This window comes from Enterobacter huaxiensis (genome assembly GCF_003594935.2).
GTDB classification, from domain to species: domain Bacteria; phylum Pseudomonadota; class Gammaproteobacteria; order Enterobacterales; family Enterobacteriaceae; genus Enterobacter; species Enterobacter huaxiensis.
Map to the genome: position 1 here is coordinate 4,701,453 of NZ_CP043342.1, position 57,671 is coordinate 4,759,123.

Annotated in this window: 46 protein-coding genes, 4 tRNA genes, 3 rRNA genes and 1 riboswitch (1 of these 54 only partly in view); of the genes, 18 read left to right on the forward strand and 35 right to left on the reverse strand. The window is 56.1% G+C overall.

Going from position 1 to position 57,671, the window contains the following annotated elements:
* The 7 genes from ilvA to ilvL all read right to left on the reverse strand — a co-directional run.
* Window positions 1-181: the 5' portion of a threonine ammonia-lyase, biosynthetic gene (ilvA, locus tag D5067_RS22395; RefSeq protein WP_119938248.1), read on the reverse strand. Its footprint begins 1,364 nt before the window's first position; the window shows 181 of its 1,545 coding nt (coding positions 1-181); the start codon lies at window positions 179-181; its stop codon lies beyond the left edge, outside the window.
* Window positions 182-183: 2 nt separating this feature from the next.
* A complete protein-coding gene (ilvD, locus tag D5067_RS22400; protein WP_119938172.1) occupies window positions 184-2,034 on the reverse strand; it encodes a dihydroxy-acid dehydratase in 1,851 nt (616 codons plus the stop codon).
* A 60-nt stretch (window positions 2,035-2,094) separates the two neighbouring features.
* Window positions 2,095-3,024, reverse strand: a complete 930-nt coding sequence (gene ilvE, locus D5067_RS22405) for a branched-chain-amino-acid transaminase (protein ID WP_023326297.1) — start codon at window positions 3,022-3,024, stop codon at window positions 2,095-2,097.
* A gap of 18 nt (window positions 3,025-3,042) precedes the next feature.
* A complete protein-coding gene (gene ilvM, locus D5067_RS22410; RefSeq protein WP_119938171.1) occupies window positions 3,043-3,306 on the reverse strand; it encodes an acetolactate synthase 2 small subunit in 264 nt (87 codons plus the stop codon).
* Window positions 3,303-4,949, reverse strand: a complete 1,647-nt coding sequence (gene ilvG, locus D5067_RS22415; RefSeq protein ID WP_119938170.1) for an acetolactate synthase 2 catalytic subunit — start codon at window positions 4,947-4,949, stop codon at window positions 3,303-3,305. The genes ilvM and ilvG overlap by 4 nt, the downstream gene beginning before the upstream one ends.
* 2 nt (window positions 4,950-4,951) lie before the next feature.
* Complete coding sequence (gene ilvX / locus D5067_RS24180; protein WP_210433812.1) at window positions 4,952-5,002, reverse strand: peptide IlvX; 51 nt, start codon at window positions 5,000-5,002, stop codon at window positions 4,952-4,954.
* Window positions 5,003-5,088: 86 nt separating this feature from the next.
* Window positions 5,089-5,187, reverse strand: a complete 99-nt coding sequence (gene ilvL, locus D5067_RS22420; protein ID WP_001311244.1) for an ilv operon leader peptide — start codon at window positions 5,185-5,187, stop codon at window positions 5,089-5,091.
* Window positions 5,188-5,529: 342 nt separating this feature from the next.
* Here ilvL and D5067_RS22425 point away from each other — a divergent pair, with 342 nt between their 5' ends.
* On the forward strand, window positions 5,530-7,050 hold the full coding sequence (locus D5067_RS22425; RefSeq protein WP_119938169.1) for a YifB family Mg chelatase-like AAA ATPase: 1,521 nt from the start codon (window positions 5,530-5,532) through the stop codon (window positions 7,048-7,050).
* Between the two features lie 30 nt (window positions 7,051-7,080).
* Here the strand turns inward: D5067_RS22425 and D5067_RS22430 are convergent, their stop codons facing one another.
* Window positions 7,081-7,419, reverse strand: a complete 339-nt coding sequence (locus D5067_RS22430; protein WP_119938168.1) for a MaoP family protein — start codon at window positions 7,417-7,419, stop codon at window positions 7,081-7,083.
* Between the two features lie 118 nt (window positions 7,420-7,537).
* Between D5067_RS22430 and hdfR the strand changes: the two genes are divergently transcribed.
* The gene (hdfR, locus tag D5067_RS22435) at window positions 7,538-8,359 is read left to right on the forward strand and encodes an HTH-type transcriptional regulator HdfR (RefSeq protein WP_119938167.1); all 822 of its coding nucleotides are present in this window, start codon (window positions 7,538-7,540) and stop codon (window positions 8,357-8,359) included.
* A gap of 100 nt (window positions 8,360-8,459) precedes the next feature.
* Here hdfR and D5067_RS22440 read toward each other — a convergent pair.
* The 9 genes from D5067_RS22440 to btuB form a co-directional block, all read right to left on the reverse strand.
* Window positions 8,460-8,535, reverse strand: a tRNA-Trp gene (locus D5067_RS22440).
* 53 nt (window positions 8,536-8,588) lie between these two features.
* Window positions 8,589-8,665 (reverse strand) — tRNA-Asp (locus tag D5067_RS22445).
* Between the two features lie 55 nt (window positions 8,666-8,720).
* Window positions 8,721-8,836 (reverse strand): 5S ribosomal RNA (gene rrf / locus D5067_RS22450).
* A gap of 73 nt (window positions 8,837-8,909) precedes the next feature.
* Window positions 8,910-11,815: ribosomal RNA gene (locus D5067_RS22455) — 23S ribosomal RNA — on the reverse strand.
* Between the two features lie 183 nt (window positions 11,816-11,998).
* Window positions 11,999-12,074, reverse strand: a tRNA-Ala gene (locus D5067_RS22460).
* 46 nt (window positions 12,075-12,120) lie between these two features.
* Window positions 12,121-12,197, reverse strand: a tRNA-Ile gene (locus D5067_RS22465).
* Window positions 12,198-12,267: 70 nt separating this feature from the next.
* Window positions 12,268-13,807 (reverse strand): 16S ribosomal RNA (locus tag D5067_RS22470).
* The 16S, 23S and 5S rRNA genes sit together here with 4 tRNA genes alongside, the layout of an rRNA operon.
* Before the next feature lie 351 nt (window positions 13,808-14,158).
* Window positions 14,159-15,040 (reverse strand): glutamate racemase, encoded by an 882-nt coding sequence (gene murI, locus D5067_RS22475; RefSeq protein ID WP_119938165.1) that lies wholly within the window; start codon window positions 15,038-15,040, stop codon window positions 14,159-14,161.
* Window positions 14,985-16,832: a TonB-dependent vitamin B12 receptor BtuB gene (btuB, locus tag D5067_RS22480; RefSeq protein ID WP_119938164.1), complete on the reverse strand. Its 1,848-nt coding sequence runs from the start codon at window positions 16,830-16,832 to the stop codon at window positions 14,985-14,987. The genes murI and btuB overlap by 56 nt, the downstream gene beginning before the upstream one ends.
* A gap of 66 nt (window positions 16,833-16,898) precedes the next feature.
* Window positions 16,899-17,074, reverse strand: a riboswitch (cobalamin riboswitch).
* Window positions 17,075-17,178: 104 nt separating this feature from the next.
* Here btuB and trmA point away from each other — a divergent pair.
* Entirely contained in the window at window positions 17,179-18,279 is a 1,101-nt protein-coding gene (gene trmA, locus D5067_RS22485) for a tRNA (uridine(54)-C5)-methyltransferase TrmA (protein ID WP_119938163.1), read from the forward strand.
* A 56-nt stretch (window positions 18,280-18,335) separates the two neighbouring features.
* Here trmA and D5067_RS22490 read toward each other — a convergent pair whose 3' ends face one another.
* Window positions 18,336-18,695, reverse strand: coding sequence for a YijD family membrane protein (locus D5067_RS22490; RefSeq protein ID WP_119938162.1), 360 nt, complete (start codon window positions 18,693-18,695; stop codon window positions 18,336-18,338).
* Window positions 18,696-18,704: 9 nt separating this feature from the next.
* Window positions 18,705-19,343: an HTH-type transcriptional repressor FabR gene (fabR, locus tag D5067_RS22495; protein ID WP_125915679.1), complete on the reverse strand. Its 639-nt coding sequence runs from the start codon at window positions 19,341-19,343 to the stop codon at window positions 18,705-18,707.
* A 196-nt stretch (window positions 19,344-19,539) separates the two neighbouring features.
* Here fabR and sthA point away from each other — a divergent pair, with 196 nt between their 5' ends.
* Entirely contained in the window at window positions 19,540-20,940 is a 1,401-nt protein-coding gene (sthA, locus tag D5067_RS22500; protein ID WP_119938160.1) for a Si-specific NAD(P)(+) transhydrogenase, read from the forward strand.
* Here the strand turns inward: sthA and oxyR are convergent.
* The 4 genes from oxyR to argC all read right to left on the reverse strand — a co-directional run bounded on the left by oxyR (window position 20,923) and on the right by argC (window position 25,454).
* Window positions 20,923-21,840 carry a DNA-binding transcriptional regulator OxyR gene (gene oxyR / locus D5067_RS22505; protein WP_119938159.1) on the reverse strand — a complete coding sequence of 306 codons (918 nt, stop codon included), beginning with the start codon at window positions 21,838-21,840 and terminating at the stop codon, window positions 20,923-20,925. The two genes, sthA and oxyR, sit on opposite strands and share 18 nt — an antisense overlap.
* Window positions 21,841-22,189: 349 nt before the next feature.
* Window positions 22,190-23,563, reverse strand: a complete 1,374-nt coding sequence (gene argH, locus D5067_RS22510) for an argininosuccinate lyase (protein ID WP_119938158.1) — start codon at window positions 23,561-23,563, stop codon at window positions 22,190-22,192.
* A gap of 103 nt (window positions 23,564-23,666) precedes the next feature.
* A complete protein-coding gene (argB, locus tag D5067_RS22515; protein WP_119938157.1) occupies window positions 23,667-24,443 on the reverse strand; it encodes an acetylglutamate kinase in 777 nt (258 codons plus the stop codon).
* Between the two features lie 6 nt (window positions 24,444-24,449).
* Window positions 24,450-25,454 carry an N-acetyl-gamma-glutamyl-phosphate reductase gene (gene argC, locus D5067_RS22520; protein ID WP_119938156.1) on the reverse strand — a complete coding sequence of 335 codons (1,005 nt, stop codon included), beginning with the start codon at window positions 25,452-25,454 and terminating at the stop codon, window positions 24,450-24,452.
* Between the two features lie 88 nt (window positions 25,455-25,542).
* Between argC and argE the strand changes: the two genes are divergently transcribed.
* The 3 genes from argE (at window position 25,543) to D5067_RS22535 (ending at window position 30,568) form a co-directional block, all read left to right on the forward strand.
* Window positions 25,543-26,694 carry an acetylornithine deacetylase gene (argE, locus tag D5067_RS22525; RefSeq protein WP_119938155.1) on the forward strand — a complete coding sequence of 384 codons (1,152 nt, stop codon included), beginning with the start codon at window positions 25,543-25,545 and terminating at the stop codon, window positions 26,692-26,694.
* 271 nt (window positions 26,695-26,965) lie between these two features.
* Entirely contained in the window at window positions 26,966-29,617 is a 2,652-nt protein-coding gene (gene ppc / locus D5067_RS22530; protein ID WP_119938154.1) for a phosphoenolpyruvate carboxylase, read from the forward strand.
* A 102-nt stretch (window positions 29,618-29,719) separates the two neighbouring features.
* Window positions 29,720-30,568, forward strand: a complete 849-nt coding sequence (locus D5067_RS22535) for a helix-turn-helix transcriptional regulator (protein ID WP_119938166.1) — start codon at window positions 29,720-29,722, stop codon at window positions 30,566-30,568.
* Here D5067_RS22535 and D5067_RS22540 read toward each other — a convergent pair.
* Genes D5067_RS22540 through D5067_RS22560 form a run of 5 tightly spaced genes read right to left on the reverse strand, consistent with a single transcriptional unit; the run spans window position 30,555 to window position 35,516 of the window.
* Entirely contained in the window at window positions 30,555-30,911 is a 357-nt protein-coding gene (locus D5067_RS22540; RefSeq protein ID WP_119938153.1) for a PTS fructose-like transporter subunit IIB, read from the reverse strand. The two genes, D5067_RS22535 and D5067_RS22540, sit on opposite strands and share 14 nt — an antisense overlap.
* A gap of 2 nt (window positions 30,912-30,913) precedes the next feature.
* A complete protein-coding gene (locus tag D5067_RS22545; RefSeq protein WP_119938152.1) occupies window positions 30,914-31,789 on the reverse strand; it encodes a [formate-C-acetyltransferase]-activating enzyme in 876 nt (291 codons plus the stop codon).
* Window positions 31,755-34,049 (reverse strand): formate C-acetyltransferase, encoded by a 2,295-nt coding sequence (locus D5067_RS22550; RefSeq protein ID WP_119938151.1) that lies wholly within the window; start codon window positions 34,047-34,049, stop codon window positions 31,755-31,757. Before D5067_RS22550 ends, D5067_RS22545 begins: the two co-directional genes overlap by 35 nt.
* Window positions 34,050-34,101: 52 nt before the next feature.
* Window positions 34,102-34,422, reverse strand: a complete 321-nt coding sequence (locus D5067_RS22555; RefSeq protein WP_023326311.1) for a PTS fructose-like transporter subunit IIB — start codon at window positions 34,420-34,422, stop codon at window positions 34,102-34,104.
* A 14-nt stretch (window positions 34,423-34,436) separates the two neighbouring features.
* The gene (locus tag D5067_RS22560) at window positions 34,437-35,516 is read right to left on the reverse strand and encodes a PTS fructose transporter subunit EIIC (RefSeq protein ID WP_119938150.1); all 1,080 of its coding nucleotides are present in this window, start codon (window positions 35,514-35,516) and stop codon (window positions 34,437-34,439) included.
* A gap of 304 nt (window positions 35,517-35,820) precedes the next feature.
* Between D5067_RS22560 and ptsP the strand changes: the two genes are divergently transcribed.
* The 3 genes from ptsP to gldA are packed head-to-tail and all read left to right on the forward strand — an operon-like array spanning window position 35,821 to window position 40,115.
* On the forward strand, window positions 35,821-38,322 hold the full coding sequence (gene ptsP, locus D5067_RS22565) for a phosphoenolpyruvate--protein phosphotransferase (RefSeq protein ID WP_119938149.1): 2,502 nt from the start codon (window positions 35,821-35,823) through the stop codon (window positions 38,320-38,322).
* Between the two features lie 14 nt (window positions 38,323-38,336).
* Window positions 38,337-38,999 (forward strand): fructose-6-phosphate aldolase, encoded by a 663-nt coding sequence (gene fsa, locus D5067_RS22570; protein WP_119938148.1) that lies wholly within the window; start codon window positions 38,337-38,339, stop codon window positions 38,997-38,999.
* A 12-nt stretch (window positions 39,000-39,011) separates the two neighbouring features.
* Window positions 39,012-40,115 (forward strand): bifunctional L-1,2-propanediol dehydrogenase/glycerol dehydrogenase, encoded by a 1,104-nt coding sequence (gldA, locus tag D5067_RS22575; protein WP_119938147.1) that lies wholly within the window; start codon window positions 39,012-39,014, stop codon window positions 40,113-40,115.
* Between the two features lie 83 nt (window positions 40,116-40,198).
* Here gldA and katG read toward each other — a convergent pair whose 3' ends face one another.
* The 4 genes from katG to metB form a co-directional block, all read right to left on the reverse strand.
* Entirely contained in the window at window positions 40,199-42,379 is a 2,181-nt protein-coding gene (gene katG, locus D5067_RS22580; protein ID WP_119938146.1) for a catalase/peroxidase HPI, read from the reverse strand.
* 208 nt (window positions 42,380-42,587) lie between these two features.
* Window positions 42,588-43,478: a methylenetetrahydrofolate reductase gene (gene metF, locus D5067_RS22585; protein WP_119938145.1), complete on the reverse strand. Its 891-nt coding sequence runs from the start codon at window positions 43,476-43,478 to the stop codon at window positions 42,588-42,590.
* A 227-nt stretch (window positions 43,479-43,705) separates the two neighbouring features.
* Entirely contained in the window at window positions 43,706-46,138 is a 2,433-nt protein-coding gene (locus D5067_RS22590; RefSeq protein WP_119938144.1) for a bifunctional aspartate kinase/homoserine dehydrogenase II, read from the reverse strand.
* Between the two features lie 2 nt (window positions 46,139-46,140).
* Window positions 46,141-47,301, reverse strand: a complete 1,161-nt coding sequence (gene metB / locus D5067_RS22595) for a cystathionine gamma-synthase (protein ID WP_119938143.1) — start codon at window positions 47,299-47,301, stop codon at window positions 46,141-46,143.
* A 276-nt stretch (window positions 47,302-47,577) separates the two neighbouring features.
* Between metB and metJ the strand changes: the two genes are divergently transcribed.
* A complete protein-coding gene (metJ, locus tag D5067_RS22600) occupies window positions 47,578-47,895 on the forward strand; it encodes a met regulon transcriptional regulator MetJ (protein ID WP_007369220.1) in 318 nt (105 codons plus the stop codon).
* Window positions 47,896-47,937: 42 nt separating this feature from the next.
* On the opposite strand, the gene D5067_RS22605 is transcribed toward metJ, so the two are convergent.
* Together D5067_RS22605 and rpmE are read right to left on the reverse strand one after the other, a co-directional pair.
* Window positions 47,938-48,618 carry an oligogalacturonate-specific porin KdgM family protein gene (locus D5067_RS22605; RefSeq protein WP_119938142.1) on the reverse strand — a complete coding sequence of 227 codons (681 nt, stop codon included), beginning with the start codon at window positions 48,616-48,618 and terminating at the stop codon, window positions 47,938-47,940.
* Window positions 48,619-48,932: 314 nt separating this feature from the next.
* Entirely contained in the window at window positions 48,933-49,145 is a 213-nt protein-coding gene (gene rpmE / locus D5067_RS22610) for a 50S ribosomal protein L31 (protein ID WP_003862040.1), read from the reverse strand.
* A 200-nt stretch (window positions 49,146-49,345) separates the two neighbouring features.
* On the opposite strand from rpmE, the gene priA reads away from it, so the two are divergent.
* The 7 genes from priA to rraA all read left to right on the forward strand — a co-directional run bounded on the left by priA (window position 49,346) and on the right by rraA (window position 57,331).
* Window positions 49,346-51,541, forward strand: coding sequence for a primosomal protein N' (gene priA, locus D5067_RS22615; protein ID WP_119938141.1), 2,196 nt, complete (start codon window positions 49,346-49,348; stop codon window positions 51,539-51,541).
* 118 nt (window positions 51,542-51,659) lie between these two features.
* The gene (gene cytR, locus D5067_RS22620) at window positions 51,660-52,685 is read left to right on the forward strand and encodes a DNA-binding transcriptional regulator CytR (RefSeq protein WP_119938140.1); all 1,026 of its coding nucleotides are present in this window, start codon (window positions 51,660-51,662) and stop codon (window positions 52,683-52,685) included.
* A gap of 93 nt (window positions 52,686-52,778) precedes the next feature.
* The gene (ftsN, locus tag D5067_RS22625; protein ID WP_119938139.1) at window positions 52,779-53,795 is read left to right on the forward strand and encodes a cell division protein FtsN; all 1,017 of its coding nucleotides are present in this window, start codon (window positions 52,779-52,781) and stop codon (window positions 53,793-53,795) included.
* A gap of 94 nt (window positions 53,796-53,889) precedes the next feature.
* Window positions 53,890-54,420: an ATP-dependent protease subunit HslV gene (hslV, locus tag D5067_RS22630; protein WP_014172194.1), complete on the forward strand. Its 531-nt coding sequence runs from the start codon at window positions 53,890-53,892 to the stop codon at window positions 54,418-54,420.
* A gap of 9 nt (window positions 54,421-54,429) precedes the next feature.
* Complete coding sequence (hslU, locus tag D5067_RS22635) at window positions 54,430-55,764, forward strand: ATP-dependent protease ATPase subunit HslU (protein ID WP_119938138.1); 1,335 nt, start codon at window positions 54,430-54,432, stop codon at window positions 55,762-55,764.
* A gap of 62 nt (window positions 55,765-55,826) precedes the next feature.
* Complete coding sequence (gene menA / locus D5067_RS22640) at window positions 55,827-56,753, forward strand: 1,4-dihydroxy-2-naphthoate polyprenyltransferase (protein WP_162497948.1); 927 nt, start codon at window positions 55,827-55,829, stop codon at window positions 56,751-56,753.
* Between the two features lie 92 nt (window positions 56,754-56,845).
* A complete protein-coding gene (rraA, locus tag D5067_RS22645) occupies window positions 56,846-57,331 on the forward strand; it encodes a ribonuclease E activity regulator RraA (protein WP_119938136.1) in 486 nt (161 codons plus the stop codon).
* An 86-nt stretch (window positions 57,332-57,417) separates the two neighbouring features.
* On the opposite strand, the gene zapB is transcribed toward rraA, so the two are convergent.
* Window positions 57,418-57,657, reverse strand: coding sequence for a septal ring assembly protein ZapB (gene zapB, locus D5067_RS22650; protein WP_119938135.1), 240 nt, complete (start codon window positions 57,655-57,657; stop codon window positions 57,418-57,420).
* Window positions 57,658-57,671 lie beyond the last annotated feature (14 nt).

Below are 57,671 nucleotides of genomic sequence, written 5' to 3' on the forward strand. Positions count from 1 at the left end.
AGCTGTGCACCGGCTGACGGTCTTCGCGCTTCACCAGAATCACGTTGTCGAGGCGCGACGAAAGTTTTTCCATTTTCTGCAGGGGGGTGACCTGCACGGCTTCATAGACCGGCGCGCGTAGCACCGCTCTGAGATATTCCGCCCCCTCGGGGGCGGCGGATAAGGGTTGTGACTCGGCCATCATTAGCCCCCAAGTTTAGATTTATCGCGCACCGCGCCTTTATCCGCACTGGTGGCAAGGGTCGCGTACGCGCGCAGGGCGAAGGAGACTTCACGCTGGCGATCTTTCGGCGTCCAGGCTTTGTCGCCGCGTGCATCCTGCGCTTCGCGACGGGCCGCAATTTCCTGGTCGCTCAGCTTCAGCTGGATGCCGCGATTCGGAATATCGATTTCGATCAGGTCGCCATCTTCGATGATCGCGATGTTGCCGCCGCTTGCCGCTTCCGGCGACACGTGGCCGATAGAGAGGCCGGAGGTTCCGCCGGAGAAACGCCCGTCGGTGATCAGCGCACAGGCTTTACCGAGGCCCATGGATTTCAGGAAGGTAGTTGGGTAGAGCATCTCCTGCATGCCTGGACCGCCTTTCGGCCCTTCGTAGCGAATAACGACCACATCACCCGCCACCACTTTGCCGCCGAGGATGGCTTCAACGGCATCGTCCTGGCTTTCGTACACTTTTGCCGGGCCGGTGAATTTCAGGATGCTGTCGTCCACGCCCGCGGTTTTCACGATGCAGCCGTTTTCCGCGAAGTTACCGTACAGCACGGCCAGGCCGCCGTCTTTGCTGTAGGCGTGCTCCAGCGAGCGGATACAGCCTTCAGCGCGATCGTCGTCTAGGGTGTCCCAGCGGCAGTCCTGCGAGAACGCCTGTGTGGTGCGAATGCCCGCAGGGCCGGCGCGGAACATGCTTTTCACTGACTCATCGTTGGTGAGCATTACATCGTACTGATCCAGCGTTTGCGGCAACGTCAGGCCGAGAATATTTTTTACGTCACGGTTCAACAGTCCGGCACGATCCAGCTCGCCCAGGATCCCCAGCACGCCACCGGCACGGTGAACGTCTTCCATATGATATTTAGGGGTGCTTGGTGCAACCTTACACAGCTGCGGCACTTTGCGGGACAGCTGGTCGATATCCGTCATGGTGAAATCAATTTCCGCTTCCTGTGCCGCGGCCAGCAGGTGCAGAACGGTATTGGTGGAACCGCCCATGGCGATATCCAGCGTCATGGCGTTCTCAAACGCGGCTTTACTGGCGATGTTGCGCGGCAGCGCGCTGGCGTCGTCCTGCTCGTAGTAGCGCTTGGTCAGCTCAACGATGCGCTTACCGGCGTTGAGGAACAGCTGCTTACGGTCGGCGTGGGTCGCCAGCAGCGAACCGTTGCCCGGCTGAGACAGGCCCAGCGCTTCGGTCAGGCAGTTCATGGAGTTCGCCGTGAACATCCCGGAACAGGAGCCGCAGGTCGGGCACGCGGAGCGTTCCACCTGGTCGCTCTGCTCGTCAGAGACTTTAGGGTCCGCGCCCTGAATCATCGCATCAACCAGGTCAAGCTTGATGATTTTGTCGGAGAGCTTGGTTTTCCCCGCTTCCATAGGGCCGCCGGAGACGAAGATCACCGGGATGTTCAGGCGCAGGGAGGCCATCAGCATCCCCGGGGTGATTTTGTCGCAGTTGGAGATGCAGACCATCGCATCGGCGCAGTGGGCGTTAACCATGTACTCCACTGAATCCGCAATCAGCTCGCGCGACGGCAGTGAATAGAGCATGCCCCCGTGCCCCATCGCGATACCGTCATCCACCGCAATGGTGTTGAACTCTTTCGCCACGCCGCCGGAGGCTTCGATTTGCTCGGCAACCAGCTTACCGAGATCGCGCAGGTGCACGTGGCCCGGTACGAACTGGGTGAAGGAGTTCACTACGGCGATAATCGGCTTGCCGAAATCGGCGTCGGTCATCCCGGTGGCGCGCCACAGCGCGCGGGCACCCGCCATATTACGGCCGTGGGTGGTGGTGGCTGAACGATACTTAGGCATGCTTTATTTACTCCCGTCTGACTATTTAATGGGACGGTGCGTGCCGTCCCAAATTTATGCTTAGTGATTAACCTGATCTAACCAGCCGTATTTATCTTCTGTTTCGCCGGTGAAGAGGCCAAAGAAGGCTTGCTGAATGCGTTTGGTGACCGGGCCACAGCGGCCTTCGCCCACCTGGATACCGTCTACGCTGCGCACCGGCGTGATTTCAGCCGCGGTACCGGACATGAACACTTCATCGGCCAGGTACAGAGATTCACGGGACAGCACCTGCTCGCGCACTTCGATACCGAGGTCTTTCGCCAGCTTGATGATGGCGTCGCGGGTAATGCCCGGCAGCGCGGAAGAGGTGAACGGAGGGGTGAACAGAATGCCGTCTTTTACTTCAAACAGGTTTTCGCCCGCGCCTTCGGAGATATAGCCATTCACGTCCAGCGCGATACCTTCCTGATAGCCGTGGCGGCGCGCTTCGCTGCCAACCAGCAGCGAGGAAAGATAGTTACCGCCCGCTTTCGCGGCGGTCGGAATGGTGTTTGGCGCAACGCGGTTCCAGGAAGAAACCATTGCATCGATCCCCTGCTCCAGCGCTTCAGCGCCCAGGTAGGCGCCCCACGGGAACGCAGCAATGATCACATCGGTGTTATATCCGGCTGGCGGGTTCACGCCCATGCCCACGTCGCCCACGAAGACCAGCGGACGAATGTAGGCGCTGGTCAGGTTGTTCTTACGGATCACGTCGCGGCAGGCTTCCATCAGCTCGTCAACGCTCTGGGAAACCGGGAAACGATAAATTTTGGCTGAGTCATGCAGACGCTGCATGTGTTCGCGATGGCGGAACACCACTGGCCCTTTGTGAGAATCGTAGCAGCGGATGCCTTCAAACACGGAGGTACCGTAGTGCAGCGCGTGGGACATCACGTGGACCTTCGCGTCCTCCCAGCGAACCATCTCACCGTTGAACCAAATGTAATCAGCTTTTTTTGTCGTCATTTTTTCGTCCTGTCACGCTCAAGCGCGGATTGGTTGTGATGTGGTTGTGCTCTGGCAGATGGCAACATGGGCAACGTCTACCAGCTTTGATAATTGACTAAACAGTAAGTCGACCGACCGCGGGCTGGCAACGGTTAATTCGATACTGATGTTCTGGGCGTCAGTGGCCGTCTCCATATTCATAGAGCAAATCTGAAAACCACGATGGCGCACCACGCGCAAAACGCGTTCTAAGGTTTCCGGGTTAAAGCGAGCCTGTACGGCGACCTGATGCTGCATCATGATAATTTCTCCATCATTTGTGAGTTACTGGCACCGGGCGGTACCAACGGCCAGACGTTCTCAAGTTCGTCGATTGAGACATGCAGCAGGTATGGTCCATCGCTGTTCAGCATGGTATCGAGCGCCGCTTCAACCTGGTCTTTGCGGGTGATGTGCTGGCCAGGGATGCCAAAGGCGCTGGCCAGGGTGAGGAAATCGGGGTTATCGGTCAGTGTCGTTTCGCTGTAGCGCTCCTGGAAGAAGAGCTGCTGCCACTGGCGAACCATGCCCAAACGCTGGTTATCGAGCAGCACGATTTTCAGCGGTAACTGCTTACGCTTAACGGTGCCGAGCTCCTGAACGTTCATCATGAAGGAGCCGTCACCGGAGATACAGATAACGGTATCGTTCGGGCGGGCGACCTGCGCGCCAACGGCTGCTGGCAGACCGAAGCCCATGGTGCCAAGGCCGCTGGAGGTGATGAAGTTTTCCGGGCGGGTGTAGGTCATGTGCTGCGCGGACCACATCTGATGCTGGCCCACATCCGTCGTTACCACACTGTCGGCTGGTTTACGGTCGGACAGCTGCTTCAGCAGCAGCGGCGCGTAGATGGCCTCACCAGGATGGTCGTAACGCCAGGCGTGTTCAGTGCGCATATCCGCGGCGTGCTGACGCCACGCGTCAATGTCCAGCGGCTGCTGCAGCGCCGGTAACAGCGCATTGAGATCGCCCTGCAGCGCGACGTGTGCCTGACGCAGCTTGTTCATCTCCGCCGGGTCGATATCCATATGGATGACTTTAGCGTTCGGCGCAAAGGTGTTCAGCTTGCCGGTGACGCGGTCGTCAAAACGGGCACCGACGGCGATGAGCAAATCGCACTCCTGCACCGCCAGGTTTGCCGCTTTAGTGCCGTGCATCCCCAGCATGCCCAGGTAGTACGGGTAGTCAGCTTCTACTGCGCCCAGACCTTTCAGCGTGCAGGTGGCCGGCATCTGCGTTGTTGCGATAAATGTACGCAGCGCGGGAACGGCCTGCGCCATGCCGACGCCACCGCCGACGTACAGCATCGGCTGTTTCGCCTGCGCCAGCATCAGGCGAGCCTCTTCGATTTCCGCATGGGGAACCGCGTTGTCGCTTTCAACGGTAGAGAAGTGTGGCTCCAGATCGCCGAGGGCAACCTGGATATCCTTAGGAATATCAACCAGCACCGGCCCGGGGCGGCCTGAACTCGCGACTTCAAACGCTTCTGCCATCACGCGCGGCAGTTCTTCCAGAGACTGAACGAGGAAACTGTGTTTGGTGCAGGCCAGCGACAACCCGAGCACATCTACTTCCTGGAAGGCATCGGTGCCGATGAAGGGTGAAGCTACCTGGCCGGTGATGGCGACAACGGGAACGGAATCGAGCAGGGCGTCAGCCAGGCCGGTGATCAGGTTGGTTGCGCCAGGACCAGAGGTAGCCATGCAGACACCCGTGTTACCCGTGGCGCGTGCATAGCCAATTGCCGCCATCGCTGCGCCCTGCTCGTGTCGGCACAACAGGTGTTCCACGCCGCCGTCATACAATGCATCGTAAATCGGCATAATTGCGCCACCCGGATAACCGAAGACTGTCTCGACTCCCTGTGCGCGCAACGCATGTACTACCCACTGTGCACCATTCATAGTTAGTTCCCCGTCATAAATCGTAAGAAACAGAATTTTGTGCTAGTTGTCATTCTCTGCTCCTCGCTTAAGTTTTTTAGTCATAAAAAAACCCCCGGACCTTTCGGTGCGGGGGTCTTAGTTCGTTAAGGCTTGATTCTTAAGCCTTTCCTCGTCCAAGTGCAGCCCCGCACGGTGGGATAATAATCACCACCACGCTAATCACGACCAGGCTAATCACTCGTAGAAGGGCTGTCATTTTCAGTTCTTTTTGCATCTTGTTCGAAGGAATACCTAAAGAGGTATCACAGTTTTTGAATCTAACACAAGATTTATTTATGGCTGCTTTGGTTAGCCAGCGAATCATATTTCCAAAAATCGTTGTTTTATATAACAAAAAAAGAAAATGAAGATTTTTCATTTTTTCTACTTCTCATCACTCGTCAAAACGAGGGACGTTCTCTTTTTGCGACGCAAGTTCCACCAGGATGTAACATTCTGAACGTGTAGCAAAAAGTCAGGAATACGCGTCTTAAAGTAACGAAATCGCAGTTAAAAGGTAAGAACGCTGCTGGGATAGTCACGCCAGGAGGTAGTGTTTATGTCACTGTCAGTTGTTTTTACGCGAGCGGCCCTGGGAGTGAAGGCGCCGCTTATTTCCGTGGAGGTCCATTTGAGCAATGGGCTGCCGGGACTCACGCTGGTCGGGTTACCTGAAACAACGGTTAAAGAGGCCAGGGATCGGGTTCGCAGTGCGATTATAAATAGCGGTTATGCCTTTCCGGCGAAAAAGATCACCATCAACCTTGCACCTGCCGATCTTCCCAAAGAGGGAGGGCGATATGATTTACCTATCGCTATAGCGCTTCTCGCAGCCTCTGAGCAGCTTAAGACGACCAGGTTAGGCTCGTATGAGTTCATTGGTGAACTGGCGCTCACGGGCTCGCTAAGAGGCGTTCCCGGCGCCATCTCCGGGGCGCTGGAAGCCATACGCGCAGGGCGGCAAATCATTGTTGCCAATGAAAATGCGTCAGAAGTGAGTCTTATCGCGGAGAAGGGGTGTCTCATCGCTGGGCATTTACAAGAGGTTTGCGCGTATCTGGAGGGCCGGCACGAACTGTCCGAACCGGAGGAGAGCGACGTGGTCTTCCCTGATGCAAAGGAGGATCTCAGCGAGATTATGGGGCAGGAGCAAGGTAAGCGTGCGTTAGAGGTGACGGCCGCGGGCGGGCACAACCTTTTACTGATTGGCCCACCCGGCACGGGTAAAACCATGCTGGCGAGCAGGCTGAGCGGTTTGCTTCCCCCGCTCAATAATCAGGAAGCACTGGAAAGCGCGGCCATATACAGTCTTATCAGTTCAACGTCCCTGCATAAACAGTGGCGGCGTCGCCCTTTTCGCTCCCCGCACCATAGTGCTTCACTCACTGCGATGGTCGGTGGAGGGTCAATTCCTGGCCCGGGTGAGATTTCGCTGGCGCATAACGGGATCCTGTTTCTCGATGAATTGCCAGAATTTGAGCGTCGCGTGTTGGATGCGCTGCGAGAGCCCATTGAATCCGGTGAAATCCATATCTCACGCACGCGAGCCAAAATTAGCTATCCCGCCCAGTTTCAGCTCGTCGCAGCGATGAACCCCAGCCCTACCGGCCACTATCAGGGCAATCATAATCGCTGTACGACAGAACAGACGCTGCGGTATCTGGGGAAGCTATCAGGCCCGTTCCTCGACCGTTTCGATTTATCACTGGAGATCCCTCTGCCACCGCCCGGTTTGCTCAGGCAGACGAGCAGCAAAGGCGAATGTTCGGCAAACGTACGCGAACGCGTGATGGCTGCCCAGGTGCGGCAGTTTGCTCGCCAAAACAGGCTTAATGCACGGCTGGATAACGCGGGGATACGTCAGTTCTGTTCTCTCAATACGGAGGATGCTGTCTGGCTGGAAGAGACGTTGACGCGGTTTGGTCTTTCCATACGTGCATGGCAACGCTTATTGAAGGTGGCAAGAACCCTTGCTGACGTGGAGGGGTGTGATGATATTGAGAGGAAGCATCTGCAGGAAGCTTTAAGCTATCGGGCTATCGATCGTTTGCTACTGCATCTGCAAAAACTGCTGGGATAAAAAAAGGGGCCGTAGCCCCTTCTCATCATCTTAGTCGTCAGACTCGGTGTAGTCTTCTGCACCTTCCATCTGCGGCTTACCGCCAGACAGCGTATGGAAGCGCTTTGGACGCTTAATGCGTGCCATGTACTTGATCCACACACGTTCTGCTTCAGACTCCGGCTCACGCTCACCGCGGCAAACAGAGACAAACTGCTTTTCGTCTTCGGTTGAAGGTTCACGTTTACCCAGATCCAGCTCGTTAAAGGCATAACCATGGCGCTCAAGCAGCTGAGCTTCTTTGATGGTGAAATCGCCGTGACGAGAGAACCCGCGCGGATAATGTTTATTGTCGAAAAAACGATTAGTCGTCGTAAAGCTTTCCGCCATCCTGCACGCTCCTAATTCTTTGGCCGAGCTATTTATGGCGCGGAGTATTAGTTACGCTTGACAGAGTGTAAAACAAAACATTTAAATCATAACGACAAATAATTTTGCGGAGAAAGATGTGGATACGGAATTGCTAAAAACTTTCCTTGAAGTGAGCAGAACACGCCACTTTGGGCGAGCAGCTGAAGCCCTTTACCTGACGCAGTCAGCCGTCAGTTTTCGTATTCGACAGCTGGAAAATCAACTGGGTGTGAACCTTTTTACTCGCCACCGCAACAATATTCGCCTTACGCCTGCAGGTGAAAAACTTCTCCCGTATGCGGAGACATTGATGAGCACCTGGCAGGCCGCGCGCAAAGAGGTGGCACATACCTCAAGGCATAATGAATTTTCTATTGGTGCCAGCGCATCGCTATGGGAATGCATGCTCAGCCAGTGGCTTACCCGACTATATCGCTCGCATAATCACCTGCAGTTTGAGGCCAGAATTGCGCAACGTCAGTCGCTGGTTAAGCAACTTCATGAACGTCAGCTGGATCTTCTTATCACGACAGAAGCCCCCAAGATGGATGAATTTAGCAGCCAGATTGTGGGCCAGTTCGGTCTTGCACTTTATGCTTCCGAGCCTTCGCTAATGAAGGCTGACCTCAACTATCTTCGTCTGGAGTGGGGACCCGATTTCCAGCAACATGAGGCAGGGTTAATTGCCAGCGATGATGTCCCGCAGTTGACGACGAGTTCGGCGGAAATCGCCTGTCAGCAGCTAGCGTTACTGAAAGGCTGCACCTGGTTACCGACTCGCTGGGCGGATAATAAGGCGGGGCTGCATACCGTCACCGATTCCACGACCCTCTCAAGGCCGCTGTATGCTATTTGGCTGCAAAACAGTGACAAGCAATCACAGATTAAAGATCTGTTGAAAATCAACATTATGGATTGATGCAAAAGCCTGCAAGGATGCAGGCTGCGTCTCCTTAAGAGGGGGCGCTATGCCATTTTTAGGCAAAAAAAAATCCTTTGCCGAAGCAAAGGATTATATATGGCAGGGGCGGAGAGACTCGAACTCGCGACACCCGGTTTTGGAGACCGGTGCTCTACCAACTGAGCTACGCCCCTAAATCTTCTTGCCATTAAGCCTGCCCAGAAGGCAGGCTTAATGTCTTAATAAGTGGCGGAACGGACGGGACTCGAACCCGCGACCCCCTGCGTGACAGGCAGGTATTCTAACCGACTGAACTACCGCTCCACCGAAGACTTCTGTAACCACCGGATTAATGCACCGGCTTACTACTTAATTTGATGCCTGGCAGTTCCCTACTCTCACATGGGGAGACCCCACACTACCATCGGCGCTACGGCGTTTCACTTCTGAGTTCGGCATGGGGTCAGGTGGGACCACCGCGCTAAAGCCGCCAGGCAAATTCTGTTAAATCTGTATCAGGCTGAAATTGATTGTCTGTCTCTCGTCGCCGAAACAGCTTCGGCGTTGTAAGGTTAAGCCTCACGGTTCATTAGTATCGGTTAGCTCAACGCATCGCTGCGCTTACACACCCGACCTATCAACGTCGTAGTCTTCAACGTTCCTTCAGGACCCTTAAAGGGTCAGGGAGAACTCATCTCGGGGCAAGTTTCGTGCTTAGATGCTTTCAGCACTTATCTTTTCCGCATTTAGCTACCGGGCAATGCCATTGGCATGACAACCCGAACACCAGTGATGCGTCCACTCCGGTCCTCTCGTACTAGGAGCAGCCCCCCTCAATTCTCCAGCGCCCACGGCAGATAGGGACCGAACTGTCTCACGACGTTCTAAACCCAGCTCGCGTACCACTTTAAATGGCGAACAGCCATACCCTTGGGACCTACTTCAGCCCCAGGATGTGATGAGCCGACATCGAGGTGCCAAACACCGCCGTCGATATGAACTCTTGGGCGGTATCAGCCTGTTATCCCCGGAGTACCTTTTATCCGTTGAGCGATGGCCCTTCCATTCAGAACCACCGGATCACTATGACCTGCTTTCGCACCTGCTCGAGCCGTCACTCTCGCAGTCAAGCTAGCTTATGCCATTGCACTAACCTCCTGATGTCCGACCAGGATTAGCTAACCTTCGTGCTCCTCCGTTACTCTTTGGGAGGAGACCGCCCCAGTCAAACTACCCACCAGACACTGTCCGCAACCCGGATCACGGGTCTACGTTAGAACACCAGCCATTAAAGGGTGGTATTTCAAGGTTGGCTCCACGCAGACTGGCGTCCACGCTTCAAAGCCTCCCACCTATCCTACACATCAAGGACCAGTGTTCAGTGTCAAGCTATAGTAAAGGTTCACGGGGTCTTTCCGTCTTGCCGCGGGTACACTGCATCTTCACAGCGAGTTCAATTTCACTGAGTCTCGGGTGGAGACAGCCTGGCCATCATTACGCCATTCGTGCAGGTCGGAACTTACCCGACAAGGAATTTCGCTACCTTAGGACCGTTATAGTTACGGCCGCCGTTTACCGGGGCTTCGATCAAGAGCTTCGCGTTGCCGCTAACCCCATCAATTAACCTTCCGGCACCGGGCAGGCGTCACACCGTATACGTCCACTTTCGTGTTTGCACAGTGCTGTGTTTTTAATAAACAGTTGCAGCCAGCTGGTATCTTCGACTGATTTCAGCTCCATCCGCAGGGACTTCACCTACACATCAGCGTGCCTTCTCCCGAAGTTACGGCACCATTTTGCCTAGTTCCTTCACCCGAGTTCTCTCAAGCGCCTTGGTATTCTCTACCTGACCACCTGTGTCGGTTTGGGGTACGATTTTGTGTTACCTGATGCTTAGAGGCTTTTCCTGGAAGCAGGGCATTTGTTACTTCAGCACCGTAGTGCCTCGTCATCACACCTCAGCGTTAAAAGAAGTCCGGATTTACCTAAACTTCCCGCCTACATGCTTAAACCGGGACAACCGTCGCCCGGCTAACATAGCCTTCTCCGTCCCCCCTTCGCAGTAACACCAAGTACAGGAATATTAACCTGTTTCCCATCGACTACGCCTTTCGGCCTCGCCTTAGGGGTCGACTCACCCTGCCCCGATTAACGTTGGACAGGAACCCTTGGTCTTCCGGCGTGCGGGCTTTTCACCCGCATTATCGTTACTTATGTCAGCATTCGCACTTCTGATACCTCCAGCACCCCTCACAGGACACCTTCAACGGCTTACAGAACGCTCCCCTACCCAACAACGCATAAGCGTCGCTGCCGCAGCTTCGGTGCATGGTTTAGCCCCGTTACATCTTCCGCGCAGGCCGACTCGACCAGTGAGCTATTACGCTTTCTTTAAATGATGGCTGCTTCTAAGCCAACATCCTGGCTGTCTGTGCCTTCCCACATCGTTTCCCACTTAACCATGACTTTGGGACCTTAGCTGGCGGTCTGGGTTGTTTCCCTCTTCACGACGGACGTTAGCACCCGCCGTGTGTCTCCCGTGATAACATTCTTCGGTATTCGTAGTTTGCATCGGGTTGGTAAGCCGGGATGGCCCCCTAGCCGAAACAGTGCTCTACCCCCGAAGATGAGTTCACGAGGCGCTACCTAAATAGCTTTCGGGGAGAACCAGCTATCTCCCGGTTTGATTGGCCTTTCACCCCCAGCCACAAGTCATCCGCTAATTTTTCAACATTAGTCGGTTCGGTCCTCCAGTTAGTGTTACCCAACCTTCAACCTGCCCATGGCTAGATCACCGGGTTTCGGGTCTATACCCTGCAACTTAACGCCCAGTTAAGACTCGGTTTCCCTTCGGCTCCCCTATACGGTTAACCTTGCTACAGAATATAAGTCGCTGACCCATTATACAAAAGGTACGCAGTCACCTAACAAGTAGGCTCCCACTGCTTGTACGTACACGGTTTCAGGTTCTTTTTCACTCCCCTCGCCGGGGTTCTTTTCGCCTTTCCCTCACGGTACTGGTTCACTATCGGTCAGTCAGGAGTATTTAGCCTTGGAGGATGGTCCCCCCATATTCAGACAGGATACCACGTGTCCCGCCCTACTCTTCGAGTTCACAGCATGTGTGCTTTCGTGTACGGGACTATCACCCTGTACCGTGCGACTTTCCAGACGCTTCCACTAACACACAAGCTGATTCAGACTCTGGGCTGCTCCCCGTTCGCTCGCCGCTACTGGGGGAATCTCGGTTGATTTCTTTTCCTCGGGGTACTTAGATGTTTCAGTTCCCCCGGTTCGCTTCGTTAAGCTATGTATTCACTTAACGATAGTGTGTCGGAACACACTGGGTTTCCCCATTCGGAAATCGCCGGGTCAAAGGTTCATATCACCTCGCCGGCGCTTATCGCAGATTAGCACGTCCTTCATCGCCTCTGACTGCCAGGGCATCCACCGTGTACGCTTAGTCGCTTAACCTCACAACCCGAAGATGTCTCTTTCGACACATCATCGACTTGCGAAAATTTGAGAGACTCGAACACACCCTTAAAGGTGTGTCGTTTCAATTTTCAGCTTGATCCAGATTTTTAAAGAGCAAAACTTCGCAGTGCACCTTTTCAGGTTCACTCTGAAGTTTTCTTGTATTTCGCAGTAAAAGGATGGTGGAGCTATGCGGGATCGAACCGCAGACCTCCTGCGTGCAAGGCAGGCGCTCTCCCAGCTGAGCTATAACCCCATCGCAAAATGCTAATCTCTGTACCGCTCATCCTTTAAAAGGAGTTTGGTAGGCCTGAGTGGACTTGAACCACCGACCTCACCCTTATCAGGGGTGCGCTCTAACCACCTGAGCTACAAGCCTGCAGAGATTTTTACTGCTATTTTTTCATCAGACAATCTGTGTGGACACTACAAAGGCAGGTTCTTTAAGGTAAGGAGGTGATCCAACCGCAGGTTCCCCTACGGTTACCTTGTTACGACTTCACCCCAGTCATGAATCACAAAGTGGTAAGCGCCCTCCCGAAGGTTAAGCTACCTACTTCTTTTGCAACCCACTCCCATGGTGTGACGGGCGGTGTGTACAAGGCCCGGGAACGTATTCACCGTAGCATTCTGATCTACGATTACTAGCGATTCCGACTTCATGGAGTCGAGTTGCAGACTCCAATCCGGACTACGACGCACTTTATGAGGTCCGCTTGCTCTCGCGAGGTCGCTTCTCTTTGTATGCGCCATTGTAGCACGTGTGTAGCCCTACTCGTAAGGGCCATGATGACTTGACGTCATCCCCACCTTCCTCCAGTTTATCACTGGCAGTCTCCTTTGAGTTCCCGGCCGAACCGCTGGCAACAAAGGATAAGGGTTGCGCTCGTTGCGGGACTTAACCCAACATTTCACAACACGAGCTGACGACAGCCATGCAGCACCTGTCTCAGAGTTCCCGAAGGCACCAAAGCATCTCTGCTAAGTTCTCTGGATGTCAAGAGTAGGTAAGGTTCTTCGCGTTGCATCGAATTAAACCACATGCTCCACCGCTTGTGCGGGCCCCCGTCAATTCATTTGAGTTTTAACCTTGCGGCCGTACTCCCCAGGCGGTCGACTTAACGCGTTAGCTCCGGAAGCCACTCCTCAAGGGAACAACCTCCAAGTCGACATCGTTTACGGCGTGGACTACCAGGGTATCTAATCCTGTTTGCTCCCCACGCTTTCGCACCTGAGCGTCAGTCTTTGTCCAGGGGGCCGCCTTCGCCACCGGTATTCCTCCAGATCTCTACGCATTTCACCGCTACACCTGGAATTCTACCCCCCTCTACAAGACTCTAGCCTGCCAGTTTCGAATGCAGTTCCCAGGTTGAGCCCGGGGATTTCACATCCGACTTGACAGACCGCCTGCGTGCGCTTTACGCCCAGTAATTCCGATTAACGCTTGCACCCTCCGTATTACCGCGGCTGCTGGCACGGAGTTAGCCGGTGCTTCTTCTGCGGGTAACGTCAATCGACAAGGTTATTAACCTTATCGCCTTCCTCCCCGCTGAAAGTACTTTACAACCCGAAGGCCTTCTTCATACACGCGGCATGGCTGCATCAGGCTTGCGCCCATTGTGCAATATTCCCCACTGCTGCCTCCCGTAGGAGTCTGGACCGTGTCTCAGTTCCAGTGTGGCTGGTCATCCTCTCAGACCAGCTAGGGATCGTCGCCTAGGTGAGCCGTTACCCCACCTACTAGCTAATCCCATCTGGGCACATCTGATGGCAAGAGGCCCGAAGGTCCCCCTCTTTGGTCTTGCGACGTTATGCGGTATTAGCTACCGTTTCCAGTAGTTATCCCCCTCCATCAGGCAGTTTCCCAGACATTACTCACCCGTCCGCCGCTCGTCACCCAGGAGCAAGCTCCCTGTGCTACCGCTCGACTTGCATGTGTTAGGCCTGCCGCCAGCGTTCAATCTGAGCCATGATCAAACTCTTCAATTTAAGTTTGATGCTCGTGAATTAAACTTCGTAATGAATTACGTATGTTCACTCAGAGACTTGGTATTCATTTATTGTCCGAAGACATTAAGAATCCATGTCACTTTGAGTGCCCACACAGATTGTCTGATAAATTGTTAAAGAGCAGTGCAACGCGGCTTTCGCTCACCGTTGCGAGGTCCCGTATAATACGTTTTCCTCATTCAGAGTCAAGCAATTATTTTCGCTTTTCTCTGTCGGCGTTCATCGCTGAACCCCGCTAACCCGGCGGCCTGTAAGCCGTTGTTCCGTGTCAGTGGAGGCGCATTATAGGGAGTTCTCAGACGTTGACAACCCCTCTTTTAAAAAAAACGTTTAACCGTCTCTTTTTTGCTCAAAACCGGTCTGGATCGCCAGTTTTTCGAGCGTTTCAAATCCATAACGATGTAAAACGGGTAAAAGTTGCTCAGTTTCTTTTGTTATTGCCATACAGAAAGCAATATTCGCGTCAGAGGATTTTGCGTCCGGCGCTTCATGTTCAAGTAGCCAGGCCGTGCGACGGGCAATAGCAGCACCAGAATCCACCAGTCGTGTTCCTTCCGGGAGAACCTCTAACAACTCTTCCTGTAAAAGAGGGAAATGGGTGCAGCCCAGTACCACCGTATCCGGCGGCTCCGGCATACGCAGCCAGGGACGAAGAATGCGACGCAGCTCTTCAAGCGATACCGCCTCTCCGTGCAGCTTGGCTTCCGCCATCTCTACCAGCTCTGCCGAACCCAGCATTGCGATCTGGCATTCGTTGGCAAAGCGGTCAATCAGCTCGCGGGTATAAGGACGTTTAACCGTACCACGCGTGGCCAGCAAGCCGACGATGCCATTCGCCGTAAGGCGTGCTGCAGGTTTAATCGCAGGCACAACGCCCACAACCGGGAACGGAAATTTTTCACGTAAAGCAGGAAGGGAGACCGTGCTCGCCGTATTGCAGGCAATAACCGCCAACGCCAGGGGATAGCGCTCTTGTACCGCGGTGACGATGTCCACCACACGCTCAACGATAAACGCCTCACTCTTCTCTCCATAGGGGAAAGCAACGTTATCGAAGGCGTAGATGTAATGGAGATCCGGCAGAAGGTGCCGAATCTCATCATAGACCGAAAGCCCACCGACGCCAGAATCAAACACCAGCACGGTGGGACGCGGATTAGAAGGTGTAGCTGCCAGACAAGGTGTATTCCCGTCCTGCAGTTTGGTAGCCATAAACTGTCTCGTAATCTTTATCGAACAGGTTGGCTATTTTACCACGAACTGTCAGGTGAGAGGTGACAGGATATGAAACTGCGGCATCCCAGAGGCTTACACCGCCCATTTTAACCTTTTGATACGGGTAGGTTCCGAAGTTGGTATCGTAACGCGTTCCCAGGTAATGGTAAGTCAGGCTCCAGTCGAGATCATAGATCTGGGTATCGAGCTGGTACTTCACCTGCTGCTTAGCACGACGATCGAGAAGTTCGTTGGTCGTCGCATTACGCGCATCAACATAGTCATATCCGACGGTATGCATCAGCGGGCCAGTGTCAAATGACGCCGTGGCTTCTACACCTTTGATGCGCGCTTTACCGACGTTGTAATATTCCTGAAGGTTGTTATTGAAGTCGATAAGATTATCGACATCGTTGCGGTAAGCTGAAACACGCCAGCTCACACCAGCCGTAAGCCCCTCGAACGCACCTTCCCACTGCTTGCTTTCTTCAGGATCAAGATGGTCGTTGCCATAAAAGCCGTAAAGCTGCCCTAAATTAGGCGCTTTATATGCCGTGCCATAAGAGGCGATGAACCGATAACCCTCAATGAATTCCCAGGCGGCACTGCTCTGCCAGGTACCATGGCGACCAAACTGAGAGTTATCGTCGCTACGGGCTGCACCTTCGAGGGTAAAGTCGCCTAATTTTTGCAACCCGGTCAGATAGATGCCCGTGTTACGTAAGTCGTAGCCATTCGTGACATAGTTTGTGTTGGGCTCAGTGCTCTGTTTCTGCCAGTCGACACCCGCGCCAATGTTGCCGTGCCCGACGTCAACGGAGTTGATCCACTGAACGTTGTACTGTTTGATTTCATCCAGCGTCGCCGTGGAGTCATAGCGCCCCAGATGCGGATCGTAGTTAAAGTCTTTGCTGTGGCTGTAGCTGGAGAGCAACTGTGAATGGAAGATGTCCTCGTTAAAGCGCAACCCGGCATCCCATGTCTGACTATACAACTGGCGGGTATCAACTAATACATCAGGTGTAAATGCGCTGTAATATCCGTCATAAGCGGTACGGTTGCTGTAGCCATAACCGCGCACAAAGCCACTCCACTGCTCAGAGAATGTATGTTCCAGCGCGCCGTATATCGTTTTATTCATATAACCGTCGCGATCGGTCTGAGCAAGCCCACCGTTATTGCCGTCCGCGACCACATCAAAACCTTTGGTATAGGTGTAATCACCCGCCAGCGTCACGCGCGTGCTGTCGCCTAATGTTTGCTGCGTGCTGCCACCATAATTTTGATAACCGTGCGAACCAACACCCGCGTTCAGCGTTGTACCGTCTTTTTCTCGCGTAGTGATAATGTTCACCACGCCGCCAATCGCGTCCGAGCCATACACAGCAGAACGTGGTCCACGAATGTATTCGATTCGCTGTACCAGGGAGATCGGAAACTGGCTGAGATCTGACGATCCCGTGACACCCGCCTGGTTGAGACGAATACCATCGACGAGAATCAGGACATGGCTGGAGTTGGTGCCACGTATAAAGAGAGAAGAGAGTTGCCCCATCCCGCCATTTTGCGCCGTATCCACGCCGGGTAAGCGGCGCATAACATCGATAACGGTCGTGGATTGCCAGCGATCAATATCTTCACGCGTTACAACCGAGGTTGCAGCCAGAACAGATTTTTCAGGTTGTTCAAAACGATTTGCCGTCACCACCAACGAGTCGGCACTTTCCTGCGCCCAGCCCGAAAATGCCGTGACGGACAGCGCCGTCAACAGCGATACTTTTTTAATCATTGTTAAAGCATCCACAATATAAGAAGGATGCCGCAGGCCCCATCTATAGCACGCGATGATGAAACCAAATGCGACGTGATCCCGGCAGGTCTTCGGGCTAGGTGGCGTTTAATGGATGAAGACTTCCCGTTTTCACAGTGTCTACAACTCTCATCCCGCCAGTCTTTACCGCTGCGCGTCAGCTCCAGATTTACACTGGATTCCCTTTTCACTCTCAGGAGACCGGAAACAGAATGCTACAATTAGACACGTATAGATGTCCAGATAGCTATTGCCCATTAAATCTGGACATCCCCTGAACAATGCCTACAATCCCCGCGTAATTCTTTATCACTCAGGACGCATCATGACCCCAGAACACCTCCCGACAGAGCAGTACGACGCGCAGCTGGCAGAGAAAGTTGTCCGCCTGCAAAGTATGATGACGCCGTTCAACGCGCCCGTTCCCGAGGTGTTCCGCTCTCCTGTCAGCCACTACCGCATGCGTGCAGAATTCCGCATCTGGCATGACGGTGATGACCTGTACCACATCATTTTCGATCAGCAGACGAAGTCCCGTATTCGCGTGGACAGCTTCCCGGCGGCGAGTGAGCTTATTAACCAGCTGATGACGCTGATAATGGACGGCGTGCGCAATAACCCTGTCCTGCGCCACAAGCTGTTCCAGATTGACTACCTGACTACGCAAAGCAACCAGGCGATTGTCTCGCTGCTGTACCACAAAGCATTAAACGACGAGTGGCGCGAACACGCAGAAGCCCTGCGCGATGCGCTGCGCGCGCAGAACATCAACGTTCACCTGATTGGCCGCGCGACGAAAACGAAAATCATGCTGGACCAGGATTACATCGACGAGCGTCTGCCGGTGGCGGGGAAAGAGATGGTTTATCGCCAGGTTGAGAACAGCTTTACTCAGCCGAACGCCGCAATGAACGTACAAATGCTGGAGTGGGCGCTGAAGGCAACGGAAGGGTCAACGGGCGATCTGCTTGAGCTGTACTGCGGTAACGGAAATTTCTCGCTGGCGCTGGCGCGCAACTTCGATCGCGTGCTGGCCACCGAAATCGCCAAGCCGTCGGTTGCTGCTGCCCAGTACAATATTGCCGCTAACCATATCGACAACGTGCAGATTATTCGTATGGCCGCCGAAGAGTTTACGCAGGCAATGAACGGCGTACGCGAGTTTAACCGTCTGCAGGGCATTGACCTGAAGAGCTACCAGTGTGAAACGATTTTTGTCGATCCACCGCGCAGTGGCCTTGACAGCGAAACCGAGAAGATGGTGCAGGCTTACCCGCGCATTTTGTACATCTCCTGTAACCCGGAGACGCTGTGCAAAAACCTCGAAACATTAAGCCAGACGCACAAGGTTGAACGTCTGGCGCTGTTCGATCAGTTCCCGTATACCCATCATATGGAGTGCGGCGTACTGCTCACGGCGAAGTAATTAGCTGGCCTTTTTTGGCAGGTGGCGCTTCGCTTACCTGCCCTACAAATACCTCATTACTCGGATAGCTGGTTCTTGCGGCTGCGCATACGCGAGCCAATCCAGAACACCAGCGCCACGGACAGCACCGCTGGCAGGAAGTTAGAGCCGATATCCGGATACTCCGCGCGCACCACGGTGCTAAACAGCAGCACGCCCAGAATAAAGCAGGCGGCAGCCAACCCCGGCAGCCCGACCGGCATGGTGCGGTTCAGGTAGCGTTGATGCAGACAGTACACCGTCAGCACCAGCGCGATAATCGGGAAAATCGAGAAGGGTACGATCGAGCTAAACACAGCCGCAAACGTGCCATTAATAGATAAGCCAGCGATCAATGCCAGCAACAGCGTCCCTTTATCCTGACCAGACTGTTTCATTACTCACCTTCACTCATCGGTTTGATGTGCCAACTTTTCTTGTTCACGGCGATACCAGTAATACGCGCCTTTGGAGATCATCCTGAGCTGCAGTACCAGTCGCTCTTCGAGCTGCTTGCGTTGTTCAATGCTGACATCCAGCGCTTCAGCACCGGCGCTGAAGACAATAGTGACCATCGCTTCAGCCTGGGCTTCGGTAAAAGCACGCGGCATATGGTTTTCGATTTCAAGATAGTCGGCAAGTTCCGCGATGAAATGCTGAATTTCACGCGCGACGGCGGCACGAAACGCGGCCGATGTCCCCGAACGCTCGCGCAGTAACAGACGAAATGCGTTGGGGTTATTGCCGATAAATTCCATAAAGGTCGATACGGAGGTACGGATCACGCTGCCCCCTTTTGCGATACGCTGACGCGCCTGACGCATAAGCTGGCGCAGCATTAGCCCGCTCTCGTCGACCATCGTCAGGCCCAGTTCATCCACATCACGGAAATGACGATAGAAGGACGTTGGCGCAATCCCGGCCTCGCGTGCGACTTCGCGCAGGCTCAAACTGGCAAAACTTCGCTCAGCACTCAGTTGACTGAATGCCGCTTCCACCAGCGAACGCCGGGTTTTCTCTTTTTGTTGTGCTCTTACGCCCATCACGATAGTTGAATCCTTCCAAAGGCCTGCTGGCACTATACCAGAGAATAAAATTAATCTGTTTGCCTGGCTTTGTGAATGATTGTTTACGCGCGGTTTGTGCTCCACTGCCCGAAAAAAGCACAACGATAATTGGGTTACTTCTGCAATGATGTTATGATTCTGTTGCTTTTATGTATAAGAACAGGTAAGCCTTGCCATGTCACATTCCTACGATTACGACGCAATAGTTATTGGTTCCGGCCCCGGCGGCGAAGGTGCTGCTATGGGGCTGGTGAAACAGGGAGCCAGAGTAGCGGTCATTGAGCGCTACCATAATGTTGGCGGCGGTTGCACCCACTGGGGCACCATCCCTTCAAAAGCCCTCCGCCACGCCGTTAGCCGCATTATCGAATTTAACCAGAACCCTCTCTACAGCGACCATTCCCGACTTCTCCGTTCCTCCTTTGCCGACATCCTGAATCACGCGGATACCGTCATTAACCAGCAGACGCGGATGCGTCAGGGGTTTTATGAGCGTAACCACTGTGAGATTTTGCAGGGCAACGCGCACTTTGTGGATGAACACACGCTGGCGCTTGAGTGCCACGACGGTTCGGTTGAAACCATCACCGCCGAAAAATTCGTGATCGCCTGCGGTTCACGTCCGTACCATCCGGCCGACGTAGACTTCTCGCATCCGCGCGTTTACGACAGCGACTCCATTCTCAGCCTGCACCACGAACCCCGCCATGTGATTATCTACGGCGCGGGCGTGATTGGCTGCGAATATGCGTCGATCTTCCGCGGAATGGAGGTCAAAGTAGACCTGATCAACACCCGCGACCGTCTGCTGGCGTTCCTCGATCAGGAGATGTCAGATTCGCTCTCCTATCACTTCTGGAACAGCGGTGTGGTCATTCGCCACAACGAAGAGTACGAGAAGATCGAAGGCTGCGACGACGGCGTGATCATGCACCTGAAGTCCGGCAAGAAGCTGAAAGCGGACTGCCTGCTGTATGCCAACGGCCGCACCGGCAACACTGATTCGCTGCAGCTGGAAAACATCGGCCTTGAGACCGACAGCCGCGGTCAGCTAAAGGTCAACAGCATGTACCAGACCGCGCTGCCGCACGTGTATGCCGTCGGTGACGTGATTGGCTACCCGAGCCTGGCGTCAGCGGCTTACGACCAGGGCCGCATTGCGGCTCAGGCGCTGGTGAAAGGTGAAGCGACGGCGCATCTGATTGAAGATATCCCTACGGGCATTTATACCATTCCGGAAATCAGCTCTGTGGGGAAAACCGAGCAGCAGCTGACGGCCATGAAGGTGCCTTACGAGGTGGGTCGCGCGCAGTTTAAACATCTGGCGCGGGCGCAAATCGTGGGGATGAGCGTAGGTACGCTGAAGATTTTGTTCCATCGCGATACGAAAGAGATCCTCGGTATTCACTGCTTTGGTGAACGTGCGGCGGAAATCATTCATATCGGCCAGGCGATAATGGAGCAAAAAGGTGGTGGTAACACCATCGAGTACTTCGTTAACACCACCTTTAACTACCCGACCATGGCGGAAGCCTACCGGGTAGCAGCGCTGAACGGCTTAAACCGCCTGTTTTAACGCGTTGTCAAAATGGCCATCCATCGAACCACGGATGGCCTCTGCCAGCTGCTCATAGCGGCTGCGCAGCGGTGAACCCGGACGATAAACGAGGCCAATGGTGCGACGCGGCTCCGGCTTAATGCACGGCAGATAGACCACGCCATCACGCTTGCGCTCGCGCGGCACGGCCAGCGCAGGCAGCAGCGTAATACCGCTTCCCGCCGCGACCATATTACGCAGCGTTTCCAGGCTGGTTGCGCGGAAATGGGTATCTTCGTCAGCACCCGCTTCAAAGCAGAAGCCCATCGCCTGATCGCGCAGGCAGTGGCCATCTTCCAGCATCAGCAGCTTTTCGCCGGCCAGATCGGCCATCGGTACGCGATCGCGGTTCGCCCACGGGTGATCTTCATAGATCGCCAGCATCATCGGCTCATCGAACAGCGGCACCTCGATAAAGGCCTCACTTTCTTTAACCAGCGCCAGAATCGCACAGTCGAGCTTGCCGCTATCTAACTGCGCAAGCAGCTGATGGGTTTGCGCTTCATGCAGGTACATTTCAAGTTTCGGGAACGTCTGGTGCAGCATCGGAATGATTTGCGGCAACAGGTACGGGCCAACGGTAGGGATCAGGCCGATATGCAGCGGGCCGGACATCGCCTCCCCCTGCTGGCTTGCCATTTCCTTCAGCACTTTGACCTCGCGCAGCACGGTGCGCGCCTGATCCACCAGCAGCAAACCTGCCTGGGTGAACAGTACCTTACGACTGGTGCGCTCCAGCAGCATCACGCCCAGCTCATCTTCCAGCTTGCGGATCTGGCCGCTCAGCGTCGGCTGGCTGACGTGGCAGGAATCTGCCGCGCGGCGAAAGTGGCGGTGCTCGGCTAACGCTACCAGGTATTCAAGATCACGAATATTCATTATTCATCCTCCGTCGCCACGATAGTTCATGGCGATAGATAGCATAGCAATGAACGATTATCCCTATCAAGCATTCTGTTGAATAATACACCACATAGACGAGGCGGTACCTGTTTGACCCTTGAAGTCCCGCACCGTCAGCGAGTTTCTCTCAAAACTCGAACAACTAAAGCCAACGTGAACTTTTGCGGACCCCGTGGTCCGCTTTTTTTTTGCGTAAAAAAGCCCGGCGCTAAGCCAGGCTACGTTTTTCCCTCACCCTACCCCTCTCCCGGGGGGAGAGGGAACCGATCGAGCCCCTCTCCTCGTGGGAGAGGGGTTGGGGTGAGGGCATCACACCGCAATATTGTCAAACCAACCGGTTTTTCGCATCCGCAATCGCCTGCGCCACCTGCTTCGGCGACACGCCGCCTTTCGCAGCACGCTTATCCAGGCAGGACTGCAGCGCCAGAATCGGATACACATCGTCCCCAATCACCGCGCTGAATTTCTGCAGGTCGGCCAGCGTCAGATCTTCGAGCGGCTTGCCCTGACGAATCGCCTCGACCACCGCTTCGCCGACAATATGGTGCGCCTCGCGGAACGGTACGCCTTTCGCCACCAGGTAGTCCGCCAGCTCGGTGGAGTTAGCATAGCCCTGCTGCGCCGCTTCCTGGCAGCGCGGACGTTTCACCTGAATGCCGTCCAGCACCAGCGCGCCCATATGCAGACAGTCCAGCCAGGTGTCGAGCGCGTCGAACAGCCCTTCCTTGTCTTCCTGCATATCTTTGTTGTACGCCAGCGGCAGCCCTTTCAGGGTCATCATCATGCCGGTCAGCGCGCCCTGCACGCGGCCACACTTCCCGCGGATCAGCTCCAGCGCGTCCGGGTTTTTCTTCTGCGGCATCAGTGATGAGCCTGAGGTTACGCGGTCGGACAGCTCGACGAAGCCCGCTTCGCCAGAGTTGAAGAAGATCAGATCTTCGGCAAAGCGCGACAGGTGCACCATGCCGATAGAGGCATTCGAGAGCAGCTCCAGCACGTGGTCGCGGTCAGAGACGCTGTCCAGGCTGTTACGGGTGGCGGAGGCAAAGCCCAGCCAGCCTGCCAGCTGTTCACGGTCGATTTCATACGCCGTACCGGCCAGCGCGCCGCTGCCCAGCGGGCTGACGTCCAGACGCTTGAGCGTATCCTGAAGACGACTTTCATCACGCGCCAGCATCTCAACGTAGGCCAGACACCAGTGCGCAAAGGTCACCGGCTGCGCGCGCTGCAGGTGGGTATAACCCGGCATCACCGCGTCCTGGTTGTGCTGCGCGGTATCCACCAGCGCGCTCTGCAGCTGGCGGTTGGCCGCCAGCAGTTCGCCGACGGTATCTTTACACCACAGCTTGAGATCGGTGGCGACCTGGTCGTTACGACTACGTCCGGTGTGGAGCTTTTTACCCAGCTGGCCGACCTTGTCGATAAGCTTGCCTTCCACCCAGCTGTGAATATCTTCAGCATCGCTTTCGAGGATCTGCTGCGGATTAAGACGCACCTCTTCCAGCAGATTGTTCAGCGCTTCTTCCAGCTGCAATTGTTCGTCTGCGGTCAGAACACCCACCGTCACCAGCGCTTTGGACCAGGCCACAGAGCCGACAATATCCTGTTCGGCCAGGCGGTAGTCGAAGCGCAAAGAGTCGTTGAACTGTTTGAACCGCTGATCCGCTGCCTGTGTAAAACGCCCACCCCAAAGTGCCATAACATGATTCCTTTATTCGTTAGTTCTGCCGGGTGGCGCTCTGCTTACCCGGCCTACGGTCTTGTAGGCCCGGCAAGCAGAGCGCCGCCGGGCATTAAATCGATTACGCCAGAATACGCGTGCCAATCGGCGTGCCGTTAAACAGCGCCGGGAGCTGCTCCGCGTGACGCCAGGAGGCGATATCCACGGGACGGCCGAGCGTGCGCGCGGCGTCCAGCGCGGCATTCACCTTGACGATCATACCGTCGGTGATAATACCCTGGTCAATCAGCTGCTCGGCTTTCTCGGCGGTCATTTCCGCAATGCGCTGTCCTTTACCGTCCAGAATACCGCTCACGTCAGAGAGCAGGATAAGATCTGCGCCGAGCGTTGACGCCAGCGCGGTTGCCGCCTGGTCAGCGTTGACGTTCATCAACTCACCCTCTTCGGTCACGCCGATGGAGCTCACCACCGGCAGGAACCCGCCCTCCAGCAGGGTGTTAATCAGCTTAGGCGAACCTGGCTGCGCGAGTCCAACGTGGCCGAGCGCTTCGTCGAGCTGGGTCACTTTTACGCTGTCGCCATCGCCCAGATAGAGGCCAACGGACGCGATGTGGTGTTTCTTCGCCCACGCCAGCAGCGTTTTGTTCGCCGTGCCCGCCAGCGCGCCGGTAATGATGTCAATCTGGTCGGCAGGCGTCACGCGCAGGCCGTTCTTCTTTACCACCGGCAGGTTGAGACCTTTCATCAGCTCATCCACCACGCAGCCGCCGCCGTGTACAATCACCAGCGGACGTTGGTGTGATTCACGATAGTTCACCAGCGCGGTAAACAGACGCTCCAGCGCTTCTTCGCTGTCCAGCAGTACACCACCGAGTTTGATAATTAATGGGTTCATCATCACACCTTAAATAAGAGCCTGCGTTTCAGGGAAGCCGAAACGAATATTTGCGCACTGCATTGCCTGTGCGGCAGCGCCTTTGAGTAAGTTATCTTCTGCGGCCACTACGATGAGATGCTCACCCTGTACGGCAAAACCGATATCGCAGAACGGCAGACCGACCACGTTTTTCAGCGCCGGCACGCCTTTGTCGTACAGGCGCACCAGCGGTTTATCCGCATACGCCTGCGTGAAGACCTCAGCAACCTGCTCTTTGGTCACGCCCGGCTTCAGGCGGCAGGTAATAGTTTCGAGGATCCCGCGCGGGAAGCTGCCCAGATGCGGGGTGAAAATAACGTCCGCGCCAAGATGGGTGGTGATTTCAGGATGGTGACGGTGATTAAACACGCCATATGGCTGAAGGCTGACTTCGCAGAAGCTGTTGGAGATAGCGGCCTTACGCCCTGCTCCGCTTACGCCGCTGGTGGCGTTGATCACCGGCCACTGGTTTAGATCCAGCAGGCCCGCGTCGATCAGCGGCTTCAGGGAAAGCTGCGCCGCCGTCGGGTAGCAGCCCGGTACGGCAATGAGATTCGCTTCTTTCAGCTTATCCGCGCTCCACTCCGCCAGGCCGTACACCGCTTTTTCAAGCAGATCCGGATGCTGATGGGTGAAACCGTAATATTTTTCGTAGAACGCGCCGTCGTTGACGCGAAACGCGCCGGAGAGGTCGAACACCACGCAGCCGGCCGCCAGAAACTGCGGTGCCAGGTCGTGGCTGACCTCGTGCGCCGTGGCTAAGAACACCACGTCAACGCCGTCGGTGAACGCGCTGATGTCGGACATCGGCTGCAGCGGAAGGTCAACAATGCCCTTAAGCCACGGATGCAAATCGGAAATTAACTTTCCTGCATCATTGCTTTGCGCTGACACGGTCAAAGCGGTTATGGTCATATGTGGATGGCGATTCACGTAGCTTACAAGCTCTGCGCCCGCATAACCGCTAGCGCCTACAATCAGCGTATTCAACATCGGGTTCCTTTATGCTCAACGTTAATGTATTTTTATTCACATTTATTGCATGAATATTGATACTATCACGACCTAAGGTGTGTCAACAATGAAAATGAACTTACCGCCATTTATCGAGATCTACCGCGCCCTGATTGCCACTCCGTCCATCAGCGCAACGGAAGAAGCGCTGGATCAGAGCAATGAGTCTTTAATCAATCTGCTGGCGGGTTGGTTTAGCGATCTTGGGTTTAACGTTGAGGTTCAGCCCGTCCCCGGAACACGCCACAAATTCAACCTGCTCGCCAGTACCGGAAACGGCGCGGGCGGCCTGCTGCTGGCCGGTCATACGGATACCGTTCCCTTTGACGATGGCCGCTGGACGCGTGACCCGTTCACCCTGACCGAGCACGACAACAAGCTTTACGGCCTGGGCACGGCGGATATGAAAGGCTTCTTCGCCTTTATCCTCGACGCGCTGCGTGACGTAGACGTGACAACGCTGAAGAAGCCGCTCTACATTCTGGCAACCGCCGATGAAGAGACCAGCATGGCGGGCGCGCGCTACTTCTCTGAAAACACGTCGATTCGCCCGGACTGCGCGATTATCGGTGAGCCAACCTCTCTGCAGCCGATTCGCGCGCATAAAGGCCACATTTCTACCGCCGTGCGCGTGCTGGGCCAGTCCGGCCACTCCAGCGATCCGGCGCGCGGGGTGAACGCCATCGAGCTGATGCATGACGCCATCGGCCGCATCATGACCCTGCGCGACGACCTGAAGGAGCGCTATCACTACGAGGCGTTTACCGTGCCGTATCCAACGCTGAACCTCGGCAGCCTGCACGGCGGGGATGCCTCCAACCGCATCTGCGCCTGCTGCGAACTGCACATGGACATCCGCCCGCTGCCGGGCATGACGCTGAGCGATCTCGACGGCCTGCTGAATGAAGCGCTGGCCCCGGTTAGCGAGCGCTGGCCGGGCCGCCTGACGGTCTCCGAGCTGCATCCGCCGATCCCGGGTTATGAATGCCCGCCGGATCACCAGCTGGTCCAGGTAGTGGAAAAACTGCTCGGTGAGAAAACCGACGTAGTGAATTACTGTACCGAAGCGCCGTTTATTCAGACCCTGTGCCCGACGCTGGTGCTTGGTCCCGGATCTATCAACCAGGCGCACCAGCCGGATGAATATCTGGAAACCCGCTTCATCAAGCCAACCCGCGAACTGATTACCCAGGTTGTGCATCACTTCTGCTGGCATTAAAACCGCACCTACGAGTCCCCTCTCCCTGTGGGAGAGGGTTAGGGTGAGGGCAACAAATCGCATGATCTCTGTCACATTCTCATAAGCATCTCTTATCTGACGCAATGCGAATTAAATTTCGTAAATTACCCGCATTTATTCGTTTGCTGAACCGTTTTCGCAGCAATTGACGACGGGGGTTTTACGTGGCTTTATAAAGGGAGATGACAAAATAATGTCCAAAAGATTTTCGACTGGGCATAAACAAAAATGATGGGGTGACTGGGTTTTTATGAACGAACAATATTCCGCGTTGCGTAGTAATGTCAGTATGCTCGGCAAAGTGCTTGGAGATACCATCAAAGATGCGCTGGGGGAGAACATCCTCGACCGCGTTGAAACCATCCGCAAGCTGTCCAAATCTTCCCGTGCAGGTAACGAGGCCAATCGTCAGGAGCTGCTCACCACGCTGCAGAACCTGTCTAATGATGAGCTCTTGCCTGTTGCCCGCGCGTTCAGCCAGTTCCTGAACCTCGCGAATACCGCTGAGCAATACCACAGCATTTCGCCAAAAGGTGAAGCTGCCAGCAACCCGGAAGTCATTGCCAAAACCCTTCGTAAACTCAAAGATCAGCCAGACCTCAACGAAGCCACCATTAAAAAAGCGGTGGAATCCCTTTCGCTTGAGCTGGTGCTGACCGCACACCCAACCGAAATCACCCGTCGTACACTCATCCACAAAATGGTGGAAGTGAACAACTGTCTGAAGCAGTTGGATAATAAAGACATTGCCGACTACGAGCGTAACCAGCTGATGCGCCGCCTGCGCCAGCTGATTGCCCAGTCCTGGCACACCGATGAAATCCGTAAGCATCGCCCTAGCCCGGTTGATGAAGCCAAATGGGGCTTTGCGGTGGTGGAAAACAGCCTGTGGGAAGGGGTTCCGAACTACCTTCGCGAGCTGAACGAACAGCTGGAAGAGAACCTGGGCTACCGCCTGCCGGTCGATTTTGTTCCAGTACGCTTCACCTCCTGGATGGGCGGCGACCGCGACGGCAACCCGAACGTGACCGCGGAAATTACCCGCCACGTCCTGCTGCTGAGCCGCTGGAAAGCCACCGATCTGTTCCTGAAGGACATTCAGGTGCTGATCTCCGAGCTGTCGATGGTTGAAGCCACGCCGGAACTGCGCGAGCTGGCCGGTGAAGAAGGCGCCAGCGAGCCGTACCGTTTCCTGATGAAAAAACTGCGTGGTCAGCTGATGGCCACTCAGGCCTGGCTGGAAGCGCGCCTGAAAGGCCAGCGCCTGCCGAAGCCGGAAGGCCTGCTGAGCCAGAACGAACAGCTCTGGGATCCGCTCTATGCCTGTTATCAATCGCTGCAGGCCTGCGGAATGGGCATCATCGCCAACGGCGAGCTGCTCGACACCCTGCGCCGCGTGAAGTGTTTTGGCGTGCCGCTGGTGCGTATCGACGTGCGTCAGGAGAGCACCCGCCATACCGAAGCGCTGGGCGAGCTGACCCGCTATCTCGGCATCGGCGACTATGAAAGCTGGTCCGAAGCCGACAAGCAGGCGTTCCTGATCCGCGAGCTGAACTCCAAGCGCCCTCTGCTGCCGCGCAGCTGGGAGCCAAGCAACGACACACGCGAAGTGCTCAACACCTGTAAAGCGATCGTGGATGCGCCGAAAGGATCGGTGGCTGCCTATGTGATCTCCATGGCGAAAACCCCGTCCGACGTGCTGGGCGTTCACCTTCTGCTGAAAGAAGCCGGTATCGACTATGCCCTGCCGGTGGCGCCGCTGTTTGAAACCCTCGACGACCTGAACAACGCCAACGATGTCATGACGCAGCTGCTGAACATCGACTGGTATCGCGGCTTCATCCAGGGCAAACAGATGGTGATGATTGGCTATTCCGACTCCGCAAAAGACGCGGGCGTGATGGCGGCCTCCTGGGCGCAGTACCAGGCGCAGGACGCGCTGATCAAAACCTGCGAGAAAGCCGGTATTGAGCTGACGCTGTTCCATGGACGCGGTGGCTCAATTGGCCGAGGCGGCGCGCCTGCTCACGCAGCGCTGCTGTCACAGCCGCCGGGAAGCCTGAAAGGCGGCCTGCGCGTCACCGAGCAGGGCGAGATGATCCGCTTCAAGTACGGCCTGCCGGAAGTGACCATCAGCAGCCTGTCGCTCTATACCAGCGCGATACTGGAAGCAAACCTGCTGCCGCCGCCGGAGCCGAAAGAGTCCTGGTGCCGCATCATGGACGAGCTGTCAGATATCTCCTGCGATCTGTACCGCGGCTACGTGCGTGAAAACAAAGATTTCGTGCCTTACTTCCGTTCAGCCACGCCTGAGCAGGAGCTGGGTAAACTGCCCCTGGGCTCGCGTCCGGCCAAGCGTCGCCCAACCGGCGGCGTTGAGTCTCTGCGCGCGATTCCGTGGATCTTCGCCTGGACGCAAAACCGCCTGATGCTGCCCGCCTGGCTGGGCGCCGGCGCGGCGCTGCAAAAAGTGGTGGAAGACGGCAAGCAGAGCGATCTGGAAGCCATGTGCCGCGACTGGCCGTTCTTCTCTACCCGTCTGGGCATGCTGGAGATGGTCTTCTCGAAAGCCGACCTGTGGCTGGCGGAATATTACGATCAGCGTCTGGTGAAACCCGAGCTGTGGACGCTGGGCAAAGAGCTGCGCGAACTGCTGGAAGGCGACATCAAAGTGGTCCTGGATATCGCCAACGACTCGCATCTGATGGAAGATCTGCCGTGGATTGCCGAGTCTATCCAGCTGCGTAACATCTACACCGATCCGCTGAACGTTCTGCAGGCGGAGCTGTTGCACCGTTCGCGTCTGGCGGAAGAGGAAGGTAAAGAGCCGGATCCACGCGTTGAACAGGCGCTGATGGTGACGATTGCAGGCGTTGCGGCAGGTATGCGTAACACCGGCTAATCGGTTTTGCCGGGTGGCGCTTACGCTTACCCGGCCTACAATATGCTTTTCGTAGGCCCGGCAAGCGCCAGCGCCGCCGGGCAATACCTCGGTATTCACACCATGCAATACGACATCACACACATCCTGACTGACCTGATCGCTGGCACGTTGCCGCTGCGACAGGTGCATTTCGCAAACGCTAACCCCCCTGCCCCCGAACTTGCTCTGAAGGTCGATTTTCCACGCCTGGAAATCGTGATCGAAGGTTCAATGAAAGACCAGGCTGCCTTCCTTTTACAGCAGGGTGATGTTTTATACGTCCCGGCTGGCGGCTGGAATAATCCACAATGGCAAGCACCCGCAACAACGCTGAGCATCCTGTTTGGCAAACAGCAGCTTGGGTTTAGCCTCCTGCAGTGGGATGGTGTAGACGTTCATAACCTGACGAAGCAGCACGTCGCCCGCCGCGGTCCGCGCATTGGATCGCTACTCTTACAGACGCTCCATGAAATGCAGATGCAGCCGCACGAGCAGCAAACCGCGCGGCTGATTATCGCCAGCCTGCTTAGCCACTGCGTCGACCTGCTGGGTAGCCAGATCCAAACCGCCTCCCGCAGTCAGGCTCTGTTCGAAGCCATCAGGGTGTACATTGATGAACACTACGCAGCATCGCTAACCCGGGAATCCGTTGCTCAGGCGTTTTACATCTCACCCAACTATCTGTCGCACCTTTTTCAGAAAACTGGCGCAGTGGGGTTTAACGAATACCTCACCCATACCAGGCTGGAGCATGCGCGTCAGCTGCTGAAGGGATATGATTTAAAGGTGAAAGAGGTGGCTCACGCCTGCGGATTTGTCGACAGTAATTACTTCTGTCGATTATTTCGTAAAAACACCGAGCGCTCGCCTTCGGAGTATCGCCGCCAGTATCACAGCCAGCTCACCGAAAAAGCGGCTAATCCAGAATGACCTGAGTATGTTGTGGCGCGGAAAGCAGTTTTCGTACTGCGCCCATAACCTTCTGTGGATCGCGCAAAAAGGCATTAATCCCGCACTTCACATAGCGGGCCTTTTCGAAACGCTCACTTTCCGCCAGCTCGATGTCTGTGATCAATAAAACAACATCAGCGCGGCGTATATCATTATCCGTTAGTGCATTTTCAACGCCTAATGCGCCCTGGGTCTCGATGTGAACGGTCCACTTCTCTTGCTGGCAAAGTTTTTCCAGCCGTTCGGCAGCCATGTAGGTATGCGCTACGCCGCTAACACACGCAGTTACCGCCACCAGATGGCGTCCCGTTAGCACTGTCATTCTCAACCTCCTACGGTGACGTTGAATCCTTCACGTTCCGCCATCAGGCGCATTGCTGAAATCTCTTCTTCTGTTGGAGGAACCACCTGCTGCATCCCCCACTCCTGCCCCAGCAAGCGATATTTTGGCTCTCCGTACTGATGAAACGGCAGTAAATGCAGCTGCCGTATTCCAGAAGGTAGCAGAAACGCCAGCACGCGCGCCATGTTCGTTTCACTGAGCGTATAGCCCGGAATAAGCGGTACGCGGGGGATCACGTTTATCCCTTTCGCCACCAGCTGCATAAAATTATTGAGCACTCTGGGCAGATTCATTGCCAGCAGTGAACGCGCCTGTTCCTCATCGATTATTTTCACATCAAACAGCACTTCATCACACTGACGCGCCAAAGGCAGTAAGCGGGACAACGGCGCATCGCCCGCCGTTTCGATGGCCGTATGTACGCCGTAGTGACGCAGCTTCCGTAAAAGCTGCGTCGCAAATGGTGCCTGCATCAACACTTCCCCACCGGAAAGCGTGACCCCACCGCCCGATGAGCGAAAGAATACATCGTCTTTCATCACCTCGTGTTCCAGCTCATCCAGCGTCACATCCCGCCCAATGTGTTCAAACGCGCCGGAGGGGCACTCATCGGCGTCCCGCAGACAGGGCGTACAGTGTAAGCATTTGCTCTCCCGGCGCACCGTCTCGATTTTCGGCGAGATCGACTCCGGGTTAGCGCACCACGGACAGCGGTGAGGACAGCCTTTAAAAAAGATCACCGTACGGATGCCGCGTCCGTCATTCAACGAGTAGCGCTGGATGTTGAAAATACGCGCCTCGTCGGCGCGCGTTTCAACCACGTCACAGCTGATGCGCTGTGCGGCGGATAATGTCATCCTGGATCTCCTTCGATAACTCAACAAAGAAGGCACTGTATCCGGCCACGCGTACGACCAGACCGGCAAAATCCTGCGGACGCTGTTGCGCTTCACGCAGCGTGTCCGCATTCACCACGTTGAACTGAATATGCTGCAACTTTAGCTGCGTGAAGGCACGAAGGAAATCCGCCAGCTTTTGTAGCCCGGCGTCGCCTTCCAGCGTCGCTGGTGTGAATTTGACGTTTAGCAGCGTACCGTTGGATAACAGGTAGTTATCCAGCTTGCTCACCGATTTGAGTACCGCCGTTGGGCCCTGCATATCTTGCCCAAGCATCGGTGAGAGCCCGCCATCCGCCAGTTGCTCGCCGGCAAAGCGTCCATCCGGTGTCGCGCCAACAACAGCACCCAGCGGCACGTGTGCCGATACGGTATAAGAGCCCGGCGTGAACTGTCCGCCGCGCGGGTTCCGGTATTTTTCGACCTCTTTACAGTAGTGGCGCAGCAGTTCAGCGCTGATGTTGTCGACATCATCGATATCATTGCCGTATTTTTCGAAGCGATTGATCAACCGGGCACGGATTTTTTCGCCGTCAGGCGTAGCGAAGTTCGCTTTTAACACCGCTAAGAGCTCATTAAAACTTAAGCGCTGCTGTTCAAAAACCAGCCCTTTTAATGCATGTAGTGAATCACTCAGGTTTGCTATCCCGATACCCTGCACGCCGGAAAAGTTATAGCGTGCGCCACCCTCGGTAATGTCTTTTCCCGCATCCAGGCAATCGCTGATAAAAGAAGAGAGCAAAGGCACCGGAGCCCAGTCACGATGGCCGATATCGCAAATATTGCTACCCTCAGCCATTAGCGCAATGTAGTGATTAATCTTGAAGCGAATATGTTCGAGCAATTCCTCGTAGGTAAGCCCGGCATTGCCCTCGTTTTCCTGCATGGCGATTTCCATGACTTTCAGCAGGTTAAACATGGCGATATCGTGCAGGCCATAGGTCTTGCCGGGAATCGATAGCTCAACGCAGCCGACGACAGCGTAATCGCGCGCGTCCTCCAGCGAAACGCCGCGATTCAGGAAGGCAGGGACCACTACTTCGTCGTTAAAAATTTGCGGAATGCCGGTGCCCAGACGAATTGTCTCTGCGGTTTTGAGCAGGAAAGACCTGTCGATAAGTTCGTTCACCCGCACACCCAAGTTCGGCTGCGGAAGCTGAACGCTCTGGTAGGCATCCAGGCACAGGAAGGAGAGCACGTTTACCGCACTGCGGCCGCTTTCCGTCAGGCCGCCCAATAGTGCGGTATACCCGGTCGGGAAACCCGCAAAGTAACGAGCGCTGCTGGTCGAACGCAGAAGCACCACGTCATTGCACTTGACCCATAGTGATTCAAGCAGCTCTTTCAGGAACGCGGGTTCTTCGCCCTGTGAGAGCGAGGCCTGGTAAAACGGCAGCATATACTGGTCAAAGCGGCCGATTGAGAGCGAGCTGGCGTTGGATTCGTACTGCAAAATCACGTTCATGTACCAGAAAAGCTGACACGCCTGCCAGAACGTTTGTGGCTGGTGCTGCGCGTTGTGGCGCGAGATGTCGGCAATTTTCAGTAATTCCTCACGGCGTGGCGCGTCACTGTTAACAGCCAACGCTTCAGCCAGCGACGCGTAGCGCAGGATATGGCGCTGGCAGGCTTCAAGCAGAAGCAGCGCCGCAGCATAGAAAGCGTTATGGGCATCGCGGGCGCAGTGTTCACGCATTTCCGCCACCAGCGCCCCCAGGCCATTATTGAGCAGGCGTGGGTAATCAATAATGATATGCCCCTGACCTTTATCCGTCTGGTTGACGCTGAAAATCTGCGTGGCAACGGCCGCTTTCACCTCGGCCGTCATCTGGCTGTTGATGAAATCCTTCATCGACCGCTTTTCCCAGTAGGGATACAGCACGTCACGGTAGGTCTGCTTATCCTCGTCGCTGATGTCGAAGCGATCCTGCGGACGGGTGGCAAACTGATCCAGCTCTTCAAGCAGCCAGTAGGGGTCCATCTCGGGCGAGATAATGCCTGCTCGCGGTTTAACGGTGCGGTTCCCGGCAATCAACTCCTCATCACGAATCGCGATGTTCACATGGTCAAGAATGTACGCCGTCGCTTTTGCGCGTCTGATGATCACCGGCTCGCCTTCCGTCTGCCGATGGCTGGCGGTATAAAGCAAGGCACGCTCAAGCGAGATCTCGCGCGGACTGGCAAAGAGTGCGTCTTTCAAACGCTGGGTACGATTCGTCATGAGGGAACTCCTGTAACGGAAAAACGAGCCCGCCCCGAAGAGCGGGAGAGCATCAGGCGGTTTGTGCCAGGTGGGCGTCAATCTTGTTCATGATGGCGTCGGCGCGTTTTACCGCGTCGCTGATATTGACGCGTACAATGGTCTTCCCGGCAAAGCGCTCCTCAAATTTAATGCCGATATCCTTGGTCAGGATCACCATATCCGCGGCAGCAACGTCTTCTGCCGTCAGTTCGTTCTCAAGGCCGATCGACCCCTGCGTTTCAACCTTCACTTCCCAACCTTTGGCTTTTGCGGCACTTTCCAGCGCTTCGGCCGCCATGTAGGTATGGGCAACGCCAGACGGGCATGCTGTTACTGCGATAATTCGGGCCATGTTCTCTTCCTCACTCAGTTAATTTCGAAATCCAGATCCAGGTCGTCCTCTTTTTCCTCGACCTGTTTTGCATTCTTGCGAGCGATACTTTTCAGCACGTTGACGCTAACAGCCGTCACTACCGCCCCAACAGCAACCGCCGCGATGTAGCCCAGCTTGCCGTCGACTACCGGCAGAACGATCAGCCCGCCCCATCCGGCGTAGCACTGTGCGCCCATCACGGCGGCAGTTACCGCACCGCACGCGGAGCCGAGCATGATGGAAGGAATAACGCGCAGAGGGTCGGCGGCGGCGAACGGAATCGCCCCTTCGGTCACGCCCACACAGCCCATCACCAGCGCCGCCTTCCCTGCTTCGCGTTCTTCGGCGGTAAAGTTTTTGCGGTTAATCAGCGTCGCCAGGCCTAAACCCAGAGGAGGCACACAGATACCGACCGCCGCAATTGCCACTACGGTGTAAACACCTTGAGCCACGCAGATCAGCATGAAGGCGTAAGCCACTTTGTTAATCGGGCCGCCCATGTCAAAGGCCAGCATCAGCCCGATGATGACGGCCAGTACCACAATGCTGCCCTGCTGCATGCCCTGCAGCCACTGGGTGAGACCAGTGGTCAGCGCACCGACAGGCTCACCCAGCCCCCACATCATGATGCCTGCGGTAACAAAGGTGCCGATGATAGGGATGATGAAGATAGGCATGACGGAGCGCAGCACTTTCGGAACCGGCAGTTTCTTCAGATACCAGACCACAATCCCACCGAGGATCCCGGCAATAATGGCGCCGAAGAAACCCGCTCCGAAGCTGTTACCGACCCAGGCGGCAATAGCGCAGGGAGCCAGTGCGGCACGTTCAGCAATGGAATAACCAATATAAGCGGCCAGGAAAGGCACCATCAGCGTTAACCCCGCCACGCCGATATCGAATAGCTTTTTGAGGTTGGGATCGGTTGCTGCATCCGGTACCGCGCCCTTGCCATAAAGCATGACCGAGACGGCCAGCAAAATACCGCCCGCAACCACGAACGGGATCATGTGCGACACCCCTGTCATCAGATGCTGCCGCGTGTTCTTGAGAATATGCACCAACTCTTTCATATGTCGCTCCTGGCCTATATCCATAAAGATGTTGTGGCAAACAATAGGCAATCAGGAAGATGTCGGACAGGAGACAAAAAGGCCATTTACTGGATTTTTGTAATGTCGAAATAAAAATGCGATCCGCCTCGACATTTCAACGCTATCTGGCATTACGCAAAATGCCCTAACCTGTGAGTCAAATCTCACTTTTCGAGTGACATTACATTTGTCCAGCTTTTGGCAGATTTGTCACATGGCGCGATTCGTCACCACGCTCGTATCCTGTGCTCAGTGAATGTCTATTCGTTTCGGGAGTATGTGTATGGCTCTGGTAGTGGAATTTACCTGTGAATTGCCCAACGGTGTTCACGCGCGTCCGGCAAGTCATGTTGAAACGCTGTGCAATACCTTTACGTCGCACATTGAGTGGCACAACCTGCGTACGGACCGGAAAGGTGATGCCAGGAGCGCGCTGGCACTGATTGGCACCGATACGCTGGCTGGCGATGCCTGTCGGCTGGTGATCGAGGGAGAGGATGAACAACGCGCCTATCAGCAGCTGGAAAAATGGCTGCGAGAGGAGTTCCCCCACTGCGACGCACCGCTTGCAGAAGCCATCAATACCGAACTTGATCCGCTGCCAGAATCCCTCACGCGCCTTAACCCAACCCTGTTCCGTGCCCTTCCCGTTTGCAGCGGCAGCGCCCAGGGTATTCTGACGTTACTGGCCTCGCTGGATCTCAATGCCCTGACTAACATACCCGCAGCAAAAGGGATAGAAGAAGAGCAGTCCGCGCTGGATAACGGCCTTACCCTGCTGGTGAAAAATATTGAGCTGCGCGCGCTGGACAGCGACAGCACCGCCAGCGCGATTCTCGACGCGCACCGATCGCTTGCTACGGATGGCTCACTGCGACAGCATCTTCTTGCGGGCGTGAGCCAGGGGCTTAGCTGCGCGCAGGCAACAATCGCCACGGCCAACCATTTCTGCGATGAGTTCTCTCGTTCCAGCAGCAGCTACCTGCAGGAACGCGTGCTGGATGTGCGCGATGTTTGCTATCAGCTTTTGCAGCAGATATACGGTGAACAGCGCTTCCCGGCACCGGGCCAGCTGACGCAGCCGACCGTCTGCCTTGCAGAAGACCTCACTCCCGGCCAGTTCCTGGAACTGGATAAAACCCTGCTCAAAGGGCTGCTGTTAAAAAGCGGCGGAACCACTTCGCATACCGTTATTCTTGCGCGCTCATTTAATATTCCCACGCTGGTCGGCGTCGATAGCCAAGGTCTGCTTCAGTGGCGCAACCAGCCTGTCTTTGTCGATGGCAACGCCGGTGCGGTGGTCGTCAATAGTACCGAAGCCGTGGCACGTTACTATCACCAGGAAGCGCGCGTCCAGCAGGCAATACGCGAGCAGCAACGCATCTGGCTTGACCGGGAAGCGAGAACTTCCGACGGCCTGCGCATAGAGATTGCGGCGAACATCGCCCACGCGGTGGAAGCTCAGGCGGCATTCGGTAACGGCGCTGAGGGCGTCGGCCTGTTTCGCACCGAAATGCTGTATATGGACCGCACCAGCGCACCCGGCGAAAGCGAGCTGTACAACATTTTCTGTCAGGCACTGGAAAGCGCAAACGGACGAAGCATTATCGTAAGGACCATGGATATCGGCGGCGATAAGCCGGTGGAGTATCTGAATATCCCGGCGGAAAACAACCCATTCCTAGGCTACCGCGCCGTACGCATTTACGAAGAGTATTCAGCGCTTTTCACCACCCAGCTTCGGGCGATCCTCCGCGCGTCCGCCCACGGTAGCCTGAAGATCATGATCCCGATGATCTCATCTATGGAAGAGATCCTGTGGGTCAAAGAGAAGCTCGCCGAAGCGAAACAGCAGCTTCGCGCTGAACACGTTCCTTTTGATGAAAAAATCCCGCTCGGCATCATGCTGGAAGTGCCGTCGGTGATGTTCATTATCGATCAGTGCTGCGAAGAGATTGATTTCTTTAGCATCGGCAGCAACGACCTGACGCAGTATCTTCTGGCCGTCGACCGCGACAACGCCAAAGTTACCCGCCACTACAACAGCCTGAACCCCGCCTTCCTGCGCGCGCTGGATTACGCGGTGCAGGCCGTCCACCGTCAGGGAAAATGGATTGGCCTGTGCGGCGAGCTGGGCGCAAAAGGCTCGGTACTGCCGCTGTTGGTGGGTCTGGGGCTGGATGAGCTGAGCATGGGATCGCCCGCCATTCCGGCAACCAAGGCCCGTCTGGCACATTTAGACAGCCGCGCCTGTCGTCAGCTTCTGAACCAGGCGATGGCGTGCCGAACGTCGCTTGAAGTGGAACACCTGCTGGCGCAGTTCCGCATGAACCAGCAGGACACGCCGCTGGTGACGCCACGCTGTATTTCGCTGGATAACGACTGGAACAGTAAAGAAGAGGTCATGAAAGGGATGACCGATAACCTTTTGCTCGCCGGGCGCTGCCGCTATCCCCGCAAGCTGGAGGCCGACCTGTGGGCGCGCGAGGCCGTTTTCTCCACCGGGCTTGGCTTCAGCTTCGCCATTCCGCACAGCAAATCTGAGCATATTGAGCAATCCACCATCAGCGTTGCACGTCTGAAATCGCCGGTCATGTGGGGCGATGAAGAAGCGCAGTTCATCATCATGCTGACGCTGAACAAACACGCCGCGGGCGACCAGCATATGCGCATTTTCTCGCGCCTGGCCCGCCGCATCATGCATGACGATTTCCGCAGCGCGCTGGTCAATGCCAGTTCAGAAGAGGCCATCGCCTCCCTGTTGGAACACGAATTAGAACTTTAATACGAGGAAGAGTAATGGAACTGTACCTGGATACCGCTAACGTGGCGGAAGTCGAACGCCTGGCGCGCATTTTTCCGATTGCGGGCGTCACCACCAACCCAAGCATTGTGGCGGCTGGCCGTGAATCCATCTGGGAGGTGCTGCCGCGCCTGCAGCAGGCCATCGGGCCGGAAGGCACCCTGTTTGCCCAGACCATGAGCCGTGATGCAGAAGGCATGGTGGCCGAGGCCAAACGCCTGAGCAACGCCATTCCGGACATCGTGGTGAAAATCCCGGTGACGGCTGAGGGGCTTATCGCGATCAAGACGCTGAAAAAAGAGGGCATTACCACGCTGGGCACCGCCGTTTACAGCGCCTCGCAGGGATTGCTCGCCGCGCTGGCAGGCGCGAAATATGTCGCGCCGTACGTGAACCGCGTTGACGCTCAGGGCGGCGACGGCATTCGCATGGTGCAGGAGCTGCAATCCCTGCTCGAACTGCACGCGCCGGACAGCAGGGTGCTGGCCGCCAGCTTCAAAACGCCGCGCCAGGCGCTGGACTGCCTGCTTGCCGGATGTGAAGCAATCACGCTTCCTTTAGATGTAGCGCAACAAATGCTCGGCACGCCGGCGGTAGAGTCTGCCATAGAGAAGTTTGAGCAGGACTGGAAAAACGCGTTTGGTAACCTCAACCTCTAAGGGAGAACTGTTATGGACCGTATCATTCAATCACCTGGAAAATACATCCAGGGTGCTGATGTGCTTACCCGTCTCGGCGACTATCTGAAACCGCTGGCACAGCGCTGGCTGGTTGTCGGCGATAAATTTGTGCTGGGTTTCGCAGAAGAGACTCTGCGTAAAAGCTTCGAGCAGGCTGAACTTCATGCTGAAATCGCGCCATTCGGCGGCGAATGTTCGCAAAACGAAATCGATCGCCTGAAAAAGCTGGCCGACGGCGCCGACTGCATGGCCGTGCTGGGTATTGGCGGGGGAAAAACCCTGGATACCGCCAAAGCGCTGGCCCACTTTATGGATGTGCCCGTTGCGATAGCCCCTACCATCGCCTCCACAGACGCGCCGTGCAGCGCGCTTTCCGTAATTTACACCGACAGCGGCGAATTCGATCGCTACCTGATGCTGCCGCACAACCCGAACATGGTTATCGTCGACACTAAAGTGGTCGCGGGCGCGCCTGCACGCCTGCTGGCAGCAGGGATTGGCGACGCGCTGGCAACCTGGTTTGAAGCGCGCGCCTGCTCGCGCAGCGGCGCAACCACCATGGCCGGCGGTAAATGCACGCAGGCAGCGTTAGCGCTGGCCGAGCTGTGCTACAACACGCTCGTTGAAGAGGGTGAGAAGGCGATGCTCGCGGCGGAGCAGCATGTGGTGACGCCCGCGCTGGAACGCATCATCGAAGCCAATACCTATCTGAGCGGCGTCGGGTTTGAAAGCGGCGGGCTGGCGGCGGCGCACGCCATTCACAACGGCATGACGGCGGTGCCGGATGCGCATCACTTCTATCACGGCGAAAAAGTGGCGTTCGGCACGCTGACGCAGCTGGTGCTGGAAAACGCGCCGGTAGAAGAGATCGAGACCGTTGCGGCGCTTTGCCACAGCGTTGGGCTGCCGATCACGCTGGCACAGCTGAACATCAAAGAGGATATTCCGGCCAAAATGCGTCTGATAGCGGAAGCGTCCTGCGCGGAAGGTGAAACCATCCACAACATGCCCGGTGGCGTGACGCCGGATCAGGTTTACGCGGCGCTTTTGGTGGCGGACCAGTACGGGCAGCGCTTCCTGCAGGAATGGGAGTAAATAGCGTGAATAAAAATCCCCGCTGATGCGGGGATTTTTTTGCCCGTAGGCCGGGTAAGCGTTAGCGCCACCCGGCACAGGGGTTATTGCAGGTCAAACCGGTCCAGATCCATCACCTTCGCCCATGCGGCAACGAAGTCGCGGACAAACTTCTCATGCGCATCATCACTGGCATAAACCTCTGCCAGCGCACGCAGGACGGCGTTGGAACCGAATACCAGGTCGGCGCGGGTCGCGGTGTATTTCACCTCACCGCTGGCACGATCGCTTCCGGCAAACAGCTCGTTTGACTCGTCGGTGGCTTTCCACTGGGTGTTCATATCCAGCAGGTTGACGAAGAAATCGGTGCTCAGCACGCCTTCTCGGTCTGTAAAGACGCCATTCTTGCTGCCGTCAAAGTTCGCACCCAGCACGCGCAGGCCGCCGATCAGCACCGTCAGTTCCGGCGCGGTTAACGTCAGCTGCTGGGCTTTGTCGATCAGCAGTGACTCGGTGGTGGAAACATCCACCTGCGCACGGTAGTTACGGAAGCCGTCGGCAATCGGTTCGAGCAGGTTAAACATCTCGATATCCGTCTGATCCTGACGCGCGTCCACGCGGCCCGGCGTGAACGGAACGTTGACGTAAACGCCTGCGGCTTTCGCTGCCTGCTCAACGCCAACGACACCCGCCAGCACGATGATGTCGGCCAGCGAAGCTTTATGGGAGGACTTATAAATCTCTTCCAGTACGGGCAGAGCGCGCACGGCCGCGGCGTTAACATCCCAGCTACGCTGAGGCGCCAGCGCCAGACGCGCACCGTTTGCCCCACCGCGCTTATCACCACCGCGGAAGGTCGAAGCAGACGCCCAGGCAACGGACACCAGTTCGCTCACGGAAAGACCGGACGCCGCGATATCAGACTTCAGGCTTTCAATATCTGCTGCGGTTGGATGGAAGAACGGCTGCGGCAGCGGATCCTGCCAGATGAGTTCTTCTTTCGGCACTTCTGGCCCAATATAGCGGGAAATTGGCCCCATATCGCGGTGGGTCAGCTTGAACCACGCGCGCGCGAAGGCTTCGTTAAAGGCCTGCGGATCGTTCAGGAAGCGACGAGAAATTTTTTCGAATTCCGGGTCGAAGCGCAGCGTCAGGTCGGTAACCAGCATGGTTGGCTTGCGTTTTTTCGACGGGTCGAACGGGTCAGGCATAATGTCCGGCGCATCGACGGCTTCAAACTGAATCGCACCTGCCGGGCTGCGGGTCTGCACCCATTCGTATTTGAACAGGTTCTCGAAGAAGTAGTTACTCCACTGGGTTGGCGTTTGCGACCAGATCACTTCCAGACCGGAGGTGATGGCGTCTGCGCCGATACCGGTACCGTGTGTACTGGTCCAGCCCAGGCCCTGCGCTTCAATCGGTGACGCTTCCGGATCGGTACCGACATGCGTCGCCTCTCCCGCACCGTGGGTTTTACCGAGGGTATGGCCGCCCGCAATCAGCGCCACGGTCTCTTCGTCGTTCATTCCCATGTTGCCGAAGGTGGCGCGAATTGCCGCCGCTGCCGACAGCGGATCGCCGCTGGCGTTTGGACCTTCCGGGTTGACGTAAATCAGGCCCATTTCGGTGGCGGCCAGCGGGCGCTTCGCCAGCGCTTCCGGGTCACGGTGGGTCAGCCAGGCTTTTTCATCGCCCCAGTTCACGTCCAGATCCGGTTCCCAGACGTCTTCACGACCGGCACCGAAACCAAAGGTGCGGAAGCCGGAGTTCTCCAGCGCCACGTTACCCGCAAGGATAAAGAGGTCAGCCCAGGAGATTTTTTGTCCGTATTTTTGCTTAATCGGCCACAGCAGACGGCGTGCTTTATCCAGGCTGACGTTATCCGGCCAGGAGTTCAGCGGCGCAAAGCGCTGTTGCCCGCGTCCGGCACCGCCGCGTCCGTCAACGGAGCGATAGGTACCCGCGCCGTGCCAGGCCATACGAATAAACAGGCCCGCGTAGCTGCCCCAGTCGGCTGGCCACCAGGGCTGTGAATCGGTCAACAGGGCTTTGAGATCGCCCTTGAGAGCAGAGTAATCAAGCTTGCTAAATTCTTTGCGGTAGTCGAAGTCTTCACCCAATGGGTTCGAACGATTGGAATGTTGGTTCAGAAGGTCGATGCGGAGTTGCTTAGGCCACCACTCTTTACTGCTGGTGCCTGCACCTGCGCTATGATCGACGCCGCCCTGATGGAACGGGCATTTGCCGGCTGATGCCGCATTATTGGTATCGTCTGACGTGCTCATCGCTATGCTCCCTTTACAGTGTTACCGTTACGATATACGCCCTTATTGATAAGGTATAGTTGGGATAACCCACAGATTCGATAGTTAATTCCGTTTAATTACACTTTGAAAATATGTGACTTTTATACGTCAAAACCAGCATTGCCGATATGGCGGGAAAATAAAACCCTTATAAATCAAAAAACCCTCCGAAGAGGGCTTTTTATTGTTACACGCCAGGTCTGACGCCGAGCGTGTGGCAGATGGCGTAACTCATTTCCGCGCGGTTCAGCGTATAGAAGTGGAAATCTTTCACTCCTTCACGACTGAGGATTTTCACCATGTCCATCGCGATATTTGCGCCCACCAGCTTGCGTGTTTCCGGGTCATCGTCCAGCCCCTCGTACATTTTAGACATCCAAAGCGGAATGCGCACGTTGGTCATATCGGCAAATTTCTTCGCCTGTTTGAAGTTCGAGACCGGCAAAATACCCGGGATAATTTCGACGTCGATACCCGCCGAGACGCAGCGGTCGCGAAAGCGCAGATAGCTTTCCACGTCGAAGAAGAACTGCGTGATGGCGCGGTTTGCGCCGGCGTCTACTTTACGCTTCAGGTTGAGCAGATCCGCCTGGGCGCTTTTCGCTTCCGGGTGGACTTCAGGGTAAGCGGCAACGGAGATATCAAAGTCTCCCACGTCTTTCAGCAGCGCGACCAGATCGGTGGCATACATCTCTGGCTTACCGCTTCCCGGCGGCAGGTCGCCGCGCAGGGCGACAATGTGACGAATGCCGTTGTTCCAGTAGTCCTGGGCAATCGCGCGCAGTTCATCAGGCGTCGCGTCGATACAGGTCAGGTGCGGTGCCGCTTCCAGACCGGTTCTGTCTTTAATGCCTTTAATAATGCTGTGCGTACGGTCACGCTCGCCGGAGTTGGCCCCGTAGGTGACGGAGACGAATTTCGGCTTCAGGCTGCTCAGGCGATCGATAGAGCTCCACAGGGTTTGCTCCATTTCACTGGTGCGCGGCGGGAAAAATTCAAAAGAGACGTTAATCTGGCCGTTTACTTCGGCCAGGCTCTGATTCAGGGCTTCCCGCTGGTTGGCGTGAAAAAAGCTCATACCTTACCTCTATCTATCGCATGTCGTTGTTTGTTGTGTTGTGAACTTCTATACGTTTAGACGTCCAGATGTAAAAATGACGGAAAAGCGGAGTGGCGTCAACAGAAATAATCAACAATAACGGTGAGGATTGCTCAGAGAAGATGAGGGGAATTCATGATGGAGGGTGAGTGCGGTCTGATGCCCTCACCCTAACCCTCTCCCACAGGGAGAGGGAAATACAAGGACTACAGTAGCTTAGCCAGACGGTTAATGTCTGACTGGATAGCCCCGGCGGTAACATCGCGCCCCGCGCCCGGGCCGCGGATCACCAGCGGGTTATCGCGGTACCAGCGGCTTTCGATAGCGAAGACGTTGTCGCACGGCAGCAGCGCCGCCAGCGGATGTTCAGGACGTACCGCCTCCACGCCTACTCGCGCTTTGCCGTTCGCCTCGAAACGCGCCACGTAGCGCAGCACCAGGCCCATCTCATTTGCGGCCTCCAGACGCTGCACCATCTGCTCGTTCAGCTCGTCGCCATTTTCAAAGAAGTGATCCACGGACCCTTCCTCACAGCCCGAAGGCACCAGCGACTCTACGCGCACCTGACCGGGCTCGATGTCGTAGCCCGCTTCACGCGCCAGGATCACCAGCTTGCGCATCACGTCTTTACCGGCGAGGTCAACGCGCGGATCGGGCTCGGTTAAGCCCTGCTGCCAGGCCTGATCCACCAGATCGGTAAACGGCACGGTGCCGTCGAACTGCAGGAACAGCCAGGAGAGCGTGCCGGAGAAGATCCCGCTCAGCGCCAGAATGCTGTCCCCGCTTTCAATCAGGTCACGCACGGTGTGGTTAACCGGCAGCCCCGCGCCAACGGTGGCGTTGTAGAGCCAGTGACGCCCGGTTTTTTCAAACGCGTCGTGGATCTGACGGTATTTATCGGTGCTGCTCGCCCCCGCCAGCTTGTTCGCGCTGATGACGTGGAAGCCGTGGCTGGCGAAATCCAGATACTGATCGGCAAGCTGCTCGCTGGCGGTGACGTCCAGCACGACCAGATCGTCATACGGGTGCGCGCGCATCCACAGGAACAGGGACTCTTCATCCTGCTCGACCGCTTCATCATTGAAGAAGGCAAGCGCGCGGCTGGCGTCCAGCCCTTCGTAGTTCAGCAGGCTGCGGCGGCTGTCTACCACGCCCGCCAGAATAAATTCAAAGCCGGTGCGCGCCGAGAGCGTCTCCTGCTCGCGCGCAAACAGCTCCAGCCAGCGGGAACCGATATTCCCTTTGCCGAACAGCACCAGGCCGATGCGTTTTTCCGCGCGGAACAGGGAGGTATGCAGCCCCTGGATCAGGCTTTCGGTTGGACCCTTACGCAGAACGGCCACCAGGCTGATGCCCTCTTCCGACTGCCAGGTGAACTCAACCGGCTGGCCTTTCAGCTGCTGCCAGAAGCGGTGGCAGTGCAGCGGGTTACGGGTGACGCCCGCCCCCACCATCGCCACCAGCGCCAGCCCCTGACGCAGGCGAAGCTCGCCCGGCAGGCCCGCTTCATCGAGGATTTTGAGCGCGCTGTCCGCCACTTCTGCGGTATAGCAGAACTGCAGCAGCTGGCGGTCGTTATGAACGCCAACGGCCAGCGGGCGCACCTGTGCACGCTTCAGAATCAGGTCGATCTCTTTATGTGCCAGCCTGAAGTCCTGGCCCGACGGCACCTGGAACTCAATAAGGCAGATATCGTCATGGCTGGTGACAATGCGCGCACCTGTGCCGGAGGCCAGCACGCGTTCAATGCGCGTAGAGCCTTGATCCGGCGTATAGCTGCAGCGCAGCTGCAGGTCGATATCGCTGCCGGAAACCGGCTGCAGCGTACGCGCGTGGAGCACCGGTGCCGCCAGACGCGCCAGCTCGCTCGCTTCGTCGAGACGCAGCAGCGGCAGCAGACAAGCATCTTTTACTTTACGCGGGTCCGCGCTGTAAACACCGGCCACGTCGCTCCAGATGGTGACGCGGGACACGCCCGCCAGGGCACCAATTTGCGTTGCCGAGTAGTCCGAACCGTTACGACCCAGCAGCACGGTTTCGCCCGCGTTGCTGCGGCTGATAAAGCCAGTGACGACAATACGTTTGCCCGGGTGCTGCACCAGCAGCTGTTGCAGCAGCGGGTAGGACAACCCTTCATCCACCTGCGGCTGCGCGGCGCGTTCGGCGCGCAGGAAATCACGCGCGTCGAGCCAGGCCGCTTCTACGCCCAGGTGCTGCAGCACGGCGGCCATCAGGCGCGCGGACCACACTTCACCGTGGCCCACCACTTCGGCATACACCGCGTCGGTAATCCCGCTGTCCAGCAGGGTGGCCAGACGCTCAAGGTCGTGCGTGAAGGCGCTAATCAGCCCGTCCGCCACGTCTGCAGGCAGCAGGCCGGCAATCAGCTCGCTCTGGTAGCGGCGTAAAGACTGTTGCACCTGATGCGCAGAAAGGCGATCGGTCTGGCTCAGTTTCAGCCAGCTAATCAACTGGTTGGTGGTGCTGCCCGCCGCGGAGACAACCATCATGTCACCCGGCTGTGAATACTCGGTCATAATCCCTGCAACGCGCAGGTAACACTTCACATCGGCAAGACTACTACCACCAAACTTGTGCAGTTGACGACCCTTCGCCCCTGCCTGCGCTATCACACTCATGATTACCCCTTGGCTGCGACCCGGAAGCCATTTTCCAGATCGGCAATTAAATCTTCAGAATCTTCAATACCGGTCGAGATACGCAGCAGCGTCTCAGAAATCCCGGCGGCGGCACGTGCTTCCGGTGCCATACCTGCGTGCGTCATGGTCGCGGCGTGGGAGATCAAGCTTTCAACCCCACCTAATGATTCCGCCAGCGTAAACAATGACAGCCCGCTCAGGAAGCGACGCAGCGTTTGCTCGTCGCCGTCCAGTTCAAAACTTAACATCGCGCCAAATCCTTTCTGCTGGCGCGCGGCAATCTCGTGCCCCTGATTTTCCGGCAGCGACGGGTGATAAAGCTTCTTCACCAGCGGCTGGTTTTTCAGGAAATCGACAATCGCCTGGGCATTACGCTGCGCCACTTCCATGCGTGGAGAAAGCGTGCGGATGCCGCGTAACAGCAGGTAGCTGTCGAAGGCGCCCGCGGTGACGCCAATGTTATTGGCCCACCATGCCAGTTCGGTGACAACCTCGGGATCTTTTGCAATCACCACGCCTGCCACCACGTCAGAATGACCGTTCAGATATTTAGTACACGAATGCAATACAAGATCTGCACCCAGTGCCAGTGGGTTCTGAAGGGCCGGACTGAGGAATGTATTATCCACTACACTTATCGCTCCCGCATCCCTTGCGAGCTGACAAATTTTCGCAATATCGACAACGCGCAGTAAAGGATTGCTCGGACTTTCCACCAGAACCAGCTTCGGCTGCTCTGCCAGCGCCTGTTTCAGCGCCTGTTCGTCGTTTTGATCGACAAACAGCACGCGATAGCAGCCGCGTTTTGCCAGGCTATCAAACAGGCGATAGCTGCCGCCGTAGCAGTCGTGCGGCGCAACCAGCAGGTCGCCAGGCTTCAGGAACACCGTGGTCACCAGGTGGATTGCAGACATGCCGGTATTGGTCAATACCGCGCCTGCGCCACCTTCCAGCTCCGCCAGCGCGCGCTGGGTTACGTCACGCGTAGGGTTGCCACGACGCGAGTAGTCATGCGCGCGGGGTTCATTAAATCCGGTGAAGTTATAGGTACTGGAAAGATGAATCGGCGGGACAACGCAGCCGTACTGCTCGTCATCATTCAATCCGCTACGCACTGCGATGGTGGCCTGTTTACGCGTCATGGTGAAGGCTTCCTGGCTAATGAGGTGAAAAGTCAGGCACCAGAGTAAACACTGAAAGTATAGCCGTCAATACATCTGGACATCTAAACCTCTTTGCGTATAGATTGAGCAATGCGCAAATAGCCGTTAAAATTATATGCTTTAGTGCACGCTGCAGCGGCAATATCCGTGCCACGGTATCGTCTCTACGGTAAACTAGGCAAGATTACGGTTCAAAACCGGCGGTTACAGGTTTTGCACCTTTAGATAAATGACTGAGAGGATTAAAGGTATCTCATGGCTGAATGGAGCGGCGAATATATCAGCCCATACGCTGAGCACGGTAAGAAGAGTGAACAAGTAAAGAAAATTACGGTTTCCATTCCTCTGAAGGTGTTGAAGATCCTCACCGATGAACGTACGCGTCGTCAGGTGAACAACCTGCGCCACGCGACCAACAGCGAACTGCTGTGCGAAGCGTTCCTGCATGCGTTTACCGGCCAACCGTTGCCGAACGATGAAGATCTGCGCAAAGAGCGCAGTGATGAAATCCCGGAAGAGGCGAAGGTAATCATGCGTGAACTGGGTATCGACCCGGATACGTGGGAATACTAACTGCGGTGTGATCCCGCTGAGTTTACTCAGCGGGATGGTTTCTTAGAAGTTGTAGCCTAAACCCACGCGCAGACGCGTCTGGCGGTCGTCACTGGTTGCGGTGTTATAGCCGGAAGAGACGTTACCCACTTCCACAAACGGGACCCACGAATCGATGCTGTACGCCACGCGGAAGTTATATTCGTAATCTTCTTTTTTATTGTTATACAAGTCTTCGTTGTCGGCGAATTTATAAATGCCGTTTAGCTCGAACATCCAGTTATCAATATTATAACCCAGCCACATTTCCGGGCGATAAACCATACGATCATCTTTATCGTCCGCATTACGTCGGGTGTATTCGGTACGATAGCGGAATGCCGTCCACCAGCTGTCATTAATATTATACTGCACGCGCAGATAAGGCTTATAGATAGCCATATCGTCACCCATTTCAACGGCGACGCCCGGCTGCCAGATAAAGCCTTGCCAGGTAAACTGATAGCTTGCGGTATATTCGTTGCTGTTACTTTCCATATTATTAAGCGCGTCATTGGACTGCTTATCATCTGAGCGCGATACCGCCTCGACGGCTACGCCAAAGCCGGTACCAAAGCGGTGTGACATGTACACACGGTCGTAGTTACGGCCATCGTCGTAATATTCGTGTCGGTAATCCACATATCCCGCCTGCGCCGCGCACGATATTAACGGAAGCACAAATAAGAGTTGCTTCAATTTCATAATATTTCCCTCGAAGTAAACGCGCCCTGAAAGCCACCCTGTTGTGATGGCAAATAAGAATGTACGACGGGCGCAGTGTAATTTTACGAAACGAGAGAAACCTTTTAATTTTTGACACCCCCGTCAAAAGGATGGCAAAGAATTAAAGAAATGAGAGATACAGTTCACTATCCGTTAAAGAATAAACCAGACAAATATATTTAATACAATGATACGTAACTAAATATTTTAGATATAAATACTAAGATGGGATTTATTCAGAAGGGATATAACAGGCACAAAAAAACCGCCCGAAGGCGGTTTTTCCTGGATGCTTATTTAGCGCCCGGGATGCTGAAACGCTTGTTGAAGCGGTCAACACGGCCACCGGTTGCAACATCACGCTGCTTACCAGTGTAGAACGGGTGGCATTTGCCGCACACGTCCAGGTTCAGATCGTGGCCCACGGTAGAGCGGATCTGGATAGAGTTACCGCAAGAACAGTTTGCAGTAATCATTTCGTATTTCGGGTGAATATCTTTTTTCATGGGAGAACCTCAGTTAAGGCCGCGTCGCTCTTCCAGCCCTAACGCCAGACACCACGCGATGTTGAATGTAATTTCTCTGGCGTAATATACACCAAAGGCGGCGAATCATACAGAATTTGACCAGCGTATGCAAACTGATCCGCACGCCGCTTTCACTAATGTGTATACTAACGCGCCACTTTTCAAGTCAGGAAGATTCGATGCCCGTCGCTCACGTTGCCCTGCCCGTTCCGCTTCCCCGCACCTTTGACTACCTGCTGCCCGACAGCATGAGCGCCAAAGCGGGCTGTCGCGTGACCGTGCCGTTTGGCAAACAGCAGCGCGTGGGGATCGTCGTCTCCGTCAGCGAGAAAAGCGAACTGCCGCTCAACGAGTTGAAATCGGTCGTTGAGGTGCTGGACGGCGAACCCGTTTACTCCACCAGTACCTGGCGACTGCTGCTGTGGGCCGCGGAGTATTATCATCACCCGATTGGCGACGTCCTGTTCCACGCCCTGCCAATCATGCTGCGTCAGGGTAAGAGCGCAAGCCACGCGCCAATGTGGTACTGGTTTGCCACCGAGCAGGGCCAGGCCGTGGATATCAACAGCCTGAAGCGTTCGCAGAAACAGCAGCAGGCCCTGGCCGCCCTGCGTCAGGGGAAAATCTGGCGCCATCAGGTCGACGAGCTTGAGGTGAGCGAAGCCGCGCTACAGGCATTAAGAAAGAAAGGGTTGAGCGACCTCGCCAGCGAAGCGCCCGCTCTTCACGACTGGCGGGAGAATTTTTCCGTCTCGGGCGATCGCCTGCGCCTCAACACCGAGCAGGCCACCGCCGTGGGGGCGATTCACAGCGCCTCGGACCACTTTTCCGCCTGGCTCCTGGCGGGCGTCACCGGCTCCGGTAAGACCGAAGTCTACCTGAGCGTGCTGGAAAACGTGCTCGCCCAGGGCAAACAGGCGCTGGTGATGGTGCCGGAAATTGGCCTCACCCCGCAAACTATCGCCCGCTTCCGCGAACGCTTTAACGCGCCCGTTGAGGTTCTGCACTCCGGGCTGAACGACAGCGAGCGCCTCAGCGCCTGGCTGAAAGCCAAAAATGGCGAAGCGGCGATTGTGATCGGGACCCGATCGTCGCTGTTTACGCCGTTTAAAAATCTCGGCGTCATCGTCATCGACGAAGAGCACGACAGCTCCTATAAGCAGCAGGAAGGCTGGCGCTATCACGCCCGGGACTTAGCGGTCTATCGCGCGCACAGCGAGCAAATACCTATAATTCTCGGCTCCGCCACGCCCGCACTCGAAACGCTGCACAACGTGCGCCAGCGTAAATACCACATGCTGCGCCTGACGCGCCGCGCGGGGAATGCCCGCCCGGCGATCCAGCACGTGCTGGATCTCAAAGGCCAGCAGGTGCAGGCCGGGCTAGCACCGGCGTTGATTACCCGGATGCGCCAGCATTTGCAGGCAGGCAACCAGGTTATCCTGTTCCTTAACCGTCGCGGATTTGCTCCCGCTCTGCTGTGCCACGACTGCGGCTGGATTGCGGAGTGCCCGCGCTGCGACCACTACTACACCTTCCACCAGGCCCAGCGGCATTTGCGCTGCCACCACTGCGACAGCCAGCGCCCGGTGCCGCGCCAGTGCCCGTCGTGCGGCTCAACGCATATCGTGCCGGTCGGTCTGGGAACGGAACAGCTGGAACAGGCGCTTGGCCCCTTCTTCCCTGACGTGCCGATTTCCCGTATCGACCGGGACACCACCAGCCGTAAAGGGGCGCTTGAGCAGCAGCTTGCTGAAGTCCATCGCGGTGGCGCCCGCATCCTGATTGGCACCCAGATGCTGGCCAAAGGCCACCACTTCCCGGACGTGACCCTTGTCGCCCTGCTGGACGTCGACGGCGCGCTGTTCTCTGCCGATTTCCGCTCCGCCGAGCGCTTCGCCCAGCTTTATACGCAGGTGGCCGGTCGCGCCGGCCGCGCGGGCAAGCAGGGCGAAGTGGTGCTGCAAACGCACCACCCCGAGCATCCGCTGCTGCAGACCTTACTGCATAAAGGCTATGACGAGTTTGCGGAGCAGGCCCTTGCCGAACGCCAGACGATGCAGCTGCCGCCGTGGACCAGCCACGTCATCATCCGCGCGGAAGATCATAACAACCAGCAGGCGCCGCTTTTCCTGCAGCAGCTACGAAACCTCCTGCAGGCCAGTCCGCTTGTTGATAGCCAGCTTTGGATTTTAGGCCCGGTTCCAGCTCTTGCCCCAAAACGCGGCGGGCGCTTCCGCTGGCAAATTCTGCTCCAGCACCCCTCGCGCATCCGCTTACAGCATATCGTTAGCGGCACGCTGGCGCTCATCAATACCCTGCCGGAAGCGCGCAAAGTGAAGTGGGTTCTCGACGTCGATCCGATTGAAGGCTGAAGACGGATCGAAAAATTTAACGCACCTCACACTTTTTATGAAAATTCTGTAACCGCTCTCATAAACTATCTGTAAAAATGGTGTGTCAGCAGTTCGGTGTTCAGGCGAGGAGAAGACGTTGAAGTCCAGGAAAGAGGTTGCTACGGCGACCATGAAAGACGTTGCCGAGAAAGCTCAAGTCTCAACGGCAACCGTGTCCCGCGCATTAATGAACCCGGATAAAGTCTCCCAGGCGACCCGTAACAAGGTTGAACAGGCGGCGCTGGAAGTGGGCTATTACCCGCAGGCAATGGGGCGCAACGTGAAGCGCAATGAATCACGTACCATTCTTGTGATTGTGCCGGACATTTGCGATCCCTTCTTCAGCGAGATTATCCGCGGTATTGAAGTCACCGCAGCGGAACAGGGTTACCTGGTGCTGATTGGCGACTGTGCCCACCAGAATCAGCAGGAAAAAACCTTCATCGACCTCATTATTACCAAGCAGATTGACGGTATGTTACTGCTTGGCTCCCGTCTGCCGTTTGATGCCAGCATCGAAGAACAGCGTAATTTGCCGCCAATGGTGATGGCTAACGAATTCGCGCCAGAGCTGGAGCTGCCGACGGTGCATATCGATAACCTGACGGCGGCCTTTAATGCCGTGAATTATCTCCAGGAGCTGGGGCATAAACGCATTGGCTGTATCGCCGGGCCGGAAGAGATGCCGCTCTGCCACTACCGCCTGCAGGGCTACGTTCAGGCGCTTCGCCGCACCGGCGCCATCGTCGACCCACACTATATTGCGCGCGGTGATTTTACCTTTGAAGCCGGCGGACAAGCGCTGGAAAAACTGCTGGCGCTGCCGGAGCCGCCGACCGCCGTGTTCTGCCACAGCGACGTGATGGCGCTGGGTGCCCTCTCCCACGCCAAGCGCCGTGGTCTGCGCGTGCCTAAGGATCTGTCGATTATCGGCTTCGATAATATTTCGCTGTCTGAATTTTGCGATCCGCCGCTCTCGACCGTGGCTCAGCCGCGCTATCAAATTGGCCGTGAAGCGATGCTTCTGCTGCTGGATCAATTGCACGGGCAGACGGTGAACAGCGGCTCGCGTTTGCTGGACTGCGAGCTGATTGTGCGCGGCTCTACCCAGGCATTGACTTAAAGTAAACGCCTTTCGGACACCCTTATCTGGTCAAAGCCCCGCCGCTTAAGTAACATGGCGGGCTGACGAACGAATAAATACAGCGAAACGATAGTGGCACAACGAGATTATGTACGTCGCGGCCAGCCGGCACCTTCGCGACGCAAAAAGAGCAGTTCAAAAAGCAAGCAGCGGAACCTGCCTGCCGTCTCGCCAGCAATGGTCGCTATTGCTGCGGCTGTACTGGTGGCCTTCATTGGCGGCCTGTACTTCATCACGCACCATAAAAAAGAAGAGTCTGAAGCGCTTCAGGGCAACAAAGTGGCCGGTAATGGCCTGCCGCCGAAGCCTGAGGAGCGCTGGCGCTATATCAAAGAGCTGGAAAGCCGCCAGCCTGGCGTTCGTGCGCCTACCGAGCCGTCTGCCGGTGGCGAAGTGAAAAATGCCGATCAGTTGACGAATGAACAGCGTCAGCTGTTGGCACAGATGCAGGCCGACATGCGCCAGCAGCCAACGCAGCTGAACGAAGTGCCGTGGAACGAACAAACGCCGGCACAGCGTCAGCAAACATTGCAGCTGCAACGCCAGCGTCAGGCACAAATTCAGCAACAGCAACAGCAGCAGCAGCAGCAGTGGACGCAAACCCAGCCGGTGCAGCAGCCAAAAGCGCAGCCGCGCGTGACGGAACAACCGTACCAGCAGCCACAGCAGCAGACGCGTACCGTGCAGACGCAGCCTGTACAACAGCAGCCGAAAGCCCAGCCGCAAAAGCAAACAGCTCAGCCGTATCAGGATCTGATGCAGACGCCAGCGCATACCACCGCGCAGCAGCCAAAAACGCAGCAGGCTGCGCCGGTCACCAAAGAGACCGAAGCGCCGAAGCAAACTGCCGAGAAAAAAGACGATCGCCGCTGGATGGTACAGTGCGGCTCGTTTAAAGGCGCGGAGCAGGCCGAAACGGTACGTGCTCAGCTGGCATTTGAAGGGTTTGATTCACGCATTACCACCAATAACGGCTGGAATCGCGTGGTGATTGGCCCGGTTAAAGGCAAAGAAAACGCAGACGGCACCATTTCCCGTTTGAAAGTTGCCGGTCACACAAACTGCATTCGACTCGCCTCTGGGGGTTGAAACCCCCAAATTCCCCCCCATCTATCATTTAATTCAGCCCTGAGCACTGGCTCAGGGCTTCTGTTTCCCGAATCTGTAACCAGGGGGTCTGCTCGTGACAACAATAGTAAGTGTACGCCGTAACGGCCATGTGGTAATCGCCGGGGATGGCCAGGCCACGCTGGGTAATACCGTCATGAAAGGCAACGTGAAGAAAGTGCGTCGTCTCTACAACGACAAAGTGATCGCCGGTTTTGCAGGCGGCACGGCGGATGCCTTCACGCTGTTTGAACTGTTTGAACGCAAACTGGAAATGCACCAGGGTCATCTGGTGAAAGCCGCCGTTGAGCTGGCAAAAGACTGGCGTACCGACCGCATGCTGCGCAAGCTTGAAGCACTGCTGGCCGTGGCCGATGAAACCGCCTCGCTGATCATCACCGGTAACGGTGACGTCATTCAGCCAGAAAACGACCTGATTGCCATCGGCTCTGGCGGCCCGTACGCCCAGGCTGCAGCCCGCGCCCTGTTGGAAAACACCGACATGAACGCGCGCGACATCGCGGTGAAAGCGTTGGATATTGCAGGTGATATCTGCATTTATACCAACCACAATCACACCATCGAAGAATTACCGTCTAAAGCGTAAGGATCTCCCATGTCTGAAATGACCCCACGCGAAATTGTCAGCGAACTGAACAAACACATCATCGGCCAGGATAACGCCAAGCGTTCCGTGGCGATTGCCCTGCGTAACCGCTGGCGTCGTATGCAGCTTGATGAAGAGCTGCGTCACGAAGTGACTCCGAAAAACATTCTGATGATCGGCCCGACCGGCGTCGGTAAAACTGAAATCGCCCGTCGCCTGGCGAAGCTGGCCAATGCGCCGTTCATCAAAGTTGAAGCCACCAAGTTCACCGAAGTGGGCTACGTAGGGAAAGAAGTGGATTCTATCATCCGCGATCTGACCGATTCGGCGATCAAGATGGTGCGCGTTCAGGCCATCGAGAAAAACCGCTACCGCGCCGAAGAGATGGCCGAAGAGCGTATTCTCGACGTACTGATCCCACCGGCGAAAAACAACTGGGGCCAGTCTGAACAGCAGGCCGAGCCTTCCGCCGCGCGCCAGGCATTCCGCAAGAAACTGCGTGAAGGCGAGCTGGACGACAAAGAGATTGAGATCGATCTTGCTGCCGCGCCAATGGGCGTTGAAATCATGTCACCTCCCGGCATGGAAGAGATGACCAGCCAGCTGCAGTCCATGTTCCAGAACCTGGGCGGCCAGAAGCAGAAAGCGCGTAAGCTGAAAATCAAAGACGCGATGAAGCTGCTGATCGAAGAAGAAGCAGCGAAGCTGGTGAACCCGGAAGAGCTGAAACAAGATGCTATCGACGCGGTTGAACAGCACGGCATCGTCTTCATCGACGAAATCGACAAAATCTGTAAGCGCGGCGGCAACAGCTCCGGCCCGGATGTGTCCCGCGAAGGCGTTCAGCGCGACCTGCTGCCGCTGGTCGAGGGCTGCACCGTCTCTACCAAGCACGGTATGGTGAAAACGGACCACATCCTGTTCATCGCTTCTGGTGCATTCCAGGTTGCCAGCCCGTCTGACCTGATCCCGGAACTGCAGGGTCGTCTGCCAATCCGCGTTGAGCTGCAGGCCCTGACCACCGAAGATTTCGAACGTATCCTGACCGAGCCAAACGCCTCTGCCACCGTGCAGTACAAAGCGCTGATGGCGACCGAAGGTGTGAACCTCGAATTCACCGAAGACGGTATCAAGCGTATCGCCCAGGCCGCATGGCAGGTAAACGAAACCACCGAGAACATCGGCGCGCGTCGTCTGCACACCGTGCTGGAACGCCTGGTAGAAGACATCTCTTATGATGCGAGCGACCTTAACGGTCAAAGCATTACCATTGACGCAGATTATGTAGGTAAACACCTGGATGCGTTAGTGGCAGATGAAGATCTGAGCCGTTTTATCCTATAATCGCGGTTACTGCATTTTCATCACTGTTGATGGGGGCTAATGCCCCCATTTTTATTGGCTAAATAACTATGACTGATATCAGCCGTACTCAGGCGTGGCTCGAAAGTTTGCGCCCTAAAACACTTCCTCTGGCATTCGCTGCGATTATTGTTGGCACCGCCCTCGCCTGGTGGCAGGGTTATTTCGATCCGCTGGTCGCCGGGCTGGCGCTTATCACCGCGGGCCTGCTGCAAATTCTCTCCAACCTCGCGAACGACTATGGCGATGCAGTCAAAGGCAGCGACAAGCCCGACCGCATCGGGCCGCTGCGTGGAATGCAAAAAGGGGTGATTACCCAGGCGCAGATGAAGCGCGCGCTGATCATTACCGTGGTGCTGATCTGCCTGTCCGGCCTGGCGCTGGTCTCTGTTGCCTCTAAAACGCCGAGTGATTTTATTGGCTTTATGGTGCTGGGCCTGCTCGCCATTGTTGCGGCCATCACCTACACCGTCGGCACGCGCCCGTATGGTTATATCGGCCTTGGTGATATTTCCGTGCTGGTGTTCTTCGGCTGGCTGAGCGTGATGGGGAGCTGGTATTTACAGGCCCATACGGTCATCCCTGCCCTGTTCCTGCCCGCCACCGCCTGCGGCCTGCTGGCGACTGCCGTCCTGAACATCAACAACCTGCGCGATATCGACAGCGACCGCGAAAACGGCAAGAACACGCTGGCCGTACGCCTCGGGCCCGTCAACGCGCGTCGTTACCACGCCTGCCTGCTGGTGGGCGCGCTGGTCTGCCTGGCGCTGTTTAACCTGATCTCGCTGCACAGCCTGTGGGGCTGGCTGTTTGTTCTCGCCGCTCCGCTGCTGGTAAAACAGGCGCGCTTTGTGATGCGTGAACTGAGCCCGGCCGCGATGCCGCCGATGCTGGAACGAACCGTAAAAGGCGCCCTGCTGACTAACCTGTTGTTCGTCATCGGAATTGTCCTGAGCCAGACGCTGAGTTAACTGACAAATATCAATTAACAATTGATGATTTTGCCAACAACGCATTTCGCACGATATACTGAACACATTCGCAGCAATAGAGCGTTAAACCTATGAAATACGATACCTCCGAGCTTTGTGACATCTACCAGGAAGATGTCAACGTCGTTGAACCGCTGTTCTCCAACTTTGGTGGACGGTCGTCGTTTGGCGGACAAATCATCACGGTGAAATGTTTCGAGGATAACGGGTTGCTGTACGATCTGCTCGAACAGAACGGCCGTGGCCGCGTTCTGGTGATCGACGGCGGCGGTTCCGTGCGCCGTGCATTGATTGATGCTGAACTGGCCGGAATTGCCGTTCAGAATGAGTGGGAAGGCATCGTGGTTTACGGTTCCGTGCGCCAGGTGGACGATCTTGAAGACCTGGATATCGGGATTCAGGCTATTGCCGCCATTCCGGTAGGGGCAGCAGGTGAAGGCATAGGTGAAAGCGACGTGCGCGTGAATTTCGGCGGCGTGACCTTCTTCTCCGGCGACCATCTTTACGCCGACAATACCGGTATTATCCTTTCCGAGGATGCGCTGGATATCGAGTAGCAAACCAGTAAGCGTGAACCATAAAAAAACCGCCATCAGCAATGTGGCGGTTTTTTTGTCCCTCGGGATTCGCGGCCCGTTGGGAATTAGACTTCTTCCATACGTCCCAGCAGCGCCTGCAGGCGATCCTGCCAACCGTTCTGCTGTTCGCGCAGGTGGTTGTTTTCGCGCTCCAGTTCTTCGCGGCCGTTCTGAGCGTTCTGAACTTCCTGTGCCAGGGAGTTGTTCTTCTCTTTCAGCTCTTCAATTTCCATCTGCAGCAGGGTGATGGTGTCGATCGCCTGCTGTACTTTCGATTCCAGTTTCTCAAACACTTCTAAAGACATGATGCTACCTCTCC

What these genes read in the sequence shown, in the direction of transcription:
- ilvM (WP_119938171.1), bottom strand. Translation starts at nt 3,306, where the DNA reads ATGATGCAGCATCAGGTCGCCGTACAGGCTCGCTTTAACCCGGAAACC.
- argB (WP_119938157.1), bottom strand. Translation starts at nt 24,443, where the DNA reads ATGATGAACCCATTAATTATCAAACTCGGTGGTGTACTGCTGGACAGC.
- D5067_RS22490 (WP_119938162.1), bottom strand. Translation starts at nt 18,695, where the DNA reads ATGAAACAGTCTGGTCAGGATAAAGGGACGCTGTTGCTGGCATTGATC.
- D5067_RS22425 (WP_119938169.1), top strand. Translation starts at nt 5,530, where the DNA reads ATGTCACTGTCAGTTGTTTTTACGCGAGCGGCCCTGGGAGTGAAGGCG.
- metF (WP_119938145.1), bottom strand. Translation starts at nt 43,478, where the DNA reads ATGAGCTTTTTTCACGCCAACCAGCGGGAAGCCCTGAATCAGAGCCTG.
- D5067_RS22540 (WP_119938153.1), bottom strand. Translation starts at nt 30,911, where the DNA reads ATGACAGTGCTAACGGGACGCCATCTGGTGGCGGTAACTGCGTGTGTT.
- zapB (WP_119938135.1), bottom strand. Translation starts at nt 57,657, where the DNA reads ATGTCTTTAGAAGTGTTTGAGAAACTGGAATCGAAAGTACAGCAGGCG.
- D5067_RS22605 (WP_119938142.1), bottom strand. Translation starts at nt 48,618, where the DNA reads ATGAAATTGAAGCAACTCTTATTTGTGCTTCCGTTAATATCGTGCGCG.
- hslU (WP_119938138.1), top strand. Translation starts at nt 54,430, where the DNA reads ATGTCTGAAATGACCCCACGCGAAATTGTCAGCGAACTGAACAAACAC.
- argC (WP_119938156.1), bottom strand. Translation starts at nt 25,454, where the DNA reads ATGTTGAATACGCTGATTGTAGGCGCTAGCGGTTATGCGGGCGCAGAG.
- metJ (WP_007369220.1), top strand. Translation starts at nt 47,578, where the DNA reads ATGGCTGAATGGAGCGGCGAATATATCAGCCCATACGCTGAGCACGGT.
- murI (WP_119938165.1), bottom strand. Translation starts at nt 15,040, where the DNA reads ATGGCTACCAAACTGCAGGACGGGAATACACCTTGTCTGGCAGCTACA.
- D5067_RS22430 (WP_119938168.1), bottom strand. Translation starts at nt 7,419, where the DNA reads ATGGCGGAAAGCTTTACGACGACTAATCGTTTTTTCGACAATAAACAT.
- D5067_RS22560 (WP_119938150.1), bottom strand. Translation starts at nt 35,516, where the DNA reads ATGAAAGAGTTGGTGCATATTCTCAAGAACACGCGGCAGCATCTGATG.
- btuB (WP_119938164.1), bottom strand. Translation starts at nt 16,832, where the DNA reads ATGATTAAAAAAGTATCGCTGTTGACGGCGCTGTCCGTCACGGCATTT.
- oxyR (WP_119938159.1), bottom strand. Translation starts at nt 21,840, where the DNA reads ATGAATATTCGTGATCTTGAATACCTGGTAGCGTTAGCCGAGCACCGC.
- D5067_RS22555 (WP_023326311.1), bottom strand. Translation starts at nt 34,422, where the DNA reads ATGGCCCGAATTATCGCAGTAACAGCATGCCCGTCTGGCGTTGCCCAT.
- trmA (WP_119938163.1), top strand. Translation starts at nt 17,179, where the DNA reads ATGACCCCAGAACACCTCCCGACAGAGCAGTACGACGCGCAGCTGGCA.
- ilvE (WP_023326297.1), bottom strand. Translation starts at nt 3,024, where the DNA reads ATGACGACAAAAAAAGCTGATTACATTTGGTTCAACGGTGAGATGGTT.
- ptsP (WP_119938149.1), top strand. Translation starts at nt 35,821, where the DNA reads ATGGCTCTGGTAGTGGAATTTACCTGTGAATTGCCCAACGGTGTTCAC.
- priA (WP_119938141.1), top strand. Translation starts at nt 49,346, where the DNA reads ATGCCCGTCGCTCACGTTGCCCTGCCCGTTCCGCTTCCCCGCACCTTT.
- argH (WP_119938158.1), bottom strand. Translation starts at nt 23,563, where the DNA reads ATGGCACTTTGGGGTGGGCGTTTTACACAGGCAGCGGATCAGCGGTTC.
- ilvD (WP_119938172.1), bottom strand. Translation starts at nt 2,034, where the DNA reads ATGCCTAAGTATCGTTCAGCCACCACCACCCACGGCCGTAATATGGCG.
- D5067_RS22535 (WP_119938166.1), top strand. Translation starts at nt 29,720, where the DNA reads ATGCAATACGACATCACACACATCCTGACTGACCTGATCGCTGGCACG.
- D5067_RS22590 (WP_119938144.1), bottom strand. Translation starts at nt 46,138, where the DNA reads ATGAGTGTGATAGCGCAGGCAGGGGCGAAGGGTCGTCAACTGCACAAG.
- argE (WP_119938155.1), top strand. Translation starts at nt 25,543, where the DNA reads ATGAAAATGAACTTACCGCCATTTATCGAGATCTACCGCGCCCTGATT.
- katG (WP_119938146.1), bottom strand. Translation starts at nt 42,379, where the DNA reads ATGAGCACGTCAGACGATACCAATAATGCGGCATCAGCCGGCAAATGC.
- rraA (WP_119938136.1), top strand. Translation starts at nt 56,846, where the DNA reads ATGAAATACGATACCTCCGAGCTTTGTGACATCTACCAGGAAGATGTC.
- ilvG (WP_119938170.1), bottom strand. Translation starts at nt 4,949, where the DNA reads ATGAATGGTGCACAGTGGGTAGTACATGCGTTGCGCGCACAGGGAGTC.
- D5067_RS22545 (WP_119938152.1), bottom strand. Translation starts at nt 31,789, where the DNA reads ATGACATTATCCGCCGCACAGCGCATCAGCTGTGACGTGGTTGAAACG.
- sthA (WP_119938160.1), top strand. Translation starts at nt 19,540, where the DNA reads ATGTCACATTCCTACGATTACGACGCAATAGTTATTGGTTCCGGCCCC.
- D5067_RS22550 (WP_119938151.1), bottom strand. Translation starts at nt 34,049, where the DNA reads ATGACGAATCGTACCCAGCGTTTGAAAGACGCACTCTTTGCCAGTCCG.
- fsa (WP_119938148.1), top strand. Translation starts at nt 38,337, where the DNA reads ATGGAACTGTACCTGGATACCGCTAACGTGGCGGAAGTCGAACGCCTG.
- rpmE (WP_003862040.1), bottom strand. Translation starts at nt 49,145, where the DNA reads ATGAAAAAAGATATTCACCCGAAATACGAAATGATTACTGCAAACTGT.
- ilvL (WP_001311244.1), bottom strand. Translation starts at nt 5,187, where the DNA reads ATGACAGCCCTTCTACGAGTGATTAGCCTGGTCGTGATTAGCGTGGTG.
- gldA (WP_119938147.1), top strand. Translation starts at nt 39,012, where the DNA reads ATGGACCGTATCATTCAATCACCTGGAAAATACATCCAGGGTGCTGAT.
- ppc (WP_119938154.1), top strand. Translation starts at nt 26,966, where the DNA reads ATGAACGAACAATATTCCGCGTTGCGTAGTAATGTCAGTATGCTCGGC.
- metB (WP_119938143.1), bottom strand. Translation starts at nt 47,301, where the DNA reads ATGACGCGTAAACAGGCCACCATCGCAGTGCGTAGCGGATTGAATGAT.